Below are 49,692 nucleotides of genomic sequence, written 5' to 3'. Positions count from 1 at the left end.
AGGTGGCCATCGCTACCAAGGCGCTGAACCACATGCTCGAGCTTGGGCGGCCGGAGTACATCCGGACCGCATGACCCTAGACGCGAGCAGGGCTCAGTGTGTGCAGGCCGCTGACCCGTTCAACAAGATGTATCAGCGATTGGAGCAAAGGCTCAGGTACTTTCGCGCACGATAAGCGTATAGCCGAGGTCATGCATGCGCGATGGCATGGCGACAAGGTCGACGCGGCTGCTCTGGCTGGTGCGCTCGAGCAGCATCTCGGCGGCCCGCCTTCCCATGTCCTCCGCCCTCATGTCGATGGTTGTGAGTGCGGGATACATCGAGCGGGCGATCTCAGCGTCATCGAAACCAGCGACTGCAAGATCGCGCGGAACAGAGAGGCCACGCCGGTGCGCTTCGAAAACCACACCGGCAGCGAGGATGTCGCTGGCGACACAGATGGCGTCGAGTTGTGGCCGCCGCTCCAATAGACGTGCCAGGGCAGCCGCTCCGCCCTCCATTAAAAAGTGCGTGGCCTCTTCGCAGGCTGCGGGGTCATGTGGCAGCCCGGCTTCGGCCAACCCATCCAGATAGCCGCCCAGCCGAGCCTGTGCCCGGATATTGTGCCGGGTCGATCCACCGATGAAGCCGATGCGCTGGCGTCCGCGCGCAAGGAGATGGCGGACAACGTCCTGCGCGCCTCGCCGCTGCGGCACAGATACCGCATCAACAATGAATTCAGTCGCGGAGTCAGCCCACATCTCGACGAGTGGAACGCCGGCCTGTTCCAGCATTGCGATCGTCTGGGGCGTGTGCCCGCCTGCGAACAGCGCGATCCCATCCACACGCCGGGACAGGAAGGCGCGCACCAAGGCTTCTTCCTGCAACGGGTCGTAGTGGCTGACGCCGAGCACGAGCTGATACGACGCCCGGCGCAGGACATCAGACATGCTCTGCAGCGTCGGCGCGAAAGGCTGGCTGATTAGCGGAATGACCGCGGCGACGACCTGAGTGCGGGAAGAAGCCAGCCCACTCGCCACCAGATTGGGCAGGTACCCCGTTTCCTCTAATGCAGCACGGACCTTGGCAAGGGTGGATGCGGCGACCGCTGGAGGAGTGCGGAGCGCGCGAGACACCGTCATGACCGAGACGCCGGCAAGGCGCGCGACATCCTCCATACGCAACGCAGGCACACCGTTTGGCTTGGATGCCACAGCATCCTCGATCCCTCCTTTCTGAGGCTTCCTGCGCCTTCGTTGTCTCAGCATAGAATTCATTCTGCCCTGCCTGATGACCAGCCTGGTTTACCACAGTCACCCGGTCCGCCGCCCCAGCTGCCAGGTAAGGGTTGCGCAGCCTTCCTTGTTAGCGCTAACCTTGTGCCGTTAGCGCTACCACTGCGACCAGATCGGGGGCAGTATCCAGCCGCTGACATTGAGCAATGGGCCAAAGAGCCCGAGGAAGCGTCGATGCAAGCAGATCCACAACGAACCTTTCCATCACGGATAGACCGGCCGCTCACTTAGGCGACCCATACCCGGGCAACGTTGCCGTTGAATGCGGGCATCATCCATTTCGGGCCTCTGTCGCTTTCGTCGAGCGAAAATCTCGTTCTTTCCAAGAGGACGCCAATGCCGGCTGTTCATCCCGATACCCAAGCTCTGCTGACCTTGATCCGGAAATCGGGGCGGCCGCCCTACGAGGTGCTCTCCCCATTGGAGGCGCGGCGCGCTTACGCGGCGGGCCGCGCCCTTTTGCAGCCAGCTCCGGTCGAAGTCGCCGAGCTGCGCGATGTGACGATAATGGGCAAGGCGGGGGAAGTTCCTTTGCGGCTCTACCGCGGCGTGGATACATCGGCGGCCGATGTCCTGCCCTGCCTGCTCTATCTGCATGGCGGCGGCTGGGTCTTCGGCGACATAGACTCCCATGACGGGGTGTGCCGCCGACTGGCTAACGATGCCCGGTGCTGCGTCGTCGCCGTGGATTACCGCCTGGCACCCGAACACCCCTTCCCCGCCGCGATCGAGGATTGCATGGCGGCCCTCGCCTGGGTCGCCGGCAGTGCAGGTGCATTGCACATCGATGCAGCGCAAATTGCAGTGGCAGGCGACAGCGCCGGAGGCAATCTAGCCGCGGTGCTCGCCCTGATGGGGCGCGACGGTACCGTGCCACCTAGCATGTTCCAGGCGCTGTTGTATCCCGTGGTCGATCTCACCATGAGCGCGGAGAGCTACGAGCGAATTACGGAAGGCGTGCCGGTCACCGCGAAGACGATGCGGTACTTCGTCGACCACTATTTGCCAGACGTGGCGCAACGGACGGATTGGCGCGCATCGCCGCTGCGGGCACCTAACCTTCACGAGGCGCCCCCCGCGCTGGTGCTGACTTGCGGCCACGACCCCCTTTGCGACGAAGCGCGGCAATACGCCTGGCGGTTGGAACGTGATGGCGTCCGAGTCGTCACACTGCATCTGAGCGATCAAGTCCATGGAATCCTAACTATGGGCAAGGTCATCGGCGCGACGGACGGCATTCTGGCCTTCATTGCGGCCGTGCTCCGCGATGCCTGGCGGACTGCTGCCGGAGCGGCGCCATGACCCGCCTCCTCGAGGGCAAATCGGCGCTGGTCACCGGCGGCGGTTCTGGGATCGGACGCGCGACATCCATCGTTATGGCGCGCGAGGGCGCTTTCATCACCGTCGCGGACCTCTCAGGTCCGGCCGCCGACGAGACCGTCGAGCTGATCCGCGCAGCAGGCGGTGAGGCACAGGCGGTCGTCGCCGATGTGACCAAGCCCGATGAAGTGACGGCCATGGTCGCGGCGGTGGTCACGACCTATGGTCGGCTTGATTGCGCCTACAACAATGCCGGGATCGCGGCCGTCCATGTCGGCGCCGGCGGTCAGCGCGTCGGGGACATCTCCCAGCAGGCCTGGGATCGCATGCTGGCAGTGAACCTGACTGGCGTTTGGCTCTGCATGAAGCATGAGCTGGCGGCGATGGAGGGACAGGGAGGTGGTGTCATCGTCAACACCAGTTCCATCGCCGGCCTGGTTGGCCTGCCCGGATCCAACGCCTATGTCGCCGCGAAGCATGGCGTGATCGGCCTGACCAGGGCTGCGGCCATCGACCACGCTGCCACCGGCGTCCGCGTGAACGCGGTTTGCCCAGGTTACATTGAGACGCCGATGGTCGCCGAAGCGATGGCGCGCCGTGGCGACCAAATCCTGGCCACGGTGCCGATGCGCCGCTTGGGGACCGCCGACGACATAGCGGAAGCCGTGGTGTGGCTGTGCTCGGACCGTTCGGGCTTCGTCACCGGAACCACACTGACCGTTGATGGTGGCTACACCACAGGCTGAGTCGGAATGGCGCCCGATCAGGCGCCGCAGTCAAAGGACTTGTCGACATGGCACAGGACTTCCAGCTTGCCGTGCGCGAAGCGGTACACGATGAGGCCGCGCTCAAGGCCGCCCTCGCTGAAGCCGATATCGCGCCGATGCTGATGGTGCTCGTCCAGCTCACCGGCGACCTCGATATTCTTGAGGAAGTGGCCCCGTACATCCACGGCGCCTGGAGCTTCCTCCAGTCTGTTCCCGAACCGCTGAAGCAGAAGGTCCGTGACCGTTTGGTCGCCACCCTGCAGGATTACGCGACGAGTAAGCAGATTGCACCACCGCAGCCGCCGGCCGATGTGCTGCAACGCATGATGAGTGCCGGCGTCGGCCAACCGGTGCCGGATGAATACATCCCGCTGCTACTCGAGGAGATGCGCTTCGGCGAGGAGGACACCCGCGCCGTACGTTGGCACAACGACCCGGCGAAGCTGCCGCCCTGGGACTTCAAGGTGATTATCATCGGCGCCGGCTTTGGCGGCCTCTGCGCGGCGATCCGCCTGAAGCAGCTCGGCATTCGATTTGAGGTGTTCGAGAAGAACGCTAGTGTCGGCGGCACCTGGCTCGAGAACGAGTATCCCGGCTGCGCAGTAGATACACCAAATCACTTCTATTCCTACTCTTTCCACGTTAACAACCGCTGGACGCAGCATTTCTCCCGGCGCGACGAAATTCTTGCCTATATCGAGGACGTGACGCGCACCTACGATCTTCGCCCGCATATCCGCTTTGGGGCCGAGGCCACGAGCGCCATCTTTGACGAGAAAACCGACAGATGGCAGCTTACCTGGCGTGACGCCGAGGGGCGCGAGGAGAGTGCCGCGTGCAATGCGGTCATCAGTGCGGTCGGCCAGTTGAATCGGGCCTCGATCCCAAAAATTACCGGGCTCGACAACTTCAGCGGACCGTTATTCCATACCGCGCGTTGGGACCGCACCGTCGATCTTAAGGGCAAGCGGGTTGCCATGATCGGCACCGGCGCCAGCGCTATGCAGGCCGGGCCATCAATCGCCTCAGATGTGGCGCATCTGCGGATATTCCAGCGCACACCGCACTGGGCGATGAACAACCCGAACTACCATCGCGCTGTGAGCAACAGCAACCGCTGGGCACTTGAACATATCCCATACTTCTCGAACTGGCTTCGGTTCCAGCTGTTCTGGGCGAGCTCGGACGGCTTCCACGCCTCGCTGCATGTCGACCCGTCCTGGACGTCCTCGGCGGTTTCCCTAAACGAAGCAAACCATAAGATGCGCGAGCTGATCGTGGACTATGTGCGCGGCGAGCTCGGCGGTGATGAGGAACTGCTGGCCAAGGTCATTCCGTCATACCCGCCCTATGGCAAACGCATGCTTCGGGACAACTATTGGTACCGGATGCTCAAGCGCGAGAACGTCGCGCCGGAAACCGATCCGATCTCCCATGTCACGGCCGAGTCCATCGTGATGAAGGATGGCACTGTTCATCCAGCGGACGTCATCATTCTCGCCACCGGCTTCCAGGCTTCCCGCATGTTGTGGCCGCTCGATATCCGCGGGCGCGACGGCCATACAATCCGCGACGACTGGGGCGACGACGACCCGCGTGGCTATCTGGGCGTCACGGTGCCGCACTATCCGAATCTTTTTCTCATCTATGGTCCAAATACCAACCTGGCGCATGGCGGGTCGATCATCTTTCACACGGAATGCCAGGTCCGGTACATCGTTCAGGCGCTACGCGAAATGATCGAGCGAGGCTACACGACCATGGAAGTGCGGCAGGACGTCCATGACCAATACAACCATCGTCTCGACGAGAAGGCCCAGAGCATGGTCTGGGCGCATCCTGGCGTGACAAGCTGGTACAAGAACGACCGCAACCGCATCACGGTCACCTCGCCCTGGCGGCTGCTCGACTACTGGGGGATGATGAGGCATTTCGTGCCTGAGGATTTCCTAGTGGCAAAGCCAGGCCAGAAGCCTGAGATGCCGGGACAGAGAGCAGATGCGGTCATTTCGGCCGACAGGCTGCCTGTCAGTTGAAATGACCCCGAGTGACAGGACTGAAGCAATGGAATTCAGGAGCACATCGCGCCGGGCGCTGCTCGGCACGGTTGCGCTCGCAGGTGCGGCGGCGGTCCTGCCAGGACGTCCCACGCGGGCGCAATCGGATGGTGCGGCGAAGCCGAAGCTGCGCCTCGGCATCATCACTGACCTCTCCGGCCCCTATGCGGATCTGAGCCGTCCTGCGGAGGCCTGCGCGCGTCAGGCCTTGGAGGATTTCGGCGTTTCGGGGCGTGGGTGGGACGTCGATATCTTGGTCGCCGACCACCAGAACAAGACAGATATCGCCGCCGCCACGGCGCGCCGCTGGTTTGATCAGGAAGGCGTCGACGCACTGGTTGACGTTTCAACTTCGGCAACAGCCCTCGCGGTTAACGGGTTAGCACGTGAGAAGAACAAGGTCTTCCTGGCGACCGAGCCAGGAACCAGCGAGCTGACCGGCGCATCCTGCAGCCCGAACACAATCCATTGGGTCTGGGACACCGCGATGCTCGCGCGGTCGCTGGGCTCGACAGTGCTGGCGCAAGGCGGCGACAGTTGGTTCTTCCTCGGCGCCGACTACGCCTTCGGGCACCAGATGGTGCGGGACACCACGGCGGTGGTGCAGGCTCGCGGCGGCAAAATCGCCGGCAGTGTGTTCCATCCGTTCCCGGGCACTTCGGACTTCTCGGCCTTTCTGCTGCGCGCCCAATCTTCACGTGCCAAGGTCCTGAGCCTCTGCAATTCGGGCGCGGACCTCATTAACACCGTGAAGCAGGCACGCGAGTTCGGCGTGAATCGCAGCATGAGGATCGTGGGCATGATCACCTACGATACCGTTATTCACTCGCTCGGGCTGGAAACCGCGCAAGGCATGCAGATCGCCGCTACCTACTACTGGGACCTGAATGACCGGACACGTGCTTGGCAAGCGCGCGTGCAGCCCAAGACGCCCACATTGTACCCCAACATGGGCACTGCTGGCATCTACTCCGCCGTGACGCATTACCTCAAGACCGCTGCAGACATGGGCATCGCGGAGGCGAAGCGGGACGGCCGGGCGACTATTGCGCGTATGAAGTCAATGCCGACCGATGATGACTGCTTTGGCATGGGCACCATACGTGAAGATGGCCGCAAGATGCATCCGGTCTACATCCTGGAAGCGAAGAAGCCGGTCGAGAGCAAGCATTCCTGGGACCTGCTGAAGACCGTCGCTACAGTCTCGCCGGAGGACGCTTTCCGTCCGCTGAACGAAGGTGGCTGCCCGCTGGTGCGCGGATGACAAAAATAAGTAGGAGGAGAATGCCCATGGATTTCAGCGGCAAGGTAGCACTGGTGACCGGCGGGGCCGGCGGCATAGGACGGGCTGCCTCCCTGGGTTTCGCGCAGGGCGGTGCACGTGTGGCGGTGGTCGACCGTGATGCAGCCGGGGGCGAGGAGACCGCACGGCTCGTGCGTGCAGCCGGGGGCGAGGCCTGCTTCGTGCAGGCCGACGTCATCAAATCCACCGATGTCCAGGGTTATGTGAAGGCGACGCTAGATGCGTATGGCGCCATCGATTGCTTCTTCAACAACGCCGGCATCGAGGGCAAGATCGCGCTGACCGGCGATTATGAGGAGGATGTCTTCGACGCAGTCATCGCGGTCAACCTGAAGGGTGTCTTCCTTGGCCTTCGGCACGTAATTCCAGTCATGCTCCGGCAGCAGGGCGGCGCCATCGTGAACACCGCCTCCACGGCCGGGGTTGCGGGGTCACCAGGCCTTTCCGGCTACGTCGCCTCGAAGCATGGCGTGATCGGACTGACCCGAACCGCGGCCAGTGAATACGGTCGCAACGGCATCCGGGTGAATGCGGTGTGTCCTGGACCGACGGACACGCGAATGATCCATTCGCTTGAGGCGCAGACCAGCATCGAGGGAAGCAACAGCGTGCGAGAACGGTACCAGTCCACGATTCCCATCGGCCGCTACTCCACGCCCGAGGAGATAGCAAACCTGGTGCTGTTCCTCAGCTCCGAGCTCGCCGGCAGCATCACCGGCGGGCAGTACCTCATTGATGGTGGGCGTGGCGCCAGTCCGAGCGCTTTGCGCACCGTTGCCGCCGGATAGCATCCGGCGCAGCCAAGGACATGCGTTGCGGAGGCTGCTCACAGAGGGCGGCCCTCACAGGGGGGTAAATAATCGATCATGTATGACCATGTGATCGCACGGCGACGCGTGCTGCTGGCCGGCGCTGCGGCCGGCGTTGCGCTCGCGGCGCCCGCCTTGGCGCAACCAGCCTGGCCAAACCGGCCAATCCGGATGATGGTCGGCTTCGCGCCGGGCGGACCGACCGACGTGCTATCCCGCATGCTAGCGCCGGGCATGGCCGAAATACTTGGCGTTCCCGTTGTGGTTGACAATCGGCCCGGCGCGAATGGCAATCTTGCCATGGATTTCGTCGCTCGCTCGAGCGACAGCCATACCCTGACGCTGGTCAATGTCGGGCAGGTCGCCATCAACCCGCATACCTACACAACCATGCCGGTCGACCCGCTCAAGGATCTGGTGCCAGTCGCCACCGCCATCACCGGCGATCTACTATTGGTTGCACATCCGAAGCTCGGCGTGACCACCCTGGCCGAGTTGATTGCTTTGCTAAAGGCGAATCCTGGCAAGTTCAGCTATGCCAGCACAGGCTCGGGCGGCATCACCCATGTCGTGATGGAGTTGTTGAAGAGTGCGACCGGCATCGAGATCGAGGCGGTGCATTATCGCGGCGCCGGCCCCGCGAGCCAGGACATGCTGGCTGGGGCCACCCATCTTATCATTGATGCGCTTTCGATGTACGAGCAGACTGTGCGCGACGGGCGACTCAAAGGCATTGCGGTACTGTCGGCGCAGCGGTCATCCATTCTTCCTGACGTGCCGACGATGGTGGAGTCCGGCTTCGGCGACTTCGTCTATCCGAACTGGTTTGGCTTGCTGGTGCCGCGGGGGACGCCGCCAGCGGTGATCGAGCGCCTCGCCGACGCCAATCGCCGGGCACAACAGAGCCCGCAGCTGCGTGAGCGCTTGCAGGGTATTGGGTGGGTCACGGCGGCGGATACGCCGGAGCATTTCACCTCCCGCATCATGCACGACTACCGTGTCTACGGCGAAATCGTGCGGGTGAAGAATATCCGAGCCGATTGACCCCACCCGGCCGTCCGGAAACGGGCGGCTGCCATTGCCTGACACCGGGAGGCAGCACAAATGGTCCCCTCGACGACACGCCGTGCCATTGTGGCCGTCATGGCTGGCCTCTCCACGTCGCTGGTGACGCACAGCCGTGCCCAGGCATCGGCGGTGATCCGGCTCGGAGTTCTCTCGGATTTCTCAGGACCTTACCGCGACTGGTCGGGCCCTACCACGCTCGCCTGCGTGCAACAGGCGGTGGAGGAGATGCGTCTGCTGCGACCAGAACTGCGCGTCGAGGTCCTCCAGGCCGACCACCAGAACAAGCCAGATGTGGGCGTTAACACCGCACGGGAATGGTTTGATCGGCGTGGCGTGGACGCCATTGTCGATGTAAACAACTCCGCCGTTGGTCTGGCCGTGAGCAGTGTGGCGCGAGAGAAGAACAAAGTCTTCCTGGCATCCGGTGCCTCGACCGCCGCCCTCACTGGGGCGCAGTGCTCGCCTAACACGGTGCAATGGACCTACGACACCTACATGCTCGCCAAGTCTACCAGCCAAGCCATGGTGCGGAATGGCGGCGACAGCTGGTTCTTCATCACCGCTGATTACGCGTTTGGGCACCAAATCGAACGTGACGCCACACAGTTCGTTCGGCAGGCTGGCGGCCGTGTGCTGGGTGCGGTGCGCTATCCTTTCCCGCAGACGACGGATTTCTCCTCGCAGATGCTGCAGGCCCAGGCCAGCGGCGCCAAGGTCCTGGCTCTGGCGAATGCTGGCAACGACACGGTGAACTGCGTGAAGCAAGCGCAGGAATTCGGCCTGGGCCGGCGCGGCATCCGCGTCGCGCTGATGCTGGCCTATCTAACCGACATCCACACCATGGGGCTGCAGACCGCTCAGGGCCTCGTGCTGGCGGAAAGCTTCTACTGGGACCTGAACGATCGCACCCGCGCCTTCATGGATCGGGTGCGTGGCAGGCTGGCCGGCAACAGCCTCAACCAAATGAACGCCGGCGGCTACGCCGCCACGCTGCATTACCTGAAAGCGGTCGCCGACATGGACGCGGTCCGGGCCAAGGCCAGCGGGCTGGAGACGGTGCTGCGGATGAAGGCGATGCCGACCGATGACGACTGCTTCGGCCCCGGCAGCATCCGCGCCGACGGCCGTAAGCTGCATCCGGCTTATCTGTTCGAGGTGAAAAAGCCCGAGGAATCCAAGGCACCCTTTGACTACTACAAACTTGTCGGCACCACCCCGGCCGAGGAGGCCTTCCGGCCCATGGCCGAAGGCGGCTGTCCGCTGGTTTGATCATCGTCCCGAGGAGAACTGTCCCGCCATGCCCGACGTGAACCCCGCTCCTGCCGCCCGCGAGTACGACGCCCTCGTCATAGGCGCCGGATTTTCTGGCCTGTACCAGCTGCTGTGCCTGCGTGACCGGCTTGGGCTGAATGTACAGGTGCTGGAAGCCGGCGATGGCTTGGGTGGCACCTGGTACTGGAACCGCTACCCCGGCGCCCGCTGCGACTCCGAAAGCCATGCTTATAACTACACATTTTCGAAGGAGCTCTTCGAGGAGTGGGAATGGACCGAGCGCTATCCGGACCATGCGGAAATCCGTCGCTACCTGAACCATGTGGCCGACCGATTCGACCTGAGGAAGGACATCCGCTTCAGCACCCGCGTGGTCGGCGCCCGCTACGACGAGGCGGCGAATCGCTGGTCGGTGACCACCGATGCGGGAGAGACGCTGACGGCGCAATTCCTGATCACCGCCGTTGGCTGCCTCTCCACGGCCAATGTGCCGAAGTTTCCGGGCCTCGAGGAATTCGGTGGCGATTGGTACCACACCGGACAATGGCCGCATGAAGGCGTAGATTTCACCGGCAAGCGCGTCGGCCTGATCGGTACCGGCTCCACCGGCATCCAGGCGACACCGGTCATTGCTGAAACGGCAGCGCACCTCACCGTATTCCAGCGCACCGCCAATTACAGCGTGCCGGCTCACAACGCACCGCTGACGCCGGAATTCAAGGCCTGGGTAAAGGAGAACCATGCCGAGATCCGTCGGATCATGCATAGCAACACAAATGGCCAAGCCTTCTTCATCGAGGACCGTTCGGCCTGGGACGTGACGCCCGAGCAGCGCCAGGCGCTGTACGAAGCCGCCTGGGCCAAGGGCGGGTTGCAGTTCCGCGCCGTCTTCCGCGATATACTGCTGGACAAGGCGGCGAACGACACCGCGGCCGAGTTCCTGAAGAACAAGATCCGCTCCATCGTGAAAGACCCAGTGACCGCGGCGCTGCTGGCTGATATCGACCATCCCTATGCCGCCAAGCGGCCGCCGATCGACACCGACTATTTCGCCACCTTCAACCGCGACAACGTCACCCTGGTCGATGTCCGCCGGGCTCCAATCGAGGCGATCACGCCGACTGGACTCCGCACCCGCGACGCGGAGTATCCGCTCGACATCATCGTCTTTGCCACCGGCTACGATGCGATGACCGGCCCGTTGCTGAAGCTGAACATCGAAGGTCGCAGTGGCCTGCCGCTGGCCAAGGCTTGGGAGGCCGGCCCGCGCAGCTACCTCGGCTTGCAGGTGGCGGGCTTTCCCAACCTCTTCACCATTACCGGGCCGGGCAGCCCTTCGGTGCTGTGCAACATGCCCGTAGCCATCGAGCAGCATGTTGAGTGGATCACTGACTGCATTGCGCACATGCGCAAGCGCGGACTCGCACGTATTGAGGCGCAGACCGACGCCGTAGAAAAATGGGTTGAGCAGGTCAATGACGCCGCCAATGCGACCTTGCTGCCGCAGGCGGCGAGTTCTTGGTATCTCGGAGCGAACGTACCAGGAAAGCCGCGGATCTTCATGCCGTACGCCGGTGGCATGGCACGCTACCGCGAGATCTGCGCCAATGTTGCGGCGAGGAACTACGACGGTTTTGCGCTGAGTGACTGAGCCTCCATTTTGATGCGTCCTGCGCAAGAGGCGCCTGAAAGCTCGAGGGATGACGATGGTAGCCAAACACCATACTCGCCGGGCTCTGTTGGGTTCGGCGGTCACTGCCGGTACCCTAACGAACATACCCGCACGCGCCCAGGTGAGTGGGGCAGGCCGGCCGCGTCTGCGGCTTGGCATCATCGCTGACCTGTCCGGACCTTATGCCGATCTGAGTCGGCCATCAGAGGTCTGCGCGCGGCAGGCGCTGGAGGATTTCAATGTCTCCGCCCGTGGCTGGGATGTGGACGTGCTTGTCGCCGACCACCAGAACCGGGCCGATGTCGCGGTGGCGACTGCGCGACGATGGATCGATCAAGATGGGTTAGACGCGCTGGTGGAAGTCTCCACCTCCGCCACCTCGCTTGCGGTGAATACGATCGTACGTGAGAAGAACAAGGTCTTCTTGGCCTCGGGTCCCGGAACCAGCGACCTGACCGGCGCCCAATGCAGTCCGAATACCATCCATTGGGTGTGGGATACCGCGATGCTGGCACGGTCCGTGGGCTCCTCGGTCCTGCGGCAGGGCGGCGACAGCTGGTTCTTCCTGGGTGCTGACTATGCTTTCGGCCATCAGCTCGCGCGTGACACCACCGCAGTTGTGCAGGGTGGCGGAGGCCGCGTTGTGGGTTCGGTATTCCATCCATTCCCAGGGACGACGGATTTCTCCTCGTTTCTACTCCGGGCTGGGTCATCGGGCGCCAAGGTGTTGGGGCTCTGCAATTCGGGCGCGGACCTCATCACCTGCGTAAAGCAGGCCCGCGAATTCGGCATTGCCCGCCGCATGAAGATTGTTGGCCTGCTGACTTACGACACGACGGTCCACTCCCTCGGGCTGCAGGAAGCGCAGGGGCTGCAGATCGCTGCGACCTATTATTGGGATCTGAACGATCGGACCCGCTCATGGCAGGCCAGGGTGCAGCCGAAGACCCCGAAGCTGTATCCCAACATGGTGACGGCCGGCATTTACTCATCGACTATGCACTATCTCAAGGTGGTGGCGGATATGGGCGTGGCGGAGGCGAAGCTGGATGGGGCCGCAGTGGTTGCCCGCATGAAGGCCATGCCGACCGATGACGACTGCTTCGGACCAGGCCGCGTCCGCGAGGACGGGCGCAAGCTTCACCCGGTCTATCTCCTTGAGGCAAAGAAGCCGGCTGAAAGCCGGCACGAATGGGATATGCTCAAGGTGGTCGAAACCCTCACGCCCGAGAATGGCTTCCGTCCCATCAGCGAAGGAGGATGTCCGCTGGTACGGACTTGAGACCGTCGACCAGCGGGGCCGCTAGGAGACGCCGCACCATCCAGCAGGTCCCATGACCGGTTTCTGTGGAAAAGCGCTAGGAGGCACGATGCAGGAGGCCCCGCTTGCCCAGAATATCATCCAAGTCGGGATCGTCGTCCGCGACCTGGACACTGCGCTCGGAAGCTACGCCAACAAGCTGGGGGTCGGCCCGTGGCGCGTGTACACCTATGCACCGCCGCTGCTGAGCGAGACCAAGGTCCGGGGGGTAGCGGTGGCGTACAGCATGAAACTCGCCCTTGCCTGGACCAAGGGCATGATGTGGGAGCTGATCCAGCCGCTCGATGGGCCATCGATTTATTGGGAGTTTCTGCGTGACCATGGTGAGGGCGTGCACCACGTCATGATCGATTATGGCGACCGGTCGCTGGCGGATGTGACGGCGGAGTTCGCCGCCCGTGGCTGGCAGGCCATTATGGAGGGAAACTATCGTGGCAGCCAGTTTGTCTATTACGGCACGGAGGCCAGCCTGAGCACCACCATTGAGGTGCGGCATTCCGAGCCCGGGTGGCAGCGGCCCGAGCCTGATTACTGGTACCCCACAGCGCCCTCATCGGCGGGCCGTTCGGGACGCGACTGACTTTAGGAACTGGCGATGGTGGCCACCTTGTTGCGTCGAACCGGTAGGAATGCGGTAAAAACACAATACCTGTACCGAAGCCGCCGGCAATGATGCCAGCACCGTCTGACCAGACGGCGTCAGCCAGCGCCCCGTCGGTAGCGCACCACCTCGGGCGTAAGGGTCAGCTCGCGCACCAGGATGTCTTGGTAGCCCCTGAACCATGAGCCCGCGGGCGGCGGCGACCTTCACCACCGCCTCGGCGGTCACCATCTCGCGGTCGCGCTTGGCACCCCGCCGCCGGCGTGGCCGTTTGCCACCTTTGGTCGACCCGGCGCCGCCGGTCGCCTGCTTCATCCCGGATGGCCGGGTCGGTAGCTGCGGCGGCAAGCTATCGCAAGGTCGCAACAAGATGAAGACTTACGAGACCACGTGCTTCGCTGAGCCTGCCTCGCGGGTTCGCAGGGCCCAGCCAATCGCCTCGGCTCCCCTACGGGATCAGCCGGCAACCAAATGGCAGCCACCCTCGGCCAGGGGCCGGAAGGCCTTCTCAGTCCCGGTCGTAGCCATCAATTCGTAGTAGTCCCAAGGACCGCGGCTGGCTTCCGGTGTCTTGACCCGAAACAGATAGACCGGGTGGAGCTTGCGGCCATCCTGACGGATCCGGCCGGGGCCAAAGACATCGTCATCGGTTGGCATCGCCTGCATGCGGGCGACGGTCGCAGCGCCGCTGCGCTTCGCCTCGGCCACGCCCATATCCGCCACGGCCTTCAGGTAATGCAGCGTGGCTGAATAGCAGCCGGCCTGGCTCATGTTGGGCCGCTGCCCGCCGGTCTTTGGCAGGACCCGCTGGGTGAAGCCGCGGGTGCGCTCGTTCAGGTCCCAGTAGAAGCTCTCCGTCAGCATCAGGCCCTGCGCGGTGGGCAGGCCGATGGCGTGGACGTCGTTGATGTAGAGCAGCAGCGCCGCAAGCCGCTGCCCGCTGCGCACGATGCCGAACTCCGCCGCCTGCTTGATGGTGTTGACCGCATCCTCGCCGGCATGAGCCAGGCCGATTACCTTGGCCCGGCTTGCCTGGGCCTGCAGCAGGTAGGAGGAGTAATCCGTGGTGCCCGGTGCCGGATGCGCAGCGCGGCCCAGCACCCGGCCACCGGCCTTACGCACCGCATTTGCCGTGTCTCGCTCCAGCGCATGGCCGAAGGCGAAGTTGGCGACGATGAAGAACCAGCTATCGCCGCCGGTGCGGACCACGGCATTGCCGGTGCCATTTGCAAGCATCCAGGTGTCATAGGTCCAGTGTATGCCGTTCGGCGAGCAGACCCGGCCGGTGAGGTCCGCTGTGGCGGCGGAGGAGTTGATGTGAATGCGGTCCTTCTCCCGCGCGATGCCATGCACCGCCAGCGCCACGGCGCTGTTTGAGACGTCGAGGATTAGATCAACGCCGTCACGGTCGAACCATTGTCGGGAGATACTGGCGCCGACATCCGCCTTGTTCTGATGATCGCCGACCAGCACTTCCACCGCCATGCCGCGGGAGGTGGCACCGAATTCCTCGATTGCCTGGCGGACACAGGCGATCGAAGTGGCGCCGGTGCCACCGCTGTATGGGCCTGACTGGTCGCTTAATACGCCGATGCGAAGCGGTGGCGTGCTGCCGAACTGGGCGCGTGCTCCGGCCAAAGGCAGGGCTGTGGTCGCACCGACGGTACTGAGGAACTGACGACGTAACAAATTCATGGCGTTTCCTCCTGTAAATAGGCGCCGAATCAGGACCCCTGTCGGAAGCGGCCGCAAGGAGCTAAACTTAATGCTGAATTTGGCGAGTGGGTGGGGTCTCGATCGGCGCTGATTGGAACCTCACCTTACGCTGCTTTTTTCGTGTTTCATCAAAGCTGTGAACTGAATCCCGCGGGGTCCCAGTTCGACGCTTATTCACACCCAAGCCACCGACCGGCTCAGCCGGATGGGGATGGTTCTCGGCGCCTCATGCTGCTGCTCGTAAGCGAGTGCAGCATGGTGCAGGAGCTGCGAAGGTTGATATGCTTATCCGAGCCAACGGAGGAAATGCCGATGACCCGGAACGGGCGCGTGGTGTTCAGCCAGATGGAGGAGGTGGTATTCGGCCGGCCTGCGGCTCAGGCAGTAGCTGAACAGGCTGCGCGCCTGGGCGCCACGCGCGTCCTGGTGATGGCAAGCGCCACCCTCGCGCGGGACACCGACCATGTTGCGCGCATCCGTGATGCACTCGGTTACCGGTTCGCGGCGCAATACCAGGGCATGCCGGCGCACTCGCCCCGCCGCGCCGTGCTGGACGCCACCCGCATGGCGCGCGAGGCGGCCGCCGATCTGATCGTCACGGTCGGGGGCGGCTCCCTCACCGATGCGGCGAAGGCGGTGCAGCTCTGCCTCGCCAATGGTATAGACAGCACCGAGGCGATGGACCGGCTGCGCCCTGGCGGCCCGCCGCCGCAGGTACCGAGGCTGCGCCAAGTGGCGGTGCCCACCACCCTTTCGGCCGGCGAGTTCAGCGCCTTTGCTGGGGTCACGGACGAGCGCAATCGGGTGAAGGAGATGTTCCATCACCCCGGGACCATCCCCGCCGCCGTGGTGCTCGACCCGGCGATGACGCTAGCGACACCGGAATGGCTTTTCCTCTCCACCGGCATCCGCGCAGTGGATCATTGCGTCGAGGGGATCTGCTCCGCGGAGGCGCAGCCTTATGCCGATGCGCAGGCGCTGCACGGTCTGGGACTGCTCGCCTCCGGCCTGCCGCGGGTGAAGGCGGACCCGGGTGACCTCGACGCAAGAATGGATTGCCAGCTGGGCTCCTGGCTGTCCATGGCGCCGCTGGCGACCGGCGTGCCGATGGGCGCCAGCCATGGTATCGGTTACGTCCTGGGCGCCGCTTTCGACATCCCGCATGGGCACACCTCCTGCATCATGCTGCCGTCGGTAATGCGCTGGAACCGTGCGGCCAATGCGGAACGCCAGGCGAGGGTGGCTGCCGCCATGGGCCACCCGGGCGGCGAAGCGGCGGAGGCGCTGCACGCCCTGATCGCCGGGCTCGGCATGCCGCGCAGCCTGGACGCAGTCGGCATCGGGCGGGACGCCTTCCCCCGCATCGCCGAACGCGCCATGGTCACACCCTGGGTGCCGCGCAACCCGCGCCCCATCGAGGGGCCGGCGCAAGTCATGGAGATCCTGGAACTCGCGGCGTGAGCCGCCTTGAGACTTACCGCGACAAGTTCTCGTGCCTCAGAATGCGGCGCGAGGATGGCATCCTGGAGATGCGCCTTCACACCGACAACGGCCCGCTGCGCTGGGGCCTGGTGCCGCATGGCGAGCTACCCGACGCCTTCGCCGAGGTGGGGCGTGACCGCGACAATCGCGTGGTGATCCTGACCGGCACGGGCGAGGAGTTCTCCGGCCTCCGCGCCACGGCCGCGACGCGCTCGCTAGCCCAAGGCATCACCGCTGCGGCCTATGACCGAGTCCACTGGGAAGGCCGCGCGCTGCTGATGAACCTGCTGAACATCGAGGTACCGGTGATCGCCGCCATCAACGGGCCGGCTTGGCGGCATTGCGAGATCCCGCTGCTGTCGGATATCGTGCTTGCCTCCGAGACAGCGCAGTTCCAGGACTCGGCGCATTTCATGTCGGGCATGCTGCCGGGCGACGGCATGCACATCCTCATGCCGCTGCTGATGGGGGTGAACCGCGGCCGCTACTTCCTGCTGACCGGTCAGACGCTGAGCGCCCAGGAGGCGCTCGCCCTCGGCCTGGTGAACGAGGTGTTGGCCCAGGCACAGGTCCTGGACCGGGCATGGGAACACGCCCGCCTGCTGACGCAGAAGCCAACGCTGCTGCTACGCTACACAAGGCTAATGTTCACCGAGCATCTGCGAAAGCGCATGCAGGATCTGCTGGGCTACGGCCTGGCCATGGAGGGCCTGGCGCTGATGGAGCAGCCGGAATAGCCCTGCCAGGGCCGGCGCGGCGCGTCAGCTGCCGCGGCCGGTCGGGCGCGGTCGCCTACAGGTAACTGGCGGCCAGCGTGGTGCCGTCCTGGCCGCGTAGCAGCTCCTCGCCAGCGCCGGCCAGCACCACCCGGCCGCGCCGCAGCACCATCCCCTGGCGCGAGACCTTCAGCGCCAGTGCCGCCATCTGCTCGGCGATGATGACGACGATGCCGCTCTTTGCGGCGTAGTCAGTGATGAAGCCGTAGATCTGCTGCACGATAATCGGCGCTAGGCCGAGCGAAGGCTCATCCAGCAGCAGGAAGCGCGGGTTGCGGATGGTGGTACAGGACAGGATCAGCATCTGCTGCTGCCCGCCCGAAAGTAGCCCGGCGGCGGTGCGCGCCTTGGTCTCGAGGATGGGGAAGCGAGCATAGACCTCGGCCAGGGATGCGGCCAGCTTCTCGCGGCGGGCGCCGAAGCTCCAGGCCAGCCTCAGGTTATCCTCCACTGTGAGCTGGCGGAACAGCCGGCGGCCCTCCATGGCGTGCGCCACGCCGAGCCGCGCCCGTGCCGGCGGCGGCAGGGCGGTAATGTCCTGGCCATCCAGCAGCACCTGGCCGGCGACCACGGGTGCGATGCCGGAGACCGCCCGCATCAATGACGACTTGCCCGCGCCATTGGCGCCGAGGATGGCGGTGATGCCACCCGGTGCGGCCTGGAGCGAGACGCCTTCCAGTGCCCGCACTGCGCCGTAGTGCACCGAGAGATCGCGCAGCTCAAGCATGGGCGGCCTCGTCGCCGAGATAGGCGGCTATCACCTGCGCATCGCCACGCATGCCGGTGATGTCACCGCGGTAGATCATCCGGCCGCTGTCCAGTACCACTACCTCGTCCACCAGCTCCGCCAGGAAATCCATGTGGTGGTCGATGAGCAGGATGGCGAGGCCCATCGCCTTCATGTCGCGGATCAGCTGCGCGAGCCGGTCCATCTCCGTCTCGGACAGTCCCGCCGCGGGTTCGTCGAGCAGGATGACGCGTGGGCGGGCGAGCAGGGCACGGCCCACCTCGGCCATGCGGCGGGTTCCATATGGCAGAGTGTCGATTGGCCGGTCCGCCACCTCGGTGAGGTCCGACAGCGCCAGCACCGCCTCCACAAGCGCCAGCTGCACGGCTTCCTCAGCGATGGCGCTGGGCAACGCCAGCGTGGCGGCGAGGCCGCTATGGCGCAGCTGGCGGTGCGCGCCGAGCAGCAGGTTCTCCCGCACTGTGAAATGCGGCACCAGGCGCGGGTCCTGGAAGGTGCGTACCACGCCGGCCGTGGCCACCTGGTGATCGGGCAGGCCGGTGATGTCGCGCCCCCCGAAGCGCACCTGGCCTGCGGCCGGCCGGTAGATGCCGGTGACGACGTTGACGAAGGTGCTCTTGCCCGAGCCGTTGGGGCCGACTAGTGCGGTGATCCGCCCTGGCTCCAGCCGCAGCGAGACGTCATCCACCGCTACCAATCCGCCAAAGCGCATGGTGATGCCCTTGGCTTCCAGCGCGGCGCCGTCACCGTCTGGGCGCAGCGCCGTCGCATCGGCGCGCTGCCCGGCGGCACGGGCCAGGGCGCGCGGTTTGATAAAGCGCGGCGGGTCGAATAGCAGACCGCCGATGCCGCGCGGCAGCACCAATAGGGAGAAGGTGAGGATCAGCCCATAGGCGATGAACTGCCATTCGGCGAAAATTTGCAGCCGTTCGGGCAAGAAGGTGAACAGCGCAGCACTCAGCACCTGGCCCGCAATGGAGCCGAGGCCGCCCACGATGGCGATGACCAGCACCTCGATCGAGCGCGGCAGCGCGAAGCTCTCCGGGCCGAGATAGCCGACCAGATGGGCGTAGAGCGCCCCCGCCAGCCCCGCCAACGCACCCGAGAGCGCATAGGCCAGCTGCTTGGTGCGGCCGGCCGGGATGCCAATGCTGCCAGCTGCGATCTCACTGACCTGGATGGCGTAGAAGGCACGGCCGATGCGCGACTGCGTCAGGTTGCGCACCAGTAGGATAACGCCGGCAGTGATGAGCAAGACAAGCTGGAAGTAGCGAAGCCCATCAACCTTGACGCCCAAGATCGTCAACGTGCGCAGCGCCGCTGAGGGTACGCCGGGCAGGCCCATGGTACCGCCAGTCAAGTCATTCCATTCTCGGACTATTTCGAAGAACACCATGCCGAAGCCCAGCGTCATCATCGCCAGGTAGACGTCGCGCACCCGGTTTGCGGGAAAGGACAGCAGCCAGCCAGTCAATCCCGCCAGCAGCACCGCCGCCGGTACACCGAGCGTGACGTCCAGCCCATGAGTTTTCACCAGGATGCCGGTGCAATAGGCGCCAATGCCGAAGAAGCCAGCATGGCCGAGCGAGATCTGTCCGGCGAGGCCGGTGAGCAGGTTGATGCTCTGGGCGAAGATTGCGGCTACCAACACGAAGCTGGCGATCTGCAAGGTGCCGGGGGAGAGCAGCGACGCCGCCAGCAGCAGCGCCAGCACCAGCGCCACCTGCACACGCCAGTCTGCGACGACTGCGCTCAGCCGCGATCGCAGAGCATTCATGCCTTGCTGACCTCCGGCCGGCCAAACAATCCTTGCGGCCGTACCGCTAGCGCCAGCATCAGCAGCGCAAAGGCGATGCCGTGTTCCGCCGCGGTGGAAACGTAGCCGCCCACCAGCTTGCTGATCACCCCCACCAGCAGCCCGCCAGCCAGCGCGCCGAGCGAGCTACCCATGCCGCCCAGCACCGCGGCGACGAAGCCGAGCAGCACCAGGTCGAAGCCGAAGGCGGGGTCTACCGTACCGCCGATCTGGGCGATCAGCACCCCAGCCACCCCCGCCAGGATCGAGGAGAGCATAAAGGAGCCAAGGATCAGGCGCCGCACCGGAATGCCTTGCACCAGCGCAAGCTCCGGGTCGAGCGAGACGGCGTGCACCGCCTGGCCCCAGACAGTGCGGCGGATAAAAAGTTCGAAGGCCAGGATCAGCGCGACGGCGACCGCCAGCACCACCAGGTACTGCAGAGAGATGTACTGCCCGAACACAGTGACGAAATCCTGTGCGGTGAACACCACGTCGGGGAAGGCTACGGCCTGGGAGCCGAAATACTTCGCTGCCATGCCCTGCAGGAAGATCCCGAAGCCGAGAGTAGAGACCACCCAGCCCATGCTGCCGCCGCTGGACTCCAAGGCGGGGCGCACCGTCCAGCGCTCAATGAACATGCCGAGCGCCGCGACAATGGCGAGGCTGCCCACCACCGCCAGCGTGATGGCGAGCCCCTGGCTAGAGATGAAAACCGTGAGCATGGCGCAAAGCATCATTAAAGAACCCTGGCCGAAATTCAGCGTCTTCGTCGTCCAGAAGGTGAGGTTCAGGCCGAGCGCGATGAGCGCATAGACCGCGCCCACGCTGATCCCAGCCAGCAGCAGCGAGAAGAAAAAGTCATCCATCTCTAGTCACGGAGCTCCAGCACCACACGGTCGCCGCGCTTCAGCATCTCGTAGGTGCCGAGATCCTCCAGCTTTAGCGCCACGTGGTTCTGCGAGGTGAAGCTGATGCGGCTGATCGTAGCGCCTTCATAATCCTTGGTCTGGTCCAGGGCGCGGACCACGTCGGCGGCGGCGGTGGAGTTGACACGACGGATCGCGTCGATCAGCAGGTTGATGCAATCATAGCCGCTGCCCACGGTGCCGGCGAGTGAGATGAGCGGATTGGCAGCGTCGGGACCGTACCACCGATCGGTACCGAACTTCGCCCGGTAGAGATCGGCGAATTTTTGCGCCGCGCCATGCATCGGGCGGCGCCCAAAGGCGGCATGGTTCACCGCACGGGTACCCGCCACCAAGTCGCCGGCACCTTCAATATACGGCACCGTCACCGCGCCGGCGGCGCCGAACAGCGCGAGATTGATGTTTAGCCGGCTCATGTTACGGCGGATCACCGCGAAGTCGGCGCCCAGCCCGATGACCAGCATCGCCTCGGCATTGGCGCGCTGCACGCGGACCAGCTGGGCGGTCATGTCCTGGGCGCGCTGGTTGTAGCTTTCCACCGTCACCCGCGCGGCCGGCTTGCGCCGCATAATCTCCCGCCGCACCAGGTCGGCGCCGGTCACGCCGTAACCGGTGCTCTCATGCAAGATGCCGATGCGGGTAAACTCCGACAGGGCCGCCGCCAGTTTCTCGGACTCCACCAAATTGCCGATAGAGATGGAAAACAGGTTGGGCCGCGGCGGCTTGTCCGGACCATTAGGGTAAACGATGGTAGGCGTCTGCGCCTGCGGGTTGATGATTGGCCGGCCGTCGGCCTGGATCATGTCGGCGATTGCCAAGGTGGGACCGGAGCCCGAGGGGCACATCAACCCGACGATCTCCCGGTTGTCGAGGATGCGACGCAGGTTCTGCACCGCGCGATCCGGCACCAGCTGGTCGTCCAGTACCTCGGCCAGTTCCACCATGCGGCCATTGATGCCGCCAGCCTTGTTGCATTCCTCCACCGCGATCTGTGCGCCGCGATTGATGCCCTCGCCGAATTCGTTGAACGGGCCGGTGAGCGCGGCGGTGAAGCCGAATTTGATGGTGCCGGACTGCGCCCGGACCAGGCCGGGCAGCGTCAACGCGGCGGCACCTAGAGCCAGGCTCCTGCGGTCGATCTTCATGCTTGGTTTCCCCCTACGCTTCGCCGTCAGGATTTGCCGGTCGCCTGCAACTCTTCCAGCAGGATCGGCACGCCATGCGTGGTGCTGTGGATGCCGAGCACGCTGGTGAGCTCCAGCACCTCCATGATCTCCTGCCGCGTCGCGCCGAGCCGGATGGCATTGCGGATGTGCACGCGGGTGCCGGGCGCGTATAGGTGCGTCGTTGCGGCATCGATGGCGATGTAGATGAACTCCTTCACCTTCGGCTCCAGCATGCCAAGTCGCCAGGGTACCGAGGAGAAGTGCATGTAGGCTTCAAAGAAGTCAGGCGAGAGTGCGAGAACATGGTCCCACAGCTCGCTCCAGTAGCCGCGCGCGGCGGTGAACTCCGCCTTCAGCTGCGCCTCACGCTCGCCGCCCGCACCGGGCTGCGGCATCTCCGCGCCGCGCCCGGCGGCGGCCATCTCTTCCACCAGGATGGGCACGCCGTCCGTCACGCTGTGGATGCCGAGCACGGAGATGAGTTGGAGCACCTCCATGATCTCCTGGCGGGTAGCGCCGAGGTGCAGCGCGTTGCGCATGTGCGTGCGGGTGCCCGCAGCGTGCAGATGAGTCGTAGAAGCGTCGATAGCGATGTAGATGAACTCGCGGACCTTCGGCTCCAGCACGCCATGTCGCCAGGGCACAGCGGAGAAGTTCAGGTAGGCCTCGAAGAAGTCGGGATCGAGTGCGAGCACCTGGTCCCAAACCGGGCTCCAATAGCCGCGTGCCTCGGTGAACGCCTCCTTCAGCGCACGCTGGCGTGGCGAGAGCTCGCTCATGGCCGCTCGTTTCCTCCCTATCGGCCCTGGACACGTATGCCGCGCCTCGGCCGGCCAGAAGCATGCGGCATTGCACTGGGATTGAAAAGCGCCCTTGCGCCATGTGGCGATAGCGCTGGGCGCAGCGGGCCCCACACCCTTCGCGGGCGAGTAGGCACCGGGTGGGCACTGCGCCAACAAATGTCGCCACCTGTGCGGTTGCCGATCACCAGCGGCTGGCCAGCAGCCGCCTCACCTCGTCCAGCAAACCGTTAGCGCCAGCCGGTCTCCGGGTTGGGCCTGAAGTTCTGCGTTTGATGCATCGACAGGCCGGATGCTTTAGCAGGCTGCTGAAAAGCCTGCCAGCAGGGCGGGAGCGGGCCATTTTCCGGTATGGGTGGGCTCTTGGGGCGGCAACGGCACGTAAAGTGCGCCGCGCCTTTCCCTCGATAAGCGTTGTACGGGCGGTCTTCGGGCCTCACGCCGCGCCAAGCAGCCTCGGTAAGCGGACCAGGTTGTATGCGGCCATGGCGAGGGTGAACTGCCAGTCGATTTTGGGCAGGCCGCGGTGCCGGGCCTTGCGCAGCCCGGCGACGGTCTTGGCCCAGCCGAACGCCTCCTCGATCCGCTTGCGGATGCGCTGGCTGACGGCGTAGCCGGGATGGCGCGTGGTGCAGCCGTCGATCGCCGAGCTTCGCCCGCTGGTGTTCTGCGCCAGATGCGGGGTGACGTTGACCTCGCGGAGTTCGGCGACGAAGTCGCGGGCGTCGAAGCCCTTGTCTGCGCCGAGAGTGTCGAGTTCGGGCGGTCGGCGTGCGGCGCGATCAGGTGCAGCGCGGCCAACCGCTCGGCATGGCCCGAGGCACGAGTGGCGGCGGCACCGACGATCAGGCCGTTCCGGTTCTCCATGAGCGCGTGGCCTATGAAGCAGAGCTTGGCCTCCTTGCGCGGGCCTTTGCGGAACAGCTTGGCGTCCGGGTCGGTTGTGGAGGCATGCGTGTCATTGCTGCGCTTCTGACCGCGGAAGTCCTGCTCGCCGTTGCGCCCGGCGTCAGGTGGCGGGCCCGAGCCGTCCTTGTGCCAGAAGCTTTTGGTGCTGGCCCAGGCCTCCAGCAGCGTGCCGTCCACTGAGAAATGCTCGGTCGAGAGCAGGATGCGGACCCTGGGCTGCGCCAGCACGGCCGCCAGAAAGCGCGCGGCGACTTCGCCGGCCAACAGCCGGTCGCGGTTCTTGGTGAAGGTGGTGGCGTCCCAGACCGGGTCATCCACGCCGAGCCCAACGAACCAACGGAACAGGAGGTCGAAGTCGATCCGCTCCACCAGCTGGCGTTCCGAACGAATGGAGTAGAAGGCCTGCAGCAGCAGCGCCCGCAGCAGCCGCTCCGGCGGGATCGAGTCACGGCCCACCGGCGGATAGAGCGCGTCGAACTCAGCCGACATGTCCGCCAGTGCCGCGTTCACGATGGCCCGGATCGTCCGCAGCAGGTGATCGGGGCGGATCCGCTGCTCGAGATCGACGTAGCTGAACAGCGAACCCCGCACCTCGTCCTTGCCGCGCATCCCGATCTCGCCCCTCCCGCAGAGGCGAGCGAATCACGATCCGGCGCCAGCCACGAGAGGGAATTTCAGCAACCTGTTAGAGCGGGCCGAGTTTCCCGAGTTCCATCGCCTTGATCTGCAACGCGAGATACTTCGAGTTGATGCGGCACTGTGACAGGCCGCCGGCGATGAACCAGAGGCCCTGCTGTGGCGTGCGCTTGTACATGTTATTCAGCTCGCCATCCTCGCCGATGCCCCAGACCGGCCCGATGCGCTCCAGCATCGCATCGCCGAGGGCACGGCGGACCAGCTCCTCCTGTGGGTAGTAGCCTGTCGCCAGGATGATGAGATCGGCCGGCACGGTCGAGCCATCCTTCAGCAGCGCGCCGCCGGCGGTGAAGCGCTCGATCCGGTCGTACTGCAGTAGGCCGATCTCGCCCCGGATCATGAGGGCGGAACTGCCAGCATCGAGGTTGTAGCCGCCGCCGCGGCGGAAGTACTTCATCTGGTGGCCGGCCTCGTCCTCGCCGACGTCGTGCTTGAAGCCGATTTCCTTGAGGCCCGCGATCATGTCTCGGTCGAGCTCGAGCATGCGCTTGGTCACCGACTTATAGGCCTTGACGATCAGCGGCGGCGTGGCGGAGGAGACGATCAGGTCGCAATCCTCGAGCGGCCCGCCCTCATCCCAGATCGCCTCGTTGAGCCGAGCGCTCGGGTCGATCGACACCACCGTCGTCGATCCGCGCTGGATGAGCGTCGTCTTCACGCCGTGGCTGTGCAGGTCGAGTGCGATGTCGTTGGCGCTGCTGCCGGTGCCGAGGATGAGCGCGGATTTGCCCTCCCAACCCGCGCCGCTGTCGAAGCCCTCGGAGTGGATGATCTGCCCCTGGAACTCCTCGAGGCCCGGCAGCTCCGGCACCTTGGGAAAGCTGCTGACGCCGTTGGCAAAGACGAGGTGCCGCGGCCGCAGGATGCGCTCGCTGCCGTCGGCGCGCCGCACCCGGGCCGTCCAGCATCGTGCCGCCTCGTCCCAGGCGCCGCCGACGAAGGTCGTCTCCGTCCAGCAGTTGATCTCCATGGCATCGGCGTAGAACTCGAACCAGTTCCCCAGCATGTCCTTCGGGATGTATTTCGGCCAGGTCGGTGGGAATTCCATGTAGGGCAGGTGGTTGAGGTGGATCGAGTTGTGCAGCGCCAGCGAGTGGTAGCGCCGGCGCCAGCTGTCGCCGATGCGCGGCCATTGCTCGACGATCAGGGTATCGACGCCGAGCTGGTTGAGCCGCGCGGCGATCGAGAGCCCCGCCTGGGCAGCGCCGATCACCAGCACCGCCGGCTCCCGGTCGTCATAGGCGATGGCCCTGCGGCGCATGTCGGCCCAATTGTCGCCGCCGAAATTCCGCGAATAGGCCGCGCCGGACGGCCGGTTGGCGCCAATCTTCTCCTCATGGCCCCTCAGCGCCTCGAGCGTGGTCGAGAGCAGCCAGGCCCGCATCGCGCCGCCTTCCTCGGGCGAGGGCGACAGCCGGATGAGACCCGCGCCGCGGCCATCGGCCGTGGCGAATTCGAAGATCGCCTCGATGCTGTCGATGCCCAGGCGCTTGACCTGACGGGGCGGCTTGCGGCCCTGCGGCAGGTGGAAGCCGTGCGCCGCGGTTCGCGCCTGCTCCGCCGCCAGGCGCGCGGCGATAGCCTCCCGGCCCGCGGTCGGCGTCAGGTGCCAGGTGAAGGCGAGGATGTCGCGCCAGTGGGAGTCCTCGTGGAACAAGGCGCTGATCCGCGCGGCATCGCGCGACGCTAGCGCCGCCTCGAAGGCCTCGAGCCACCCGGTAGCCAGGCGCCGCGCCTGCGCCGCGAGCTGCATGTCGTGGAGGGATTGATCGAGATCGTCCATCGTCTCCTCGCCCCGAGGCGTTGTTGTTATTGCCGCCCCCTCCGGGGACTATAGGCGGGTCATCAGGCCTGTCCATGCGACGTCGATGGGCGGGCACCCGGTGCATTTGATCTTGGCCGCCGCCGTGCCATGCTCCCGGCCGGGGAGAACGCCGGATGCGCGAAAAGCGTTTCGAAGTGGTCGTGGCCGGTTGCGGCGTCGCCGGGCTGTCCGCCGCCGTCGCCGCGGCCGAGGCCGGCGCCAGGGTCGCCGTGCTGGAACGCGCGCCGCCCGAGGAACGCGGCGGCCAGAGCCGCTACACCGAGGCCTATCTCCGCATGAAGAGCGAGGTCGAGGTCACCGACGACTTCGAAACCCATCTCGCTGAGAACAGCAGCGGCACCCTCGACCCCGATCTGATTGCCGAGAGTGCCCGCCCGCCTGGGCAGCGCGCCGCTTATGCCGCAGCTCTCTCGATGGCTGAGCCCAGCTTCATCGCCACCTTCGCCGACGAGGCCGGCCCGACCATCGCCTGGCTGAAGGGTTTCGGCCTGCGCTTCGACTTCCTGCCAACCCAGTTCCTCACCCGGTCTCAGCCGCGCCTGCTGCCGGTCGGCGGCGGGCTCGCGCTGGTCGACGGGCTGGCGGCACGCGCCGAGGCGCTCGGCGTCGAGATGCTGTACGACACCACGGCGGAACGCCTGGAACGGGATGAGGATGGCCGCGTGGCCGGCCTGCTCGCCCGCAGCCGGCAAGCGGGGCCGGTCCGGCTCCATGGCCGGGTCGTCCTCGCCTGCGGCGGCTTCGAGGGCAATGCCGAGATGCTCGCACGCTACATCGGCCCGCGCGCCGCCTTCCTGCGGCCGATCTGCAAGGGCGCGCACTTCAACCGAGGCGATGGCATCCGCATGGCGCTCGAACTCGGCGCCGCGACCGCGGGCGACTTCGGCAGCTACCATGCAGAGCCGATTGATCCCCGCTCCGGCGTCTCCGAGCCCTCGGTCTTCATCTTCCCCTACGGCATCCTGATCAACAGGGACGGCCACCGCTTCACCGACGAGGCGCCGGGCACGGTCGATGCTCATTACGAAAGCATCACCAGGCGGATCTTCGAGCAGCGCGACGGCAATGCCCATGTCGTGCTCGACGCCAGGCACCAGCGCGTGCCGAATTTCCGCCGCGCCCTGCGCACCGACCAGCCTCCGATCGTGGCCGACAGTCTGGAGGCGCTGGCCGTGAAGCTGGCGGTCCCGCCGGCCGCGCTGGCAGCGACAGTACGCGACTACAATGCGGCCTGCATGCCGGGCGACTGGCGGCCGCTGGAGGCGGATGGCCTGGCGACGCAGGGGCTCGACCCGCCGAAGTCTAACTGGGCCCTGCCGGTCGACGAGCCGCCCTTCCATGCCTATCCGATCATCTCCGCCAATGTCTTCACCTTCGGCGGCGTGAAGGTGGACAGCGATGCGCGCGTGCTGGACAGCGACGGCGCTCCGATCGAGGGCCTCTATGCCGCGGGCGAGATCATCGGCACCTACTACCGCACCTATACCGGCGCGACCTCCGTGCTGAAGGGCCTCGTCTTCGGCCGTCTGGCCGGCCGACATGCGGCACGGCGCGACAATGCCGCCTGACCGCCGGGCCGGCTCGAGGACGCGGTAGCCATGCGGATCTGGCACCAGAGCTTCAGCGACCTCGACCGCGCGCCGGTTTACCGCGCCGCGCTAGCGCGCCACGCCGCGGCGGTGCTGCCGCCCGGGGACGCGGTCGCCCTGCACGGACTGCGCCCCGGGACCTACGGGCTCGACGTTGCGCCGATCCACGCCATCCGCCACTGCTACCTGGAGTATCTGAACGAGGCGCAGGTGATCGAGGCGGCCCTGGCGGCGGAGCGGGCCGGCTACGATGCCTTCGCCCTCGGCTGCTTCTTCGACCCGGCGCTGCGGGCCGTGCGGTCGCTGGTGGACATCCCCTGCCTCGGCCTGTCCGAGACCTGCATGCTCGTCGCCTGCTCGCTCGGCCAGCGCTTCGGCCTGGTGGCCCTGGAGGCCAGCCAGCGCGCCCGGCATGAGGAGCTGGCGCGCAGCTACGGCCTGCGGGAGCGCCTGGCCGGCGTGGTGGCGATGCACCCGCCGATCGACGAGTACAGCCTCGAATGCGAAGAGGATGCTGCCCGTCCCCTCCTCGCGGCCTTCCACGCGGCCTGCGGCCGGCTGGTGGAGATGGGTGCCGAGGTGGTCATTCCCGGTGACGGGTTCCTCAACGAATTCGTCTGGCGCCAGGAGCTGGCGGCTAGCCACGGCGCGGTGGTGATGGACGCGCTCGGCACGCTGTTCCGCTACGCCCAGTTCATGGCGGGCGCGCGGGCCTCGATCGGGCTGCAGGTCAGCCGCGCCGGCAATTACGCCCAGCCACCGGCGGCGATGCTGGCCGCGGCCCGGCGGGCGGCAGGCGCCGCCGACATGGCGGAGGACAGCTTCTCGGGGGCGGCAGACCGCCGCTGAGAGCTGGCCGCAACAGGGAGGGGACAACACATGCGACGCGCAATCCTGGGAAGCCTTCTGGCGGCAGGCTGCCTGGCGGCCGGCCTGCCGGCGGCCGCGCAATCGCCGGCGCCGCGGCGCGAGGCGATCCGCATCGGCATCCTCAGCGACCTGTCGGGCAGCTTCGCCGATGTGGCCGGCCCGGGCTCGGTGGTGGCGGCGAACCTGGCCGCGGAGGATTTCGGCGGCCGCGCGGCCGGCCTGCCGGTGCAGATCCTATCCGGCGATCACCAGAACCGCGCCGATACCGGCTCGGCCATCGCGCGCCGCTGGTTCGACATGGAGGGTGTCGACGCCATCGTGGACCTGCCCAACTCCGCCGTTGCCCTGGCCGTGGGCGAGGTCGCGCGCAATGCCAACCGCGCCGCGCTGGTCACCGCGGCGGTGGCCAGCCGGCTGACCGGCGATCTCTGCTCGCCGAACCTCATCCACTACTCAATCGATACCTGGTCGATGGCTAACGTGCCGAGCCGGGCACTGGTGCAGCAGGGCGGCGCCACCTGGTTCTACGTCACCGCCGACTACGCCTTCGGACATGATCTCGAGCGCCAGTCCAGCGACGCGGTGACGCGGGCGGGCGGACAGGTCGTCGGCTCAGTCCGCCACCCGCTCGGCACCACGGACTTCTCCTCGGTGCTGCTGCAGGCCCAGGCCTCGCGCGCCTCGGTGGTGGCGCTGGCGAATTCGCAGGCGGACTTCATCAATAGCATGAAGCAGGCCTCCGAATTCGGTCTGACACGGCGTGGGCAGCGCGTCGTCGGCCTCGCGGTCTACATTTCGGACATCGTGTCACTGGGGCTCGAGCCGACGCAGGGCGCCATCGTAGTCGGCAATTTCTACTGGGACCTGAGCGAAGGCACGCGCAACTTCAGCCGGCGCTTTGCCGAACGGATGGGCGGGCGGATGCCGACGGACCTGCAGGCCAATGTCTATGCTGCGGTGACACATTACCTTAAGGCCGTGGATGCACTGGGCAATTCGACTGACGGCCGAGCGGTGGTCGCACGCATGAAAGCGACGCCGACGGAGGATCTAGCTTTCGAGCGAGGAGAGATCCGGGCGGACGGGCGTCGCATCAGCCCAGTCTATGTGTTCCAGGTCAAAGCACCAGGAGAGTCGGTAAGCCGGTACGATGTCTACCGTTTGGTCCGACAGGTTCCGCTCGAGGAAGCCTACCGGCCGATCGCGCAAGGTGGTTGCTCACTCGTGCAGGGGGGCGGCTAGTAGACTTGTGTGCGAATAGCGGTAACGTTACCGCTTGGCTCTGATCGCTGTAAGCGATTAGCGGTGCAGAGGTAACCTGTTGCACGGGTCGATAGTAGGGTGCATTGAACTCAAGCCCTGTTCCAGGCCTTGTGATGCGGACGTAGTTCGTACGCTCAAGATCCAGCATTCGGTTCAGCACGCTGGCCGCGATCGCCACCTCGGTTGCCTGACGTCCGTCCGTATGCGCACGTAGACCATCGCCGACCACGCGCTTCCGGCGCGAGATATTGGCCTGCACCAGAGCGGGAATGTTGTATCCAGATGCCCGCGGGCATCCCATGCGGCCGCGCTCAGCGATACATCCCAGATGCGCATCGCGCTGCGTCGGTGTGGTCTCGGCTGTATCGCTTGGCACCGCACTCGCGCGTGGCGGCACGAAGACAGTTGCATCGGGATGGCGCGCCGCGACTTCGGCCTAGACGTCGTCTCCGTCGTATGCGCCGTCGCCAGTGAAGAACGCCATCAGTCCGTCCACTTGGTCGAGCAGCGGACCGACCTAGGAGCCATCATAGGCATTCCTGTCGGTCAGCGCCGAGGTGACGATCTGCCCAGTGTCGGCATCGGTGGCGAGGTGCAGTACTTGCCAAGCCCGGCGCCGCTTGCTGCCGTGCTTCTCCTCCAGCCACTCGTCCCAGCCACAGAGCTTCAGTCCCATACTGGCTACCGGCAGGTGCACCGGCGCGCTCCCCGCCTCTGGCCGCGGCACCACCAGCGTCTCGGCCCGACGGCTCAGGGTGCTATGGTCCGGCACCGGCAGGTCGAGGCCGAGCAGCTGCAGCACGGAGGCGATTAATACCAACCGCCGTTGTCACTGCCTCGCATGTGATCTGCTGTTTGCTGCGGACGTGATCCGCTGTCTCCGGGGGTTCGATTCGGGAGGCTTGGAATGGCGGCGGTAGTCACGCGGCAGGACTTGTCAGCGGCTGCCCTGAGGCAGGCCGCAGCCCGCAGTCGGGAGGCGACTGCAGCGCGACGCATGCTGGCTCTTGCCTTGCTGCTGGAAGGGCAATCGCGCACGGACGCGGCCGAACCCTGCGGCATGGAGCGGCAGACCCTGCGCGATTGGGTGCACCGCTACAATGCCGAGGGGTTGGCAGGGCAGGTGAACCGGCGCGCACTGGGCCCCACGCCGCGGCTCCTGGCCGAGCAGGAGGCCACAGTGGAGCGCCCGGTCGAGCAAAGGCCCGATCTGGAGCGCGATGCTGTGGTGCGCTGGCGCTGCCGCGACCTGCAAGCGCGGATCGAGCGCCAGTTCAAGGTTAGCCTGCACGAGCGCGCGGTGGGCAAGCTGCTCACCAAGCTCCGTGTCCGGCGCTTGTCGGTCCGCCCTTCCCATCCGCAGAGCGACCTGGCCGCGCAAGCGGCTTTTAGGGGGGCTTCAGCGAACTGGTAAGGACGGCGGTCGCTGATGCGGCGCATGGCACGCCCATTGAAGTCTGGTTCATGGATGAGGCCAGGGTCGGCCAGCAGGGCACGCGGACCCGCATCTGGGCCAAGCGCGGCACGCGTCCGCGTGCGGTCCGCGATCACCGCTACACCTGGGCCTACCTGTTTGGCGCGGTCTGCCCCAAGCGCGGCGTGGGCGCGGCAGTGGTAATGCCCACCGTCAATGTCGAAGCCATGAACATCCACTTGGCGGAGATCAGCCTGGGCGTGAGCGTAGGAGCCCATGCTGTCCTCGTCCTCGACGGCGCGGGCTGGCACACCTCACCCAAGCTGCAGCTGCCCACCAACATCAGCCTGCTGCAGCTGCCCCGCTCTGCGCCCGAACTGAACCCGGTCGAAAGCCTGTGGGAGTTCCTGCGGGCCAACCTTCTCAGTCATCGCGTATGGGAAGCTACGACGCCATCGCCGACGCCTGCTGCTCAGCCTGGAATGCGCTTATGCGCAGCCCAGTACAAGTCACCTCCATCACGACCCGCGCTTGGGCACAGGTCAAAGTTTAAGGCGATTGGTATGCCTCCTCGGTCTGGCGCAGCGCCAAGCGGAACACGGCTCACAACGTCAGAACTGTGGCGATCGTCAACGCTGAATACGAGGGCTGGCTGCCCCGGCCAGTGCGTGGCTCAGCCTTTTCAGGCCTCGACCGCCTCCGGCGTAAACCACACGGTGAGGCTGCCGCAGGCGCGAAGGCCAGCGCCGTACTCGGCCCAGTTGGTCACCCGGTGCTGCTGCTTTGGGATGTGGTAGCGCCGAGCGGCGTTCGCTTCGGACGGCAAGAGAGATGCCCCTGTAGGATGAGGGACCTCGCCCCGGCCTCATTCTACCCGACGCCACCCAGGCCGGCGATCGATGCAACAAGGTCGCGCCACAATGCTCCGCGGTCGGACAGCCAAGGCGCCGATGCGGTCTTGGCTGATGGACTTCCCCTGCACTGGGCAGCGCCATGGCGGCCGGGCTGCCCCGACCGCCCGCTTGGCGAGACGGTGCCCGATAGTCAGGAGCGGCGTTCAGACATGGATGCCGTCGAGATCCTTGCCTGCATTCTCCGGACTGTAGAACCAAACCACCGCGCCTTGTAGCAGCATCACCACTGGAATCAGCAGGAAGGCCGCGGCGAAGCTGCCGGTACTTTCGCGAAGCCAGACTGCAACAAAGGGCCAGAGAACATAGCCGATAAAGAAGGCGACCGCCCAGGAGAAGCCGTTGCCGGTGCCGCGGATGCGGGTCGGATAGATCTCGGTTGTATAGGTCGTCGCCGGTCCCCAAACGCCGAGGAAGCCGATACTCCAGAGCAGGCCATAAGTCCAAAGCATGGGCTTGGTATCGGCATAGACCCAGAGGGTCAGGAACAGCGCACCCTGCAGCAGCATCAAAAGGAAGCCGAGGCGGCGGCCAAATCGATCAATGATCCAGCCGGCACCGGCGATGCCGACCACGCCGATCAGCCCCCAGGCGATGTAGAAGCTGCCATACTCCGCCGCCGACCAGCCATGCGCCTCCTTCAGGAACAAGGGCATCCAAAGCCCAACGGTAGAGAAGGCGATCAGGTTGGTGGTGGCGACAAAGGTGGCGAGAGCGGTGTTGCGCCGCATGTCCGGCAGGAAGAGCTGCCGCACGCCCACTTTGTCGGCTTTGCTGATCCAGGCGCTATCATCCTCGTTCAGCCGCGTGCCGTGCGAGAGATGTTCGCGGATGCGCCGCTTGCGGTCCATGGTGCGGACCCAATAGGGTGATTCCGGGCAGAGCAGGCGGACGTAGATGGCCAGCAGCGCCACCACGCCCGGCAGGATGAAGGCCGCGCGCCAGCCCCAATTGCCGACGACAAATGCGGTAATGGTGCCGGCCAGTGCCGCGCCGACGCCCCAGGCCGCGCGATCGGCGCAAACGATACGGCCACGCAGGCGTGCCGGCCACGTCTCCGCCACCAGCATGGAGCCGATGGCCCATTCGCCGTTAAGTGCGAAACGGCACATGGCATAGGCGGCGACGAAGAAGCCCCAGCTTGGCGCAAAGGCCACTACCGGCATCATCAGCGAGAACATGGCGATGTTGATTGCGAGCAAGTTGCGCCGCCCGTAACGGTCCGCTAGCCAGGGCCAGAGGTAGAGACCGATGATGCCGATTAGCATGGCGATCTGCACACCGGTCCGGTACTCGGGCAGGCCGACGGCGAATTCGGCCATGACCATCGGTGCGACCAGCGCGAAGATCGCGCCATCCATGCCATCGAAGCCCCAGCCCAAGCCATTGGCCCAGGCGATGTGCCAATGCGTGCTGGTCAGCTTCTGCTGTTGGGCGACATTGCGATAGGCTGGGGAGCGAAGGTGCCGCTCCTCAAGAGGGCCGCCTGCAGTCAGGGCGGAATCGGTAGTGGGTGTCGGTCCGTGGGCAACTCCGAATGCTGTAGTGCTCATCGTGGTTTCCTCCTGGTTCGCGCGTTGCTCGCGCTTGGCCATCCGCCTTTGAGACGTATGGGTGGACCATGGTGGTTGGCGCAGCTTTGTCCGCGCTGAGAGGATAGTGGCCGCAGCTTGCGGTTGCGGCAATCCTCAACCGGCGACGGCACCGGAGCCTTATTCTGCCGCGCCGAGTAATTGGTTTTGTCAGAACTCGAGCTAGAAACCTCCGGATTGTCTGACGGGCAGTTGCGGTTGGAGTTCCGGCCTGCTGACACCCAGCCGGGGTTTTGGAATGGAATGCATCTGTTGTGGGTCAGCCGCTGTCGCCGAGCGGCCGGAGCACCGCCCAGGACTGTTGAGGCTCCCGCTGCCGCGACTGCAACAAGCCATACAACGCGCGCAGGCATAGCCCAGCAGCAGCAGGGCGCGGTCGCGGAGGCCAGCCAGACTGTTCGAGCCACCGGTGGTGACCAGGCGGCGGATCCACGCTGTGGTCGGCGCCGCCGACTGCCAGGCGGCGTCTGCGGCCGCGAAGCTATTGAGCCGCTGCTCGGTCCATTTGGAGGAGAAAGCCGCTGTAGCTGTCCTTCGCTGCATTATCACAGGCCTGCCGGTAGGCGGCAACTCCACCGATGTAAGGCATAAAGACGCGCGGCTTGCCTTGGACGTTGGCACCCATGTACCAGGAGCCGGCGCGCGGGTAGAGCGTACGGCGGGCTACCTCATTGTTATGTTCCATCCAGCGCTCTTGAGCCGTGGCTTCAGCTTCTAGCCGCACCGCGCCGTGGCGGCGCATCCAGGCCATGCAATCGACGATCCAGTCCACATGCTGCTCGATCGAGACGATCATGTTGGTCAGCACCGACGGACTGCCAGGACCGGTGATTATGAACATGTTCGGAAAGCCGACGGTGCAGAGGCCGAGATAGGTCTTCGGTCCCTCCGCCCAGACCTCGGTTAACGGCAACCCGCCGACGCCGCGTGGGTTGATGGCAGTGAGCGCGCCGGTCATCGCGTCGAAGCCGGTAGCGTAGATAATGCTGTCCACCGGGCGTAGCGTCTCGTCGCTGAGCAGCACGCCCTCTGGCACGATGCGTTGAATCGGCGTCGCGCGCAGGTCCACCAGCGCCACGTTAGGTCGGTTGAAGGTCTCGTAGTAGCCGCTGTCGGCGCAGATGCGCTTGGTGCCGATCGGGTGGTCCTTAGGAGCTAGCAGTTCGGCCAGCTGCGGGTCCCGCACCGTGGCGCTGATCTTGGCGCGCACGAACTCCGCAGCCGTATCGTTGGCGGCGGCGTTGGTCACCAAGTCATTGAAGGCGACCATGAAGGCGGTACCGCCTCGTTCCCAGCGGCGCTCGTACTCGGCCCGGCGCTCGGCCTCCTCCACTTCCAGCGCACCCTTGTCGTTCAGGTCGTGCAGGATGCCGGTGCGCATGCCCCGTGCCCGCTCGCGCCGCCCGGAGTAGTCAGACTTCCAGAGATTCTCGTACTCAGTGTCCATGGGCTGATTGTGCGTGGGAATGCTGAAATTCGGCGTGCGCTGGAATACCGTTAGCTGCGCCGCCTGCTCGGCAATGACCGGGATGGCCTGGATGCCCGAGGATCCCGTGCCGATCACCGCCACCCGCTGGCCGGTGAAGTCCACCGGCTCATGCGGCCATTGCCCGGTGTGGTAGGTATTGCCCCGGAAATCGGCGATGCCCTCGATCTCGGGCAGGCGCGCGGCGGACAGGCAGCCGGTGGCCATCACCAGGTAACGCACCCGGAGCTTGTCACCACGGTCCGTTCGCACCGTCCAGAGGCAGGCGGCCTCGTCCCATTCGGCTGATGTCACCGAGGTCTCGAAGCGGATGTCGCGGCGGAGGTCCAGCCGGTCCGCCACCCAGTTGGCGTAGCGCAGGATCTCCGGCTGGCCGGCGAAGCGCTCGCTCCAATGCCACTCCTGCTGCATCGCCTCGTCGAAGCCGTAGGAGTACTGCATGCTCTCGACGTCGCAGCGCGCGCCGGGGTAGCGATTCCAATACCAGGTGCCGCCCACTCCTGTCGCCCGCTCGAAGGCCATGGCGGTGAAGCCCGCGTCGCGCAGCCGGTGCAGCATGTAGAGGCCGGCGAAGCCGGCGCCGACCACGACGACGTCGGGGTTGCTCGGGGTCTGGACCATCTCGTTCTCCCTCATTTCTTCAGCCTCTGGTCCGGCGGCCAGAAAGGGCGGCGGTGGGCTCGCCCTCGCAGTAGGTGACCTGGCCGGCCAGTAGCGTCGCCACATAGCCATCAGCGCGTTGCAGCAGCCGCTTGCCGCCGGTGGGCAGGTCGTAGACCAGCTCGGGCAGGCGGACATTGAACCGGTTGTAATCGAGCAGGTTCAGATCGGCGCGGAGGCCGGGAGCGATCGCGCCGCGGTCCTTGAGGCCGAGTGCCAGAGCGTTGTCGCGCGACAGCCGTCGGAGGACGAAACCGAGCGGCAGGCGCTCGCCGCGGCGGCGGTCGCGCGTCCAGTGGGTGAGCATGCTGGTGGTGGCGCTGGCGTCGCAGATTAGCCCGACATGCGCCCCGCCATCGCCGAGGCCTATCAGCGTGTGCGGGTGCCCGACCATCTCCCGCACGGCCTCGAGATCGCCGTCGGCGTAGTTGATAATGGGGCGGTTGATGATTCCGCGGCCGTCCCGCGCCAGCATCAGGTCATAGGCGATCTCCTCGACATTTCGCCCCTCGCGCGCCGCCATTGCGGCGAGGCTCCGCTCGGGCGGCGGCTCGTAATCCGGCGGGTCATCCAGCGGGAACATCATATGCCAGGTGTTAAGCCGGTAAGCTGCCGCCGGATCAGCGTTCGGCTCGACCAGCAGCCGGGCGCGGAAGCCGGGGTCGCGCAGCAGCGCGAGGCGCCGTGGGAAAGGCAGTGCCGCCGCCTCGCGCCAGGAGGGGCGGCTCGAGAAGGGATTCTGACTCAGCTCGAAGCCCAGCATGAGACCGATGGGGCGGCCCATGACCTGCCCGCTGATCGGCGTGCCGGCAGCGTTCGCCTCCTCCAGCCGGTCGAGGAGGAAGCGCCAGAGCCAGGGCACCTTCTCCCTCTGGAGCAGGCTGAAGGTCATCGGCCGTCGTGCCGCCTCCGCGATCCGCCGCAGCACGGCGGATTCCTCGGCCGGATCGTCGAAGTCGGAGATCACCTGCAGCCAGCCGCGACCGAGCATGCCGATGGCGTGGCCGATCTCAGCTAGTTCGGCCTCGGCGGCTCGCAGGGTTGGCGTGTGCCTGCCTTCCAGCGTCTTATGGGCGAGCGCGGCGCGAGGTGGAGAAGCCGAGCGCGCCGGCCCGCACCGCCTCGGCCGCTAGCCGGGCCATCTCGGCACGGTCGGCCTCGCTCGCCTGTTCGTGGTCGGCAGCGCGCTGTCCCATGACGTGGATGCGCAGTGCGGCATGCGGCACTTGCGCGGCGATGTCCATGTCGTAGCGTCGTCCATCGAGAAAATCGAGGAACTCGGGAAAGCTCTTCCAGGACCAGGGCAGGCCCTCGGTCAGCACCACCTCGGGCAGGTCCTCGACGCCCTCCATCAGCGCAACCCGGATGTCCCACCGCTCCGGTGTGCAAGGCGCGAAGCCGACGCCGCAGTTGCCGATCAGCGCCGTGGTGACGCCGTGGAAGGAGAAGGAGCCGAGCCGCTCGCTCCAGGTCGCTTGAGCATCGTAATGGGTATGCACGTCGACGAAGCCGGGCGTCACCAGCAGGCCGCGGGCATCCATCTCCTCGATGCCGCGTTCCGCCGGGCCCAGCTTGCCGACGGCGAGGATGCGCCCGCCGCCGGTCACAATGTCGGCTTCATAGGGCTCGCCGCCCAAGCCGTCAGCGATGGTGCCACCGCGGATGATCAGGTCTGCGTCCAAGGCACCTTCCCTCTACATGCGCCAGAAAACGCGGCCTTCGGTGCCCTCGACGGCGCGTCCGGCCATGCCGACCGGCTCGACCTCGCCCGAGGTGAGCAGCGCGATGGTGCTGGCGTCCTCAGTCGGGACGCGGGCGACGAAGCGGGCGTCCTCCGGCGTGCGGCCGATGATGGTGCCGAAGGCCGGGCTGCCGTCGCGGCCGTAGATGACGGTGTAGGTCTCGATCCGCCCCGGTCCGGTATAGTGCTCAAGGAAAGGCGGCACCCGGCCGCGTGCGGCGTCTGCCGCGGACTGGGCATCGTAGTCGCGCGGCAGGGTTCCGGTCGCGGGCGGAGTGCGGCTCAGCGCCAGGCAATGGCAGTCTGAGAACCAGCCGCCATTGGCCAGGAGGAAGCCGTGCTGCCCGCCCTCGCGCAGCCGCTCCACCATCGCCGCCGCGGCATGTGTCATGTAATTGCCGCCCGGGCCACCGGCGAAGGTCAACCCGCCGGAGACGCTCAGCGGCCGGTCGAGGCCGAGCCCGATTGCGCGCCGTGCCGCCTTGGGCACGCAGGGAAAGCAGCTATAGAACTCGACATGGTCGAGCCTCGCCGCATCCAGCCCATTCCAGGCAAGCGTCTTGCGGACAGCGACCTCCAGGCTCGGCGAGCGGGTGTAGTCGGCGCGCTCCCAAAAGAAATCGGACTCATGTGCCGCGGCGCCGGCGCCGACATAGACCAGGTTCTCCTCAGCAATGCCGGCGGCGCGGGCAAAGGCAAGGCTCGCTACCAGCACCGCGGCGCCCTGATTGATGGCGTTGTTCGCCACCATCAGCTTCGGATAGGGGAAGGCGATGGGGCGGTTGCCGGCGCCCTCGGCCAGGATCTCCTCCACATCGTGCGGCCGCCGTATCCAGGCATGCGGGTTGACCGCGGCGACGGCCGAGAAGCCGGACCAGATCTGCGCCGACTCCCGCTGGCCCTCCGCCAGCGACTGGCCCCAGGCCGCGCGCATGGCATTCTCAAACAGCGGATAGATGTCGGTCGGCGTCAGCAGGCCGTACTTCCCCGCGACCGGGGTGGCGTCGCGCAACAGTCGCTCGCGCATGAGGTCGCGCTTCTGCCCCTCGGCCGCCTCGCGCTGCGCCCGCCGCGCCGCCGAGCGCAACCCCTCGCCGCCCGCCACCGCAGCCAGCGCAATCTCGCCGGCGGCGATGCGGTTGGCCGCGTCGTTGAGCAGCCGCAGCGGGATGTCGCCATGGGCGGTATGCACCATCGGGGCACGCCGCGGCGGCGCCGGCAGTGCGGCGGCGAGGCGCGGGCCCATTTCCTCGGCCGGTGGCCAGGAATTCTGCTTCACCAGCTCCAGCGTATCCAAATGCCCGAGGCAGGCGGTGCCGGCATCCGCCTCGGCCCGCAGCAGCGCCTCCAGCGTCAGGTCGAAGGATGTGACCTCTTCATCTCGGTCGCTGACCTGGCCGACGCCGATGATGACCGGCACGCGGTGGGGATCCATGCCGTTGTCCTTCCTGCTAGTTCGTTTGCAGTCCGGCCGTGGCGGCGACCTGGCTGTAGCGGTTGAGGTCCCGCAAGATCGCAGCGCGGAAGGCCTCGGGGTCGGAGCCGACGGGCTCGAAGCCCTGCTGTTCGACCAGCACCGCGTGCAGGTCCGGGTGACGCACGGCACGACTGATCTCGCGCTGCAGCCAGCGGATGGCGGTGTCCGGCGTGCCGGCGGGCGCTACATAGCCGAGCCAGATATCCGCCGGCTCAAATTGCGGCGCCACGCCGGTCTCCGGGATGGTCGGCACCTCTGGCAGTGCCCGATGGCGCTTCGAGCCTATGGTCGCCAACACCCGTAGGGTACCACTGTCGATGTGCGGCTTCGCTGGGCCAATGATTGCCAGCATCATATGCACCCGCCCGGTGAGCACCGCCTGGATGCCTTCCGCTTCGCCGCCGAAGCCCACCGCGGTGTAGTCGAGGCCGAGTTGCTGCCGCAGCTGCTCCATCAGCAAGTGCGGGGTCGTCGCGGCATTGGCGGCGTAGTTGGCGAGGCCGGGGTTGGCGCGCAACCAGGCGATGAGTTCGGCGAAACTGCGCGCCGGCAGCGAGGGGTTGACCACGACCAGGAAAGGCGCCGCCGCGGCCATGGTGACGGGGGCAAAAGCGGCGCGGATGTCGAGGCTGCGTGCGAAGTGCCGGTTCACTGCAGGCGTCACGGTGAAGCTCGGGCCGGTGTAGTAGATCGTGTAGCCATCGGCCGGCTGTCGGGAGACATAGAGCGAGGCGACCGAGGTGCCGCCACCCGGCCTGTAGTCCACCACGAATTGCCGCCCGGTGTTCTTCGCCATCCGGTCCACCAGGAGGCGCGTCAGGATGTCGGGCGATCCGCCAGGGGCAGAAGGGATGATGAAGCGCACGGGACGCTCAGGGTAGCTGTCACTCTCCGCACGCAGGACGGCCGGGGCGAGTACGGCACCCGCTATGCCGGCGACCAGACCGCGCCGGGTTGTCTTGCTCAGCATCCTCCCCTCCTCTGCTTTGGACGCACCGGGCTTGCCGGCACAACCTAACTCCGCTAAGAGGAATTTCCGTTAAACGGAAATTTATTTCCTTGTATCGAAACACACCGGATCCGGCCAAGTCAACGGGTCAGTCGGGGCCGGCCGGCGACGGAGTTCCCTTCATGTCCGCATCGGCGGAAACCCTGCGGCACTTCGCCCCCGGCGAGCGCGGCCTGGAACAATCTTTCGGCCGCGCCGCGACGATTTTGAACCTGCTGTCGAATGTCGGCGACACCGGGCTGCGCTTCGTCGACATCGTTCGCGCTACCGGCTTCAGCCAGACGACCGTGCACCGCCTGGTGGCCGCCCTGGCCGAACATGGCTTCATTGAGCAGGAGCCGGAGAGCGGCCGTTACTTCCTGGGCATCCGGCTCGCCGGCTGGGCCTTCGCCGCGGCAAACCGCTTCGGCCTGGCCGAAATCGCGCACCCGATCATGCAGGCGCTCAGTGCAGAAACGGAGGATTCGGTTTTCCTCAGCATCCGCTCCGGGGACATGGCCACTTGCGTCGCGCAGATCGAGGGTAGTTACCCGATCCGCGCCCTGGTGGTGAAGCCCGGCGACCGGCGACCCTTGGGGCTGGGCGCCAGCGCTGTGGTGCTGCTTGCCTTCGTCAAGGACCCGGCGGAGATCGAGCGGGTGCTCGCCATGCCGGAACACCGTGCCGGTTGCACCGCGCGCGGCGTGGATCAGGCTCAGGTGCGACGTTGGATCGCCGAGGCCCAGCGCGACGGCTATGCCTCGGTGCAGGATCTAGTGCCGGGAACGGCCGGCATTGCCTTGCCGATCTTCGGTCCCGTGGGCAATCCCGTCGCCGCGCTCAGCCTTGCTGCCATCGCCCCTCGCTTGGCGCCTCCACGGCGCGAGGCCGTGCTGCAGCGCCTAAGGGCTGCCACCGCCGAACTGGAAGCGCGGCTGCAGCCGCTGCTGAAGGCGCGCGCGCCACTCTGATCAGGAAGACGGATGGCGCTTGACGTTGTCCGCCTGGGCATGCTTCGCTGAACGGAAATGAATTTCCGCTTAAAGGAAATGGCATGGCGCCTTGGGCTGTGCCTGGGGAGCGATGATGGCCTATCCCGATGCTGCCAGACCTGCCGCGCCGTCCCTACCCTTCCCTCATGACCCCGGTATCGCAGCGCTGCTGCATCCGCGTGCCGTAGCTCTGCTGGGCGCCACCGACCGTTCTCGCTGGTCGGCGATGACGTTCCAGAACCTCACTGGCTTTGGGTATGGCGGTGAGGTGCTGCTGGTGAATCGCCGCGGCGGCATTGTCCATGGTCGCTCGGCGGCGGAGCGGTGCACGGCCCTGGCCACGCCGCCTGAGCTCGGCATCGTTATGGTCCCCATGGCGGCGGTGGAGGAGGCGCTGTTGGACCTCGCCGCGGCAGGCGGCCGGGCGGCGGTGATCCTCACCTCGGGCTTCGCCGAGGCCGGCGAATCGGGCGCCGCGGCCCAAGCGCGATTGGGGGTGCTGGCGCGCGAGAATGGGCTGCGGCTGCTCGGGCCGAACTGCCTCGGCCTCATCAACCATCTCGACCGGGTGCCGGTCTGGACCGCGCCGCTGGCGGCGGGCGCGCCGCCTGGCGCGGTCGCCGCGATCTCGCAGAGCGGGCAGGTCGGGCACCACCTCAACACGCTGGGGCGCCAACTTGGCAGCGGGCTCAGCCATCTCGTCACCACCGGCAACGAGGTTGATCTCGACTTCGCCGACTTCGCTGCGGCCTTCGTGGCGGATGAGCGGGTGCGCGCCATCGCCCTCTTTCTCGAGACCATCCGGCACCCCGAGCGCTTCACTGCCCTAGCCCGCCAAGCCTTTGCCGCGGGCAAGCCAATCGTCGTTTGCAAAATCGGCGCGAGCGAGGCGGCGGCCCAGTCAGCCCGCGCCCATACCGGAGCGCTAGTCGGCGACGACCGGGTCTTCGACGGGGTCTGCCGGCAATACGGGGTGGTACGCGTGTCATCAATGGAGGACCTCGTCACCACGGCGACGCTGCTCGCCCGCACCGGCGTGCTACGCGAAGGCGGGCTCGGTATCATGTCGAACTCCGGCGGTATCTGTGGCCTCGCGGCCGATACTGCGGTGGCCGCCGGCATGACGGTGCCGCCGCTCTCGCCGGACGGTGCCATGGCGCTGCGCGACCTGCTGCCCGATTACGGAACGCCGCAGAACCCGCTCGACATCACCGGCGCCTCGACACTCGACCGCAGCTTGTTCGGGAGCACGCTGACGGTGATGGCGCGGGAGCCCGGCCTCGCTGCCCTCGTCACCTTCGCCGACCTGCCAGACCTTGAGCGTGACGCCGCCGATCCGTTGAACCGCGCGGGCTGGCAGCACATGGCGGACGCGCTGGCGGAGGCGCCAATCCCTTCCGTGCTGCTGAGCTGCCTCGGCCGGCCGGCTTCGCCGGTGGCCCAGGGCATCGCCGAGGAGCTACGCTTGCCCTACCTCGCCGCCGGCCTGCAGCGCGGCATGGCGGCGCTGGGCGGGGCCTTCTGGTGGTCGGCACGGCAACGGCGCGGGCTGGCAGACGCGGCGCCGCGTCCTGCCTCGCCGGGAACGCCGCCACGTCCGAGGTCGGAGGCAGAAGCGCTCGATTGGTTGTCGCGCTGCGGCGTGCCGGTGGTGCCGATGACGCTGGCGCGCGATGAAGCCACGGCGGTCGCGGCCGCAGCGCGCATCGGAGGGCCGGTGGTGTTGAAGCTCGCCTCTGCCCAGGTGGCGCACAAGAGTGACATCGGCGGCGTAGCGCTGAACCTCGAGGGCGAGGCGGCGGTGCGCCGTGGCTTCCACGCCGTGCAGGCGCGCGTGCCGGCTGACGCCAGCGTGGATGGCGTGCTGGTGGCGCCGATGCGCCGCGGCGGGGTCGAGCTGCTGGTTGGTGTGACCTGTGATGCACAATGGGGGCCGGTGCTGGCGCTTGGCTTGGGCGGCGTCTGGGTTGAAGTGCTGCGGGACGTGGCTTTGCGCCCCCTGCCCCTCGCCCAAACCGAGGTCAGGGCGATGCTTGAGGAGTTGCGCGGCGGCGCCCTGCTGCGCGGCGGGCGCGGAGTGCCAGCCGCCGACCTTGACCGGGTGGCGGAGGTCGTCGCCTGCATCGGCGATGCCGCGCTGGCCCTTGGCCCTGCGCTTGAGACGCTGGAGGTAAACCCGCTCTGGGTGCGCGGCGGCGAGGTCGAGGCGCTCGACGCACTGGCAATCTGGCGCGAGACATGACGGAGGGCATCAGAATGCCAGCATCGTCACGCAGATCCCTGCTCCTCGGTGCCGGCGGCCTCAGCCTGGCGCGCCCGGCCCTGGCGCAGGCCTTCCCCGCCCGTCCCATCCGGATCATCGTGCCGGCGACGCCTGGCGGCCAGTCCGACATCGGCGCCCGGGCGCTTGCCGAGCTGCTGCGTGAGGAGACCGGGCAGCCAGTTGTGGTGGAGAACCGCACCGGGGCCGGCGGACAGGTCGGGCTCGAGACGACGCTGCGCGCGCCGAAGGACGGCTACACTCTCGGAATGTTCGGCGACTCGGCGGTACTCATCAACCCGCTGCTCCAGCGCCATCTTGCCTACAGCCCAGGCGACATGCTGCTGCTGACGCCGCTGTACACCGGCACCTTCGTCGTCGCGGTGAACAACAGCTTCCCCGCCCGTAATATGGCCGATTTCAGCGCCGAGGTTCGCCGCCGCGGCGGCCTTAGTTACGGCGCCTTCGGCGTGACCAGCGCCCCGCGCATCCTGGCCGAGATGATCTGCATGGCAACCGGTCTCAGCCTGGAGCCAGTACCCTATCGCGGCGAGACCGAGGCCGTGACCGACCTGATCGCCGGCTCCGTGCCGGCCTTTGTCGGCACGACGGTCGCGGTGCGCGAGCAGCACCGCGCCGGGGCGCTGCGCGTGCTCGGCGTCTCGCAAGCCGACCGCGTCGCCGCGCTGGGCGATGTGCCGACATTCGCCGAACAGGGTTTGCCGAGCGTGCAATACCGCTGGTTCCACGGCCTGACTCTGCAAAGCGGCGTGCCCACGCCGATCGTCGAGTTTTATGCCGGCATCCTGCCGAAGCTGATCCGCAGCGAGCGCTTCCGCATCATGATTGGCCCCGACGTGACACCGGCACCGATGACGCCGGATGACTTCGCCGGCTTCGTGCAGCAGGGCCGCGATCGCGTCGCGGCGATCATCCGCGAGCGCGGGATTCCCATCAACTAATGGACCCACATACCATGATGCCAGGTTCCCTGGTGGTCCAGGCGCAGTGCGCCACAATCGGCGGGTTATTCCGCGAGACGGTGCGGCAGCGTGGCGATGCGCCGGCGCTGGAGGGCGGCAGCCTGATCCTCAGCTACCGCGCTCTCAGCAACCGCGTGAACCGCGCCGCGAACCTGCTCGCCGCCATGGGCGTCAGCCGCGGCGACCGGGTGGCAGTCATCGCCGAGAACCGCCGCGAATACCCCGAGCTGCTGCTCGCCCTGGCGCTGCGCGGCGCCATCCTGGCGGCGCAAAACTGGCGCCTGGCGGGCGCCGAGTTGCAGCATTGCCTCAACCTTGTCACGCCGCGCGCGGTCTTCGCTTCGCCGCGGCATGCCGAGAAGTCGGCGCCGCTGACGCGCGGCCTCCCGATGCTGCGCCTTGGCCCGGAGTACGAGGCGGCGCTGGAACGCGCCAGCGATCAGCCGCCGCCGGACCTCGCCCGGCCCGACGATCCGCTGCTGATTCTCTTCACTAGCGGCACCACTGGCGTGCCGAAGGGCGCGGTGATCAGCCACCGCACAGAAGTGTCGCGCTCGATGCTGCGGCTGGCCGAATTCGGGCTGCCGCGTACCGCCGTCTCGGCGGTCTGGGCGCCGCTGTACCACATGGCCGGCATCGAGGAAGCGCTGAGCACCCTGCTCTATGGCGGCCATGCCATGATGCTGGACGGCTTCGACGCGGCGGGTCTGGCCGGCATCGTCGGCGCGCACCGCCTCGGCTGGCTGCGGCTGATGCCTGGCATGATCGGGCCGCTGGTCTCCGAAATGCGGGAGCGCTGCATCACGCCGCGCGGCATGACGCTCTGCGGCACCATGGCCGACCTGGTGCCGGCGCACCAGATCGCCGAGGTAACGGCACTGCTCGGCGCGCCCTACGTCAACAGCTTCGGCTCGACCGAGACCGGCATGGCGCCCTGCTCCATCGGCCTGGTCCCGATCGGCGTGGTACCGTCCGACTTGGCGAAGACTCAGACATCCTTCTGCGAGCTGCGGCTGGTGGACGCCGAGGATGGGGATGTGGCAGAGGGCGAGGCTGGCGAGGCAGCGGTGCGCGGGCCGACCTTGTTCAGCGGTTACTGGAACGCGCCTGATGCGACGGCGCATGACTTCCGCGGCGGCTGGTTTCACATGGGCGACATGTTCCGGCGCCGTGCCGACGGCAAGCTCCAATTCGTCGACCGCGTCAAATACCTGATCAAATCGGGCGGCGAGAACGTCTATCCCGCTGAGATCGAGCGTGTGATCCTGGCCGACCCGCGCGTTGCCGATGCGGTCGTGGTGCGCCAGTCAGACCCGCGCTGGGGTGAGGTGCCGATCGCGGTGGTCGCCCGCAAGTCCTCTGATCTCGATGCGGAGGCGCTGCGCCTAGCCTGCCGCGCCGCGCTGGCCGGCTATAAGCAGCCGAAGGGCATCCGCTTCGTGCCACTGGAGGCGCTGCCACGCAGCACCACCGGCAAGATCCAGCGCCATGAGGTGGAGCGCGCCTTGGCCGAGGGCCTGCTGCCGGAGGAGGAGACCGCATGAGCATCAGCGGCAGGGCCGCCGTTACCGGCATCGGTGACACCGACTACACCCGCGACGCGAGCGGACGAAGTGCGTTGATGTTGCAGCTGGAGGCCTCGCTCAAGGCCATCGCCGATGCCGGACTGCGGCCGCACGACATCGACGGCATCGTCATGCCGATCCCGAGCGGCGCTTCGGTCGCCGAGGATTTCGTCACCAACCTTAGCATTCCAGATCTGCGTTACTCGGCGGCGACTCCACTCGGCGGCGCCGGCTCGGTGGCAGCGCTGCAATGTGCGGCTATGGCGGTTGCCAGCGGCATCTGCCGCCATGTTTTGTTGCCGGTCGGGCGCACCGGACGAACTCAGCGTATTGGTGCGAGGGTGCAGGCCATGCCGCAGTTCCGTACGGTGGGCGAGTTCGAGGCGCCGGTCGGCGCCGTCGCCCCGGCGCAGTACTACGCCCCCATGGCACGGCGGCATATGGAGTTGTTCGGGACCACCAGCCGGCAACTAGCCGAGATCGCAGTGACCACGCGCCAGCACGCCATCCTCAACGGCAATGCGCGCATGACCAAGCCGATCACCATCGAGGACCACCAGGCGAGCCGAATGATTGCCGATCCTCTCCGCCTGCTGGATTGCAGTCTGGAGAGCGACGGTGGTGCGGCCGTCATCGTCAGTGCCGCCGAATGCGCGCGCGATGCCGCGAAGCCGCGCGTGCTCATTACCGGCATGGGAGAGGGCCATCCGGACTCGCCCAGCACCATCACCCAGCGCGCCGACATCACCAGGCTCGGCATTGCCAAGGTGGCGCCGCGCGCTTTCGCCATGGCCGGCGTGGCGCCGGGCGACATCCAGGTTGCCGAGATTTACGACTGCTTCACCTACATCGTCCTGTGCCAGCTCGAGGACCTCGGTTTCTGTCCCAAGGGCGAGGGCGGCCGCTTTGTCGAAGGCGGTGCGCTTGGCCTTGGCGGCCGGTTGCCCGTCAACACCCATGGCGGGCTGTTGTCGCAAGCCCATATGGCGGGGATGAACCATGTTGTGGAGTTGGTGCGGCAGTTACGCGGTGAGGCGGGTCAGGCTCAGGTTCCCGATGCTAGGCTTGGCCTTGTCACCGGCTACGGCGATCTCGGCGATGGCACGCTCGCCATCATGGCGAGGGAGTGACAGCAATGTCCCAGGCGATGCCGCCGAAGCCGCGGCCCGAGATCACCGAAGACAGTCGACCCTATTGGGACGGGCTGCGGCAGCACCGGCTCCTACTGCAATGCTGCACCGATTGCGGACGGCTTCGCCATTACCCACGACCGCTCTGTGATGCCTGTCATTCTTTCGCTTGCGACTGGGTGGAGGCGTGTGGCGCGGCGCATGTGCATAGCTGGACTGTGGCGCACCACGCCTTCCATCCAGCCTTCCGCAACGAGCTGCCCACCGTGCTCGTGACCGCCGATCTCGCTGAGGGCGTTCGCCTGCTTGCGCCCTTACAGACTGAAGCTCCCGTTACACTGCAACTCGGTCAAAGGCTGCAGGTTGGTTATTGGGATGTCGATCCTAGTCTCACTGTGCCGGTGCTGCGGCTAGACGAGAACGGTTAAACTTCTTGTTTGAACGTCGTGAGCCATGTCACCGACCTTGGAAAGGGCGGCGGTACCGACATAGTGTTATTGACCGTCGAAAATTATGCACGGCCGCCACTGTCGTCGGTCAGGTTTTCCATAGCGTTCCCTATCCCACCGAAACACCTGTCAAACTTGACGCATCGCTGAGTTTGTTCACCACCTCTACCTGAAGTGGCGCCGCACAAAATCTCCGGCGGCGGCTAGCGCCTTGCGCCCGGCCGCGACCTGAGGGTGGAAGAGATGCCAGACATGAATCATCTCTGGCCAGATCTCGAGCGTCACCGCGACATCCTCGGCCCCGGCGCGGCGTGCGAACATCACTGCATCGTCCAGCAGGGTCTCCGCCGCCCCGACCTGGATCAGCAGCGGCGGCAGGCCGTGCAGTGCGGCATGCAGCGGCGAGGCAAGCGGCGTGCGTGGTTTGATACCGCCAAGATAAAGATCCGCAATCTCCAGCAGGTACGGCTTCTGCACCATCGGGTCGCTGGCGGCCTTGCTGGCCATGCTCTCGCCTGTGCTCTCGAGGTCGACCCAGGGCGAAATCAGCCAGGCGCAGGCTGGTATGGGCAGGCCTTGGTCACGCAGTGCCACCAGCGTCGCGGCGGTCAGCCCACCGCCGGCACTGTCGCCGCCGATGGCAATGCGGGACGGGGCGAAGCCCTGGTCAAGCAGGTAGCGATAGCCGGCCACCGCATCCTCGACCGCGGCGGGAAATGGATGCTCCGGCGCTAAGCGGTAGTCGAGCGCGAGGCAGCGCAGTCCAGCTGCCCGACCGGTCTCCGCCACCATGGACCGATGGCTGAGCAGCGAGCCAGCGACATAGCCGCCGCCATGCAGGTAGAGCATCGCCCGCGATGCCTCGGCGCCGGGCGTGCTGTTCCACTCGGCCTGGATGCCATTCGCGGTGACCGACTCAATGCGCACATCGGCGGGCAGTGGATATTGGGCGCCAAGGGCGTCCAACCTACGCCGTCGCTCGGCCAACTCCGTCGGCCGCGGGCGGGAGGCGAGCAGGGCGCGGATCGCCTCAATGCCAGGATCTGTCATGGCTCAGGACTTCGCCATCATGCATTTGCCATCCTTGATCGAGCGGAAGGACCGCTCCGCTGGCGTGACGGCGAGAACCTTGTAGACATCCCCCGGCGCACGGCTCTCGGCAGGCGATTTCACGGTGAACAGATAGGTTGGGTGTAGCTTGCGTCCATCGCGGCGGACGGTACCGGTGCCAAAGGCGTCGTCATCGGTCGGCATCTCCTTCATCGCCGCGACGGCGTCGCGCCCGGACGCCTTCGCCCGCGCGATGCCGATGGCCTTGGCTGCCTTCAGGTAGTGCAGCAGGGCAGAATAGTCGCCGGCCTGGTTGTGGCAGGGGAAAGTGTTTGGCGGCAATTCCGGTCGCAACCGGGCCATGAAGGCCCGCGTGCGGTCGTTGAGGTCCCAGTAGAAGGTTTCCGTTTGCGTCAGTCCCTGCGCCGCAGCGAGGCCGAGCGACATCACGCTGTTGATGTAGCCGGTCAGCCCGACGAATCGGAGCCTGCCGCGCATCAGCCCGAACTCCGCTGCCTGCTTCACCGCGTTGACGAAGTCTGTGCCTGCACCGAGGAAGGCGACCACCTTTGCACCGCTCGCCTGCGCCTGCAGCAGGAAGGCGGAGAAGTCTGTCGTCTCGGGGAAGGGGTAAGTCACACTTCCGACGACGCGGCCACCGCTGCTCTCAACGGAATGCGTCGTATCGGCTTGCAGCATGTGGCCGAAGGCGTAATTCGGTGTGATGAAGAACCAGCTGTCATAGCCCTGCTTCACCAAGGGTTCGCCGGTGGCGTGCGACAGGCAGTAGGTGTCGTAGCTCCAATGGATCGAGTTTATTGAGGCGGCCCCCATTGTCTTGACTACGCGGCGTAGCGGAATTGGGGGTGCTGAAAGATGGAGCGGATCCGCTGCGGCCGCTTGGCAAGGCTACGCATATGGCTGATCGCCGCACGTTTCAGCTGCTGCTTGCTGCGCGCCGGCGCC

At 66.3% G+C, this 49,692-nt stretch carries 39 protein-coding genes and 2 pseudogenes; 22 read left to right on the top strand and 19 right to left on the bottom strand.

The annotated features are described in order from the left end of the window. Positions 1 to 152 precede the first annotated feature (152 nt). Positions 153 to 1,256: a LacI family DNA-binding transcriptional regulator gene (locus EP26_RS19965; RefSeq protein WP_084112682.1), complete on the bottom strand. Its 1,104-nt coding sequence runs from the start codon at positions 1,254 to 1,256 to the stop codon at positions 153 to 155. Positions 1,257 to 1,532: 276 nt separating this feature from the next. Between EP26_RS19965 and EP26_RS19960 the strand changes: the two genes are divergently transcribed. The 10 genes from EP26_RS19960 (at position 1,533) to EP26_RS19915 (ending at position 13,443) form a co-directional block, all read left to right on the top strand. Beyond that, positions 1,533 to 2,576 (top strand): alpha/beta hydrolase, encoded by a 1,044-nt coding sequence (locus EP26_RS19960; RefSeq protein WP_245624457.1) that lies wholly within the window; start codon positions 1,533 to 1,535, stop codon positions 2,574 to 2,576. Continuing rightward, positions 2,573 to 3,340, top strand: a complete 768-nt coding sequence (locus EP26_RS19955; RefSeq protein WP_043341222.1) for an SDR family NAD(P)-dependent oxidoreductase — start codon at positions 2,573 to 2,575, stop codon at positions 3,338 to 3,340. The genes EP26_RS19960 and EP26_RS19955 overlap by 4 nt, the downstream gene beginning before the upstream one ends. A 47-nt stretch (positions 3,341 to 3,387) precedes the next feature. Then, positions 3,388 to 5,397 (top strand): flavin-containing monooxygenase, encoded by a 2,010-nt coding sequence (locus tag EP26_RS19950; protein ID WP_052389410.1) that lies wholly within the window; start codon positions 3,388 to 3,390, stop codon positions 5,395 to 5,397. A 28-nt stretch (positions 5,398 to 5,425) separates the two neighbouring features. Beyond that, positions 5,426 to 6,682, top strand: a complete 1,257-nt coding sequence (locus EP26_RS19945; RefSeq protein ID WP_052389409.1) for an ABC transporter substrate-binding protein — start codon at positions 5,426 to 5,428, stop codon at positions 6,680 to 6,682. A 26-nt stretch (positions 6,683 to 6,708) separates the two neighbouring features. Next, complete coding sequence (locus EP26_RS19940) at positions 6,709 to 7,509, top strand: glucose 1-dehydrogenase (protein ID WP_211259487.1); 801 nt, start codon at positions 6,709 to 6,711, stop codon at positions 7,507 to 7,509. Between the two features lie 78 nt (positions 7,510 to 7,587). Then, complete coding sequence (locus EP26_RS19935) at positions 7,588 to 8,574, top strand: Bug family tripartite tricarboxylate transporter substrate binding protein (RefSeq protein WP_043341220.1); 987 nt, start codon at positions 7,588 to 7,590, stop codon at positions 8,572 to 8,574. 60 nt (positions 8,575 to 8,634) lie between these two features. Further along, entirely contained in the window at positions 8,635 to 9,867 is a 1,233-nt protein-coding gene (locus tag EP26_RS19930; RefSeq protein WP_043341218.1) for an ABC transporter substrate-binding protein, read from the top strand. A gap of 28 nt (positions 9,868 to 9,895) precedes the next feature. After that, positions 9,896 to 11,521, top strand: a complete 1,626-nt coding sequence (locus tag EP26_RS19925; RefSeq protein ID WP_043341217.1) for a flavin-containing monooxygenase — start codon at positions 9,896 to 9,898, stop codon at positions 11,519 to 11,521. Between the two features lie 49 nt (positions 11,522 to 11,570). Then, positions 11,571 to 12,824 (top strand): ABC transporter substrate-binding protein, encoded by a 1,254-nt coding sequence (locus tag EP26_RS19920; protein ID WP_043341215.1) that lies wholly within the window; start codon positions 11,571 to 11,573, stop codon positions 12,822 to 12,824. A gap of 88 nt (positions 12,825 to 12,912) precedes the next feature. Further along, positions 12,913 to 13,443, top strand: coding sequence for a VOC family protein (locus tag EP26_RS19915; RefSeq protein ID WP_052389407.1), 531 nt, complete (start codon positions 12,913 to 12,915; stop codon positions 13,441 to 13,443). 477 nt (positions 13,444 to 13,920) lie between these two features. Here EP26_RS19915 and EP26_RS19910 read toward each other — a convergent pair whose 3' ends face one another. Next, the gene (locus EP26_RS19910; RefSeq protein WP_342669115.1) at positions 13,921 to 15,216 is read right to left on the bottom strand and encodes an ABC transporter substrate-binding protein; all 1,296 of its coding nucleotides are present in this window, start codon (positions 15,214 to 15,216) and stop codon (positions 13,921 to 13,923) included. Between the two features lie 276 nt (positions 15,217 to 15,492). Between EP26_RS19910 and EP26_RS19905 the strand changes: the two genes are divergently transcribed. Next, positions 15,493 to 16,641 carry an iron-containing alcohol dehydrogenase gene (locus tag EP26_RS19905; RefSeq protein WP_043341212.1) on the top strand — a complete coding sequence of 383 codons (1,149 nt, stop codon included), beginning with the start codon at positions 15,493 to 15,495 and terminating at the stop codon, positions 16,639 to 16,641. A 68-nt stretch (positions 16,642 to 16,709) separates the two neighbouring features. After that, positions 16,710 to 17,399 (top strand): enoyl-CoA hydratase/isomerase family protein, encoded by a 690-nt coding sequence (locus EP26_RS19900; protein WP_211259486.1) that lies wholly within the window; start codon positions 16,710 to 16,712, stop codon positions 17,397 to 17,399. 55 nt (positions 17,400 to 17,454) lie between these two features. Here the strand turns inward: EP26_RS19900 and EP26_RS19895 are convergent, their stop codons facing one another. The 7 genes and pseudogenes from EP26_RS19895 to EP26_RS19865 all read right to left on the bottom strand — a co-directional run bounded on the left by EP26_RS19895 (position 17,455) and on the right by EP26_RS19865 (position 26,264). Continuing rightward, a complete protein-coding gene (locus tag EP26_RS19895) occupies positions 17,455 to 18,165 on the bottom strand; it encodes an ABC transporter ATP-binding protein (protein WP_043341209.1) in 711 nt (236 codons plus the stop codon). Then, the gene (locus EP26_RS19890; protein WP_052389406.1) at positions 18,158 to 19,963 is read right to left on the bottom strand and encodes a branched-chain amino acid ABC transporter ATP-binding protein/permease; all 1,806 of its coding nucleotides are present in this window, start codon (positions 19,961 to 19,963) and stop codon (positions 18,158 to 18,160) included. The genes EP26_RS19895 and EP26_RS19890 overlap by 8 nt, the downstream gene beginning before the upstream one ends. Then, complete coding sequence (locus tag EP26_RS19885) at positions 19,960 to 20,850, bottom strand: branched-chain amino acid ABC transporter permease (protein WP_043341208.1); 891 nt, start codon at positions 20,848 to 20,850, stop codon at positions 19,960 to 19,962. The genes EP26_RS19890 and EP26_RS19885 overlap by 4 nt, the downstream gene beginning before the upstream one ends. A 2-nt stretch (positions 20,851 to 20,852) precedes the next feature. Next, complete coding sequence (locus tag EP26_RS19880; protein WP_052389405.1) at positions 20,853 to 22,055, bottom strand: ABC transporter substrate-binding protein; 1,203 nt, start codon at positions 22,053 to 22,055, stop codon at positions 20,853 to 20,855. Between the two features lie 26 nt (positions 22,056 to 22,081). Then, on the bottom strand, positions 22,082 to 22,855 hold the full coding sequence (locus tag EP26_RS19875) for a carboxymuconolactone decarboxylase family protein (protein WP_043341207.1): 774 nt from the start codon (positions 22,853 to 22,855) through the stop codon (positions 22,082 to 22,084). A 457-nt stretch (positions 22,856 to 23,312) separates the two neighbouring features. Further along, positions 23,313 to 24,394: pseudogene (locus EP26_RS19870) on the bottom strand (IS5 family transposase). Between the two features lie 76 nt (positions 24,395 to 24,470). Continuing rightward, entirely contained in the window at positions 24,471 to 26,264 is a 1,794-nt protein-coding gene (locus tag EP26_RS19865) for a flavin-containing monooxygenase (RefSeq protein ID WP_043341206.1), read from the bottom strand. 155 nt (positions 26,265 to 26,419) lie between these two features. Between EP26_RS19865 and EP26_RS19860 the strand changes: the two genes are divergently transcribed. From EP26_RS19860 to EP26_RS19850, 3 genes are read left to right on the top strand one after another with little or no spacing between them, the layout of a single operon-like run. Beyond that, complete coding sequence (locus EP26_RS19860; RefSeq protein ID WP_043341205.1) at positions 26,420 to 27,874, top strand: FAD-dependent oxidoreductase; 1,455 nt, start codon at positions 26,420 to 26,422, stop codon at positions 27,872 to 27,874. A 30-nt stretch (positions 27,875 to 27,904) separates the two neighbouring features. Continuing rightward, complete coding sequence (locus EP26_RS19855; protein WP_043341204.1) at positions 27,905 to 28,744, top strand: aspartate/glutamate racemase family protein; 840 nt, start codon at positions 27,905 to 27,907, stop codon at positions 28,742 to 28,744. 30 nt (positions 28,745 to 28,774) lie between these two features. After that, entirely contained in the window at positions 28,775 to 30,007 is a 1,233-nt protein-coding gene (locus EP26_RS19850; protein WP_043341202.1) for an ABC transporter substrate-binding protein, read from the top strand. Between the two features lie 538 nt (positions 30,008 to 30,545). Here EP26_RS19850 and EP26_RS32160 read toward each other — a convergent pair. Continuing rightward, a complete protein-coding gene (locus EP26_RS32160) occupies positions 30,546 to 30,830 on the bottom strand; it encodes a transposase (RefSeq protein ID WP_211259485.1) in 285 nt (94 codons plus the stop codon). A gap of 105 nt (positions 30,831 to 30,935) precedes the next feature. Between EP26_RS32160 and EP26_RS33345 the strand changes: the two are divergent. Then, positions 30,936 to 31,995, top strand: a pseudogene (locus EP26_RS33345) (IS630 family transposase). 129 nt (positions 31,996 to 32,124) lie between these two features. Here the strand turns inward: EP26_RS33345 and EP26_RS35010 are convergent. The 7 genes from EP26_RS35010 to EP26_RS19815 form a co-directional block, all read right to left on the bottom strand. Then, complete coding sequence (locus EP26_RS35010; RefSeq protein WP_157033635.1) at positions 32,125 to 32,268, bottom strand: hypothetical protein; 144 nt, start codon at positions 32,266 to 32,268, stop codon at positions 32,125 to 32,127. A 231-nt stretch (positions 32,269 to 32,499) separates the two neighbouring features. Then, on the bottom strand, positions 32,500 to 33,906 hold the full coding sequence (locus EP26_RS19835; protein ID WP_169747433.1) for an MFS transporter: 1,407 nt from the start codon (positions 33,904 to 33,906) through the stop codon (positions 32,500 to 32,502). Between the two features lie 520 nt (positions 33,907 to 34,426). After that, entirely contained in the window at positions 34,427 to 36,052 is a 1,626-nt protein-coding gene (locus EP26_RS19830) for a flavin-containing monooxygenase (RefSeq protein WP_043341200.1), read from the bottom strand. A gap of 19 nt (positions 36,053 to 36,071) precedes the next feature. Then, positions 36,072 to 37,130 carry an amidohydrolase family protein gene (locus EP26_RS36850; protein ID WP_281177103.1) on the bottom strand — a complete coding sequence of 353 codons (1,059 nt, stop codon included), beginning with the start codon at positions 37,128 to 37,130 and terminating at the stop codon, positions 36,072 to 36,074. 28 nt (positions 37,131 to 37,158) lie between these two features. Then, complete coding sequence (locus EP26_RS38190; RefSeq protein ID WP_211259484.1) at positions 37,159 to 37,773, bottom strand: amidohydrolase family protein; 615 nt, start codon at positions 37,771 to 37,773, stop codon at positions 37,159 to 37,161. 12 nt (positions 37,774 to 37,785) lie between these two features. Then, positions 37,786 to 39,267 carry a hypothetical protein gene (locus EP26_RS19820; RefSeq protein WP_043341199.1) on the bottom strand — a complete coding sequence of 494 codons (1,482 nt, stop codon included), beginning with the start codon at positions 39,265 to 39,267 and terminating at the stop codon, positions 37,786 to 37,788. 16 nt (positions 39,268 to 39,283) lie between these two features. Continuing rightward, positions 39,284 to 40,279 (bottom strand): Bug family tripartite tricarboxylate transporter substrate binding protein, encoded by a 996-nt coding sequence (locus tag EP26_RS19815; RefSeq protein ID WP_043341198.1) that lies wholly within the window; start codon positions 40,277 to 40,279, stop codon positions 39,284 to 39,286. A 161-nt stretch (positions 40,280 to 40,440) separates the two neighbouring features. Here EP26_RS19815 and EP26_RS19810 point away from each other — a divergent pair, with 161 nt between their 5' ends. The 6 genes from EP26_RS19810 to EP26_RS33340 all read left to right on the top strand — a co-directional run bounded on the left by EP26_RS19810 (position 40,441) and on the right by EP26_RS33340 (position 47,655). Then, complete coding sequence (locus EP26_RS19810; protein WP_043341196.1) at positions 40,441 to 41,268, top strand: IclR family transcriptional regulator; 828 nt, start codon at positions 40,441 to 40,443, stop codon at positions 41,266 to 41,268. Positions 41,269 to 41,383: 115 nt separating this feature from the next. Next, the gene (locus EP26_RS19805) at positions 41,384 to 43,531 is read left to right on the top strand and encodes an acetate--CoA ligase family protein (RefSeq protein WP_169747432.1); all 2,148 of its coding nucleotides are present in this window, start codon (positions 41,384 to 41,386) and stop codon (positions 43,529 to 43,531) included. Between the two features lie 14 nt (positions 43,532 to 43,545). After that, complete coding sequence (locus EP26_RS19800; RefSeq protein WP_052389400.1) at positions 43,546 to 44,511, top strand: Bug family tripartite tricarboxylate transporter substrate binding protein; 966 nt, start codon at positions 43,546 to 43,548, stop codon at positions 44,509 to 44,511. Between the two features lie 14 nt (positions 44,512 to 44,525). Next, the gene (locus tag EP26_RS19795) at positions 44,526 to 46,076 is read left to right on the top strand and encodes a class I adenylate-forming enzyme family protein (RefSeq protein WP_169747431.1); all 1,551 of its coding nucleotides are present in this window, start codon (positions 44,526 to 44,528) and stop codon (positions 46,074 to 46,076) included. Further along, a complete protein-coding gene (locus EP26_RS19790) occupies positions 46,073 to 47,227 on the top strand; it encodes a thiolase C-terminal domain-containing protein (protein WP_043341195.1) in 1,155 nt (384 codons plus the stop codon). Before EP26_RS19795 ends, EP26_RS19790 begins: the two co-directional genes overlap by 4 nt. Before the next feature lie 5 nt (positions 47,228 to 47,232). Continuing rightward, positions 47,233 to 47,655, top strand: coding sequence for a Zn-ribbon domain-containing OB-fold protein (locus EP26_RS33340; RefSeq protein ID WP_084112679.1), 423 nt, complete (start codon positions 47,233 to 47,235; stop codon positions 47,653 to 47,655). A 186-nt stretch (positions 47,656 to 47,841) separates the two neighbouring features. On the opposite strand, the gene EP26_RS19785 is transcribed toward EP26_RS33340, so the two are convergent. Both EP26_RS19785 and EP26_RS19780 read right to left on the bottom strand, forming a co-directional pair. Continuing rightward, positions 47,842 to 48,726, bottom strand: a complete 885-nt coding sequence (locus EP26_RS19785) for an alpha/beta hydrolase (RefSeq protein ID WP_043341194.1) — start codon at positions 48,724 to 48,726, stop codon at positions 47,842 to 47,844. A gap of 3 nt (positions 48,727 to 48,729) precedes the next feature. Next, entirely contained in the window at positions 48,730 to 49,560 is an 831-nt protein-coding gene (locus tag EP26_RS19780) for an ABC transporter substrate-binding protein (protein WP_052389398.1), read from the bottom strand. Positions 49,561 to 49,692 lie beyond the last annotated feature (132 nt).

It is taken from the genome of Belnapia moabensis DSM 16746, from assembly GCF_000745835.1.
GTDB classification, from domain to species: domain Bacteria; phylum Pseudomonadota; class Alphaproteobacteria; order Acetobacterales; family Acetobacteraceae; genus Belnapia; species Belnapia moabensis.
This window is presented reverse-complemented; position numbering and strand designations above follow the sequence as displayed.

Bases quoted from the DNA above. Each gene is read 5' to 3' on its own strand.
- EP26_RS19815 (WP_043341198.1), bottom strand. From the start codon at position 40,279: ATGCTGAGCAAGACAACCCGGCGCGGTCTGGTCGCCGGCATAGCGGGT.
- EP26_RS19795 (WP_169747431.1), top strand. From the start codon at position 44,526: ATGATGCCAGGTTCCCTGGTGGTCCAGGCGCAGTGCGCCACAATCGGC.
- EP26_RS19955 (WP_043341222.1), top strand. From the start codon at position 2,573: ATGACCCGCCTCCTCGAGGGCAAATCGGCGCTGGTCACCGGCGGCGGT.
- EP26_RS19950 (WP_052389410.1), top strand. From the start codon at position 3,388: ATGGCACAGGACTTCCAGCTTGCCGTGCGCGAAGCGGTACACGATGAG.
- EP26_RS19850 (WP_043341202.1), top strand. From the start codon at position 28,775: ATGCGACGCGCAATCCTGGGAAGCCTTCTGGCGGCAGGCTGCCTGGCG.
- EP26_RS19830 (WP_043341200.1), bottom strand. From the start codon at position 36,052: ATGGTCCAGACCCCGAGCAACCCCGACGTCGTCGTGGTCGGCGCCGGC.
- EP26_RS19925 (WP_043341217.1), top strand. From the start codon at position 9,896: ATGCCCGACGTGAACCCCGCTCCTGCCGCCCGCGAGTACGACGCCCTC.
- EP26_RS19920 (WP_043341215.1), top strand. From the start codon at position 11,571: ATGACGATGGTAGCCAAACACCATACTCGCCGGGCTCTGTTGGGTTCG.
- EP26_RS19915 (WP_052389407.1), top strand. From the start codon at position 12,913: ATGCAGGAGGCCCCGCTTGCCCAGAATATCATCCAAGTCGGGATCGTC.
- EP26_RS19780 (WP_052389398.1), bottom strand. From the start codon at position 49,560: ATGGGGGCCGCCTCAATAAACTCGATCCATTGGAGCTACGACACCTAC.
- EP26_RS19905 (WP_043341212.1), top strand. From the start codon at position 15,493: ATGACCCGGAACGGGCGCGTGGTGTTCAGCCAGATGGAGGAGGTGGTA.
- EP26_RS19790 (WP_043341195.1), top strand. From the start codon at position 46,073: ATGAGCATCAGCGGCAGGGCCGCCGTTACCGGCATCGGTGACACCGAC.
- EP26_RS19895 (WP_043341209.1), bottom strand. From the start codon at position 18,165: ATGCTTGAGCTGCGCGATCTCTCGGTGCACTACGGCGCAGTGCGGGCA.
- EP26_RS19965 (WP_084112682.1), bottom strand. From the start codon at position 1,256: ATGAATTCTATGCTGAGACAACGAAGGCGCAGGAAGCCTCAGAAAGGA.
- EP26_RS19855 (WP_043341204.1), top strand. From the start codon at position 27,905: ATGCGGATCTGGCACCAGAGCTTCAGCGACCTCGACCGCGCGCCGGTT.
- EP26_RS19880 (WP_052389405.1), bottom strand. From the start codon at position 22,055: ATGAAGATCGACCGCAGGAGCCTGGCTCTAGGTGCCGCCGCGTTGACG.
- EP26_RS19860 (WP_043341205.1), top strand. From the start codon at position 26,420: ATGCGCGAAAAGCGTTTCGAAGTGGTCGTGGCCGGTTGCGGCGTCGCC.
- EP26_RS19945 (WP_052389409.1), top strand. From the start codon at position 5,426: ATGGAATTCAGGAGCACATCGCGCCGGGCGCTGCTCGGCACGGTTGCG.
- EP26_RS19900 (WP_211259486.1), top strand. From the start codon at position 16,710: ATGCGCCTTCACACCGACAACGGCCCGCTGCGCTGGGGCCTGGTGCCG.
- EP26_RS19890 (WP_052389406.1), bottom strand. From the start codon at position 19,963: ATGAATGCTCTGCGATCGCGGCTGAGCGCAGTCGTCGCAGACTGGCGT.
- EP26_RS19820 (WP_043341199.1), bottom strand. From the start codon at position 39,267: ATGGATCCCCACCGCGTGCCGGTCATCATCGGCGTCGGCCAGGTCAGC.
- EP26_RS19940 (WP_211259487.1), top strand. From the start codon at position 6,709: ATGGATTTCAGCGGCAAGGTAGCACTGGTGACCGGCGGGGCCGGCGGC.
- EP26_RS19935 (WP_043341220.1), top strand. From the start codon at position 7,588: ATGTATGACCATGTGATCGCACGGCGACGCGTGCTGCTGGCCGGCGCT.
- EP26_RS19865 (WP_043341206.1), bottom strand. From the start codon at position 26,264: ATGGACGATCTCGATCAATCCCTCCACGACATGCAGCTCGCGGCGCAG.
- EP26_RS19805 (WP_169747432.1), top strand. From the start codon at position 41,384: ATGGCCTATCCCGATGCTGCCAGACCTGCCGCGCCGTCCCTACCCTTC.
- EP26_RS19810 (WP_043341196.1), top strand. From the start codon at position 40,441: ATGTCCGCATCGGCGGAAACCCTGCGGCACTTCGCCCCCGGCGAGCGC.
- EP26_RS19875 (WP_043341207.1), bottom strand. From the start codon at position 22,855: ATGAGCGAGCTCTCGCCACGCCAGCGTGCGCTGAAGGAGGCGTTCACC.
- EP26_RS19885 (WP_043341208.1), bottom strand. From the start codon at position 20,850: ATGGATGACTTTTTCTTCTCGCTGCTGCTGGCTGGGATCAGCGTGGGC.
- EP26_RS19800 (WP_052389400.1), top strand. From the start codon at position 43,546: ATGCCAGCATCGTCACGCAGATCCCTGCTCCTCGGTGCCGGCGGCCTC.
- EP26_RS19835 (WP_169747433.1), bottom strand. From the start codon at position 33,906: ATGAGCACTACAGCATTCGGAGTTGCCCACGGACCGACACCCACTACC.
- EP26_RS33340 (WP_084112679.1), top strand. From the start codon at position 47,233: ATGTCCCAGGCGATGCCGCCGAAGCCGCGGCCCGAGATCACCGAAGAC.
- EP26_RS19930 (WP_043341218.1), top strand. From the start codon at position 8,635: ATGGTCCCCTCGACGACACGCCGTGCCATTGTGGCCGTCATGGCTGGC.
- EP26_RS19785 (WP_043341194.1), bottom strand. From the start codon at position 48,726: ATGACAGATCCTGGCATTGAGGCGATCCGCGCCCTGCTCGCCTCCCGC.